56 protein-coding genes (2 of these 56 cut by a window edge) are annotated in these 56,711 nt (G+C 69.1%); 22 read left to right on the top strand and 34 right to left on the bottom strand.

All coding sequences use genetic code 11. The annotated features are described in order from the left end of the window. A protein-coding gene (locus EV644_RS24005; protein ID WP_241998688.1) for a DNA alkylation repair protein crosses the window boundary here: on the bottom strand, nt 1–224 show its 5' portion. Its footprint begins 880 nt before the window's first position; the window shows 224 of its 1,104 coding nt (coding positions 1–224); its start codon is at nt 222–224; the stop codon falls past the left edge of the window. Between the two features lie 1,231 nt (nt 225–1,455). Here EV644_RS24005 and cobF point away from each other — a divergent pair. Continuing rightward, nucleotides 1,456–2,250, top strand: coding sequence for a precorrin-6A synthase (deacetylating) (gene cobF, locus EV644_RS24000; protein WP_199239972.1), 795 nt, complete (start codon nt 1,456–1,458; stop codon nt 2,248–2,250). Between the two features lie 292 nt (nt 2,251–2,542). Here cobF and EV644_RS23995 read toward each other — a convergent pair whose 3' ends face one another. From EV644_RS23995 to EV644_RS23985, 3 genes are all read right to left on the bottom strand, one after another. Next, nucleotides 2,543–4,027: an MFS transporter gene (locus EV644_RS23995; RefSeq protein ID WP_241998689.1), complete on the bottom strand. Its 1,485-nt coding sequence runs from the start codon at nt 4,025–4,027 to the stop codon at nt 2,543–2,545. 77 nt (nt 4,028–4,104) lie between these two features. Continuing rightward, on the bottom strand, nt 4,105–4,584 hold the full coding sequence (locus EV644_RS23990; RefSeq protein WP_132191000.1) for a MarR family winged helix-turn-helix transcriptional regulator: 480 nt from the start codon (nt 4,582–4,584) through the stop codon (nt 4,105–4,107). A gap of 432 nt (nt 4,585–5,016) precedes the next feature. Further along, entirely contained in the window at nt 5,017–5,517 is a 501-nt protein-coding gene (locus tag EV644_RS23985) for a DinB family protein (RefSeq protein WP_132191001.1), read from the bottom strand. Between the two features lie 148 nt (nt 5,518–5,665). Here EV644_RS23985 and EV644_RS23980 point away from each other — a divergent pair, with 148 nt between their 5' ends. The 12 genes from EV644_RS23980 to EV644_RS23925 all read left to right on the top strand — a co-directional run bounded on the left by EV644_RS23980 (nt 5,666) and on the right by EV644_RS23925 (nt 17,432). After that, nucleotides 5,666–6,847 carry an MFS transporter gene (locus EV644_RS23980; RefSeq protein WP_132191002.1) on the top strand — a complete coding sequence of 394 codons (1,182 nt, stop codon included), beginning with the start codon at nt 5,666–5,668 and terminating at the stop codon, nt 6,845–6,847. Nucleotides 6,848–6,861: 14 nt separating this feature from the next. Continuing rightward, entirely contained in the window at nt 6,862–8,013 is a 1,152-nt protein-coding gene (locus EV644_RS23975; protein WP_132191003.1) for a N(5)-(carboxyethyl)ornithine synthase, read from the top strand. Between the two features lie 59 nt (nt 8,014–8,072). Continuing rightward, complete coding sequence (gene cobG / locus EV644_RS23970) at nt 8,073–9,290, top strand: precorrin-3B synthase (RefSeq protein ID WP_199239971.1); 1,218 nt, start codon at nt 8,073–8,075, stop codon at nt 9,288–9,290. Next, nucleotides 9,287–9,922: a precorrin-8X methylmutase gene (locus tag EV644_RS23965; protein ID WP_132191004.1), complete on the top strand. Its 636-nt coding sequence runs from the start codon at nt 9,287–9,289 to the stop codon at nt 9,920–9,922. Before cobG ends, EV644_RS23965 begins: the two co-directional genes overlap by 4 nt. Continuing rightward, nucleotides 9,919–11,424, top strand: a complete 1,506-nt coding sequence (locus tag EV644_RS23960; RefSeq protein WP_132191005.1) for a precorrin-2 C(20)-methyltransferase — start codon at nt 9,919–9,921, stop codon at nt 11,422–11,424. Before EV644_RS23965 ends, EV644_RS23960 begins: the two co-directional genes overlap by 4 nt. Nucleotides 11,425–11,518: 94 nt before the next feature. Beyond that, on the top strand, nt 11,519–12,208 hold the full coding sequence (locus EV644_RS23955) for a hypothetical protein (protein WP_241998690.1): 690 nt from the start codon (nt 11,519–11,521) through the stop codon (nt 12,206–12,208). Between the two features lie 82 nt (nt 12,209–12,290). Then, nucleotides 12,291–13,052: a hypothetical protein gene (locus EV644_RS23950; RefSeq protein ID WP_241998691.1), complete on the top strand. Its 762-nt coding sequence runs from the start codon at nt 12,291–12,293 to the stop codon at nt 13,050–13,052. Nucleotides 13,053–13,152: 100 nt separating this feature from the next. Next, on the top strand, nt 13,153–13,854 hold the full coding sequence (locus tag EV644_RS23945) for an SDR family NAD(P)-dependent oxidoreductase (protein WP_132191006.1): 702 nt from the start codon (nt 13,153–13,155) through the stop codon (nt 13,852–13,854). A gap of 12 nt (nt 13,855–13,866) precedes the next feature. Continuing rightward, nucleotides 13,867–14,358 carry a 2,4'-dihydroxyacetophenone dioxygenase family protein gene (locus EV644_RS23940; RefSeq protein ID WP_132191007.1) on the top strand — a complete coding sequence of 164 codons (492 nt, stop codon included), beginning with the start codon at nt 13,867–13,869 and terminating at the stop codon, nt 14,356–14,358. 82 nt (nt 14,359–14,440) lie between these two features. Then, nucleotides 14,441–14,959 (top strand): PadR family transcriptional regulator, encoded by a 519-nt coding sequence (locus EV644_RS23935; protein ID WP_132191008.1) that lies wholly within the window; start codon nt 14,441–14,443, stop codon nt 14,957–14,959. Beyond that, nucleotides 14,956–15,687 carry an ABC transporter ATP-binding protein gene (locus tag EV644_RS23930; protein WP_199239970.1) on the top strand — a complete coding sequence of 244 codons (732 nt, stop codon included), beginning with the start codon at nt 14,956–14,958 and terminating at the stop codon, nt 15,685–15,687. Before EV644_RS23935 ends, EV644_RS23930 begins: the two co-directional genes overlap by 4 nt. Continuing rightward, entirely contained in the window at nt 15,684–17,432 is a 1,749-nt protein-coding gene (locus EV644_RS23925) for an ABC transporter permease (RefSeq protein ID WP_132191010.1), read from the top strand. Before EV644_RS23930 ends, EV644_RS23925 begins: the two co-directional genes overlap by 4 nt. A 9-nt stretch (nt 17,433–17,441) precedes the next feature. On the opposite strand, the gene EV644_RS23920 is transcribed toward EV644_RS23925, so the two are convergent. Genes EV644_RS23920 through EV644_RS23900 form a run of 5 tightly spaced genes read right to left on the bottom strand, consistent with a single transcriptional unit; the run spans nt 17,442 to nt 23,149 of the window. Continuing rightward, nucleotides 17,442–18,512, bottom strand: coding sequence for a LacI family DNA-binding transcriptional regulator (locus EV644_RS23920; RefSeq protein ID WP_241998693.1), 1,071 nt, complete (start codon nt 18,510–18,512; stop codon nt 17,442–17,444). A gap of 13 nt (nt 18,513–18,525) precedes the next feature. Continuing rightward, nucleotides 18,526–19,863, bottom strand: a complete 1,338-nt coding sequence (locus EV644_RS23915; RefSeq protein WP_132191011.1) for a GH1 family beta-glucosidase — start codon at nt 19,861–19,863, stop codon at nt 18,526–18,528. Nucleotides 19,864–19,893: 30 nt separating this feature from the next. Then, nucleotides 19,894–20,787, bottom strand: a complete 894-nt coding sequence (locus tag EV644_RS23910; protein ID WP_132191012.1) for a carbohydrate ABC transporter permease — start codon at nt 20,785–20,787, stop codon at nt 19,894–19,896. Continuing rightward, nucleotides 20,784–21,731, bottom strand: a complete 948-nt coding sequence (locus EV644_RS23905; RefSeq protein ID WP_132191013.1) for a carbohydrate ABC transporter permease — start codon at nt 21,729–21,731, stop codon at nt 20,784–20,786. Before EV644_RS23905 ends, EV644_RS23910 begins: the two co-directional genes overlap by 4 nt. Before the next feature lie 2 nt (nt 21,732–21,733). After that, nucleotides 21,734–23,149 (bottom strand): ABC transporter substrate-binding protein, encoded by a 1,416-nt coding sequence (locus EV644_RS23900; protein ID WP_132191014.1) that lies wholly within the window; start codon nt 23,147–23,149, stop codon nt 21,734–21,736. A gap of 136 nt (nt 23,150–23,285) precedes the next feature. Here EV644_RS23900 and EV644_RS23895 point away from each other — a divergent pair, with 136 nt between their 5' ends. Together EV644_RS23895 and EV644_RS23890 are read left to right on the top strand one after the other, a co-directional pair. Next, on the top strand, nt 23,286–24,065 hold the full coding sequence (locus EV644_RS23895) for a VOC family protein (protein WP_132191015.1): 780 nt from the start codon (nt 23,286–23,288) through the stop codon (nt 24,063–24,065). Beyond that, nucleotides 24,062–24,826 (top strand): SDR family NAD(P)-dependent oxidoreductase, encoded by a 765-nt coding sequence (locus EV644_RS23890; RefSeq protein WP_132191016.1) that lies wholly within the window; start codon nt 24,062–24,064, stop codon nt 24,824–24,826. The genes EV644_RS23895 and EV644_RS23890 overlap by 4 nt, the downstream gene beginning before the upstream one ends. 4 nt (nt 24,827–24,830) lie before the next feature. Here the strand turns inward: EV644_RS23890 and EV644_RS23885 are convergent, their stop codons facing one another. Beyond that, on the bottom strand, nt 24,831–25,724 hold the full coding sequence (locus EV644_RS23885; protein WP_132191017.1) for a LysR family transcriptional regulator: 894 nt from the start codon (nt 25,722–25,724) through the stop codon (nt 24,831–24,833). 54 nt (nt 25,725–25,778) lie between these two features. Here EV644_RS23885 and EV644_RS23880 point away from each other — a divergent pair, with 54 nt between their 5' ends. Next, a complete protein-coding gene (locus EV644_RS23880) occupies nt 25,779–26,840 on the top strand; it encodes an FAD-dependent oxidoreductase (RefSeq protein ID WP_132191018.1) in 1,062 nt (353 codons plus the stop codon). 6 nt (nt 26,841–26,846) lie between these two features. Here the strand turns inward: EV644_RS23880 and EV644_RS23875 are convergent, their stop codons facing one another. Then, a complete protein-coding gene (locus tag EV644_RS23875; RefSeq protein ID WP_132191019.1) occupies nt 26,847–27,323 on the bottom strand; it encodes a GyrI-like domain-containing protein in 477 nt (158 codons plus the stop codon). A 157-nt stretch (nt 27,324–27,480) separates the two neighbouring features. On the opposite strand from EV644_RS23875, the gene EV644_RS23870 reads away from it, so the two are divergent. After that, nucleotides 27,481–28,785: a glycoside hydrolase domain-containing protein gene (locus tag EV644_RS23870; protein WP_199239969.1), complete on the top strand. Its 1,305-nt coding sequence runs from the start codon at nt 27,481–27,483 to the stop codon at nt 28,783–28,785. Nucleotides 28,786–28,798: 13 nt separating this feature from the next. Here EV644_RS23870 and EV644_RS23865 read toward each other — a convergent pair whose 3' ends face one another. After that, nucleotides 28,799–29,170 (bottom strand): cupin domain-containing protein, encoded by a 372-nt coding sequence (locus EV644_RS23865; RefSeq protein ID WP_158292912.1) that lies wholly within the window; start codon nt 29,168–29,170, stop codon nt 28,799–28,801. A 61-nt stretch (nt 29,171–29,231) separates the two neighbouring features. Between EV644_RS23865 and EV644_RS23860 the strand changes: the two genes are divergently transcribed. Beyond that, nucleotides 29,232–29,696, top strand: coding sequence for a MarR family winged helix-turn-helix transcriptional regulator (locus EV644_RS23860; RefSeq protein WP_132191021.1), 465 nt, complete (start codon nt 29,232–29,234; stop codon nt 29,694–29,696). 4 nt (nt 29,697–29,700) lie between these two features. Here the strand turns inward: EV644_RS23860 and EV644_RS23855 are convergent, their stop codons facing one another. The 8 genes from EV644_RS23855 to EV644_RS23815 all read right to left on the bottom strand — a co-directional run bounded on the left by EV644_RS23855 (nt 29,701) and on the right by EV644_RS23815 (nt 37,870). Next, nucleotides 29,701–30,969: a serine hydrolase domain-containing protein gene (locus EV644_RS23855; RefSeq protein ID WP_132191022.1), complete on the bottom strand. Its 1,269-nt coding sequence runs from the start codon at nt 30,967–30,969 to the stop codon at nt 29,701–29,703. 121 nt (nt 30,970–31,090) lie between these two features. Beyond that, a complete protein-coding gene (locus tag EV644_RS23850) occupies nt 31,091–33,925 on the bottom strand; it encodes a DEAD/DEAH box helicase (RefSeq protein WP_132191023.1) in 2,835 nt (944 codons plus the stop codon). A gap of 388 nt (nt 33,926–34,313) precedes the next feature. Further along, the gene (locus EV644_RS23840) at nt 34,314–34,733 is read right to left on the bottom strand and encodes an SgcJ/EcaC family oxidoreductase (protein ID WP_132191024.1); all 420 of its coding nucleotides are present in this window, start codon (nt 34,731–34,733) and stop codon (nt 34,314–34,316) included. Between the two features lie 345 nt (nt 34,734–35,078). Beyond that, complete coding sequence (locus EV644_RS23835; RefSeq protein WP_305000084.1) at nt 35,079–35,576, bottom strand: chitosanase; 498 nt, start codon at nt 35,574–35,576, stop codon at nt 35,079–35,081. A gap of 37 nt (nt 35,577–35,613) precedes the next feature. Beyond that, nucleotides 35,614–36,486, bottom strand: a complete 873-nt coding sequence (locus EV644_RS23830; RefSeq protein WP_132191025.1) for a diacylglycerol/lipid kinase family protein — start codon at nt 36,484–36,486, stop codon at nt 35,614–35,616. 1 nt (nt 36,487) lies between these two features. Continuing rightward, the gene (tatC, locus tag EV644_RS23825; protein WP_132191026.1) at nt 36,488–37,243 is read right to left on the bottom strand and encodes a twin-arginine translocase subunit TatC; all 756 of its coding nucleotides are present in this window, start codon (nt 37,241–37,243) and stop codon (nt 36,488–36,490) included. Between the two features lie 76 nt (nt 37,244–37,319). Further along, complete coding sequence (locus EV644_RS23820) at nt 37,320–37,625, bottom strand: twin-arginine translocase TatA/TatE family subunit (RefSeq protein WP_132191027.1); 306 nt, start codon at nt 37,623–37,625, stop codon at nt 37,320–37,322. Between the two features lie 53 nt (nt 37,626–37,678). After that, complete coding sequence (locus tag EV644_RS23815; RefSeq protein WP_132191028.1) at nt 37,679–37,870, bottom strand: hypothetical protein; 192 nt, start codon at nt 37,868–37,870, stop codon at nt 37,679–37,681. Between the two features lie 161 nt (nt 37,871–38,031). Between EV644_RS23815 and EV644_RS23810 the strand changes: the two genes are divergently transcribed. Beyond that, complete coding sequence (locus EV644_RS23810) at nt 38,032–39,222, top strand: winged helix DNA-binding domain-containing protein (RefSeq protein ID WP_132191029.1); 1,191 nt, start codon at nt 38,032–38,034, stop codon at nt 39,220–39,222. Between the two features lie 62 nt (nt 39,223–39,284). Here the strand turns inward: EV644_RS23810 and EV644_RS23805 are convergent, their stop codons facing one another. Both EV644_RS23805 and EV644_RS23800 read right to left on the bottom strand, forming a co-directional pair. Next, the gene (locus tag EV644_RS23805) at nt 39,285–40,262 is read right to left on the bottom strand and encodes a helix-turn-helix transcriptional regulator (protein WP_132191030.1); all 978 of its coding nucleotides are present in this window, start codon (nt 40,260–40,262) and stop codon (nt 39,285–39,287) included. After that, a complete protein-coding gene (locus EV644_RS23800) occupies nt 40,259–41,221 on the bottom strand; it encodes a helix-turn-helix transcriptional regulator (protein WP_132191031.1) in 963 nt (320 codons plus the stop codon). Before EV644_RS23800 ends, EV644_RS23805 begins: the two co-directional genes overlap by 4 nt. A 121-nt stretch (nt 41,222–41,342) precedes the next feature. Here EV644_RS23800 and EV644_RS23795 point away from each other — a divergent pair, with 121 nt between their 5' ends. Beyond that, nucleotides 41,343–42,419: a DUF3866 family protein gene (locus tag EV644_RS23795; protein WP_241998696.1), complete on the top strand. Its 1,077-nt coding sequence runs from the start codon at nt 41,343–41,345 to the stop codon at nt 42,417–42,419. Nucleotides 42,420–42,531: 112 nt separating this feature from the next. Here the strand turns inward: EV644_RS23795 and EV644_RS23790 are convergent, their stop codons facing one another. The 11 genes from EV644_RS23790 to ald form a co-directional block, all read right to left on the bottom strand. Next, entirely contained in the window at nt 42,532–43,509 is a 978-nt protein-coding gene (locus tag EV644_RS23790; protein ID WP_132191033.1) for an FKBP-type peptidyl-prolyl cis-trans isomerase, read from the bottom strand. Nucleotides 43,510–43,697: 188 nt separating this feature from the next. Beyond that, the gene (locus EV644_RS23785) at nt 43,698–44,996 is read right to left on the bottom strand and encodes a GNAT family N-acetyltransferase (RefSeq protein WP_132191034.1); all 1,299 of its coding nucleotides are present in this window, start codon (nt 44,994–44,996) and stop codon (nt 43,698–43,700) included. Nucleotides 44,997–45,069: 73 nt separating this feature from the next. Further along, nucleotides 45,070–46,431, bottom strand: a complete 1,362-nt coding sequence (gene pafA / locus EV644_RS23780) for a Pup--protein ligase (protein ID WP_132191035.1) — start codon at nt 46,429–46,431, stop codon at nt 45,070–45,072. Between the two features lie 241 nt (nt 46,432–46,672). Beyond that, nucleotides 46,673–47,410 carry a pseudouridine synthase gene (locus EV644_RS23775; RefSeq protein ID WP_132191036.1) on the bottom strand — a complete coding sequence of 246 codons (738 nt, stop codon included), beginning with the start codon at nt 47,408–47,410 and terminating at the stop codon, nt 46,673–46,675. Beyond that, nucleotides 47,403–48,905 carry an SMC-Scp complex subunit ScpB gene (scpB, locus tag EV644_RS47845; protein ID WP_369410515.1) on the bottom strand — a complete coding sequence of 501 codons (1,503 nt, stop codon included), beginning with the start codon at nt 48,903–48,905 and terminating at the stop codon, nt 47,403–47,405. Before scpB ends, EV644_RS23775 begins: the two co-directional genes overlap by 8 nt. After that, a complete protein-coding gene (locus EV644_RS23765; RefSeq protein WP_132191037.1) occupies nt 48,902–49,936 on the bottom strand; it encodes a segregation and condensation protein A in 1,035 nt (344 codons plus the stop codon). The genes scpB and EV644_RS23765 overlap by 4 nt, the downstream gene beginning before the upstream one ends. 7 nt (nt 49,937–49,943) lie before the next feature. After that, on the bottom strand, nt 49,944–50,342 hold the full coding sequence (locus EV644_RS23760; RefSeq protein WP_132191038.1) for a hypothetical protein: 399 nt from the start codon (nt 50,340–50,342) through the stop codon (nt 49,944–49,946). Beyond that, nucleotides 50,327–51,238, bottom strand: coding sequence for a ParA family protein (locus EV644_RS23755; RefSeq protein ID WP_132191111.1), 912 nt, complete (start codon nt 51,236–51,238; stop codon nt 50,327–50,329). The genes EV644_RS23760 and EV644_RS23755 overlap by 16 nt, the downstream gene beginning before the upstream one ends. Before the next feature lie 368 nt (nt 51,239–51,606). Then, a complete protein-coding gene (locus EV644_RS23750; RefSeq protein WP_132191039.1) occupies nt 51,607–52,353 on the bottom strand; it encodes an alpha/beta fold hydrolase in 747 nt (248 codons plus the stop codon). 83 nt (nt 52,354–52,436) lie between these two features. Further along, nucleotides 52,437–53,375 (bottom strand): site-specific tyrosine recombinase XerD, encoded by a 939-nt coding sequence (xerD, locus tag EV644_RS23745; RefSeq protein WP_132191040.1) that lies wholly within the window; start codon nt 53,373–53,375, stop codon nt 52,437–52,439. Next, on the bottom strand, nt 53,372–54,487 hold the full coding sequence (ald, locus tag EV644_RS23740) for an alanine dehydrogenase (RefSeq protein ID WP_132191041.1): 1,116 nt from the start codon (nt 54,485–54,487) through the stop codon (nt 53,372–53,374). Before ald ends, xerD begins: the two co-directional genes overlap by 4 nt. Before the next feature lie 412 nt (nt 54,488–54,899). Between ald and EV644_RS23735 the strand changes: the two genes are divergently transcribed. Together EV644_RS23735 and EV644_RS23730 are read left to right on the top strand one after the other, a co-directional pair. Beyond that, nucleotides 54,900–55,640, top strand: a complete 741-nt coding sequence (locus EV644_RS23735; protein ID WP_132191042.1) for a phosphotransferase — start codon at nt 54,900–54,902, stop codon at nt 55,638–55,640. 162 nt (nt 55,641–55,802) lie between these two features. Continuing rightward, a complete protein-coding gene (locus EV644_RS23730) occupies nt 55,803–56,633 on the top strand; it encodes an LLM class F420-dependent oxidoreductase (RefSeq protein ID WP_132191043.1) in 831 nt (276 codons plus the stop codon). Here EV644_RS23730 and EV644_RS23725 read toward each other — a convergent pair. Continuing rightward, nucleotides 56,630–56,711: the 3' portion of a cupin domain-containing protein gene (locus EV644_RS23725; RefSeq protein WP_132191044.1), read on the bottom strand. The gene runs 368 nt beyond the window's last position; 82 of the gene's 450 nt are visible here — the last part of the coding sequence; the start codon falls outside the window, past its right edge; its stop codon occupies nt 56,630–56,632. The two genes, EV644_RS23730 and EV644_RS23725, sit on opposite strands and share 4 nt — an antisense overlap.

Raw genomic sequence — 56,711 nt, 5'->3', positions numbered from 1 at the left:
TCCAGCGCAGCGCGGAAGATCTCCGCCAGCGGCTTGAATCCCGCGGGCAGATCCGCCAGCAGGGCGTCCCTGACCAACTGACCCCGCTCACTGAAGGAGGCGTCCGCCAGCTTGCCTGGAGCAGCCCGCAGCGCGGTGAACCGCAGGTCCGGCGCCACCTTCTGCAAGCAGCCGCCGAGGGCTACCACGGACGCAGTACTGAGCATCTCTTCCGCTGTGGGCAAAGAACACCTTCTCGCGTCGCAGCCTTCTAGGCAGGAGGTCGGAGCTACTGACTGCTAAATTAGCAGTAACAACCACGACGGCCAACCCGTCCCCTCCTCCACCGGCCCGGCGCCAACCCCCACAACCGCCGTCAACTTCGACCTCGGCCCACCCCCAGACCCAAACCGCGGCACGCGCGGCCCGGCGGATTCCCCGCGGCACGCGCGGCCCGGCGGATTCCCCGCGGCACGCGCGGCCCGGCGGATTCCCCGCGGCACGGCCCCGGCGGCACCCGCGGCACGGCGGATCGCCCGCTCCACGCCCGTACGCCGAGTCTCCCCCGCGCCCGACGACCGACGTACCGACGTTCGGGTCGTCAGCCTCGGGTCGGAGGTGCCTCTGGCGTCTTGTTCGCCGACTGGCGTCTTGCAAGGCGCCAGCGGCCGAACAGTCCGCTACCGAGAGCCCGCCGCCCGGCCCGGATCCTCCGGCGGCGTCGTGCCGTGCAGTTGTGGGGACGGCGGACACCATCTCGGGGGTGTGCCAGCCGGGGGTGCGGTTATGGGGACCTCGGACACCGTATGGGGACCTGGAACAGGTCATTTCCTGTCCGAGGCCCGGACTTGGTGTCCGAGGCCCCGACTCGGTGTCCGAGGCCCCGACTCGGTGTCCGAGGCCCCGACCTGGTGTCCGAGGGCCCGACTCGGCGTCCGAGGGCCCGACTCGGCGTCCGAGGTCCCGACTCGGTGTCCGAGGCCCCGACTCGGTGTCCGAGATCCCGACTCGGTGTCCGAGATCCAGACCTGGTGTCCGAGGTCCACCTTGTGCACCGGCTGAGCGTCCCGAGCGCGCGGGATCTGCTCAGGTGGTGCACAGAGTGCCGGTTTTGGGGCTCCTGCTCCCCTTCGGCCCACAGGGAGCTCCCCGACGGTCCAGGCAAGCCAACTCCCCGAACGTCTGGGCGGAGGAGCTTCCCGATCCTTGTCGCCACACCCCCAGCGGCTCCGGGATAGCTGCGTTCCTTCCCTGGTCGGGGTGGGGTGGGTCAAGAGTCGGAACTTGTTCCGATCCCGAAGGGACGCGAAGCGCTCTTGACGCACACCACCCCGACTAGCACCATCACGCAGCCCGGAGACGCAACCACCTCCAGACAGTCCTCGCGAAACCACCAGTGCAGCAAACACGGGACAGGCAAACGCCGGGGTGGGGGTGCGCGGACGGGGGTGAAGGATGGCGATTTAGAGTCGCGGGGTGAAGCAGATCTTGGTGGTGGGGGTCGGGGCCGGGAATCCGGAGCAACTGACCGTCCAGGCGGTCAATGCGCTGCGCCGCGTGGATGTGTTCTTCGTGCTCGACAAGGGTGACGTCAAGCAGGAACTGGTGGACCTGCGGGAGGAGATCCTGCGGCGGTATGCGCCCGACGGCGACTACCGGGTGGTCGTCGGCCGGGATCCGGAGCGGGACCGGAGGGCCGGCCTGGAAGGTGATCGGCCGATCGCCGGGAGTTCGGCGTACGTCGAGTCGGTGGACGACTGGCGGCGGCGCCGGGCCGATGTCTGCGCGGGGATGATCGCGGCCGAGCTCGGCGAGGACCAGGTCGGGGCGTTCCTGGTGTGGGGTGATCCGTCGCTGTACGACAGCACGCTGGCGATCCTCGACGACATCCTCGCTCGAGGTGAACTCGGCTTCGAGATCGAAGTGATCCCCGGCATCAGCAGCGTGTCGGCGCTCGCGGCGCGGCACCGGGTCGGGCTGAATCAGGTCGGCAAGCCGATCCAGATCACCACCGGCCGGCGACTGGCGAAGAAGTGGCCCGACGACGTCGACGACGTGGTGGTGATGCTCGACGCGCAGACCGCCTTCACCCAGCACACCGATCAGGATGCCGACATCTACTGGGGTGCTTACCTCGGCACGCCCGACGAACTGCTCATCGCCGGACCTTTGGCGGAAGTAGCGGAAGAGATCGTCGAGGTGCGCGCCGAGGCACGCCGGCGCAAAGGCTGGATCATGGATACCTATCTATTGCGCAGGAATCGCAAGTAAACAATGAGCTGACGCCGACCGACCAGGGCGGCATCAAGGTCATCGACCTGAGCACCGAGCACCACTGCGACTTCTGGGCCGGGCTCTGACTCAGACTGCGCGCTGCTCGCGCCGGTCCCACAACCGGCTGATCAGCATGAGGCCGAGCTGGCAGATGCCGAGTGCAACGATGTTCGCGATCTAGAGGCCGGCGGTGAACCGCACCAGCCGGTCTGGGTTCCTCGTCATACTCACGGCCGACAACGGTAGCGCCCGGTGCTGTAGGCAACCACAGCGCCGGGCACTGCCCGCGTCACTTCTTCGAGGGCCGCAGCAGAGTGGCAGTCAGAACCAACGCAGCAAGGACGAAGCCGGCCGCGGCCACGAAGGCCGCGCTGTAGCCGTCCCTCAGCGCAGCAGCCTCCGCCACACCTTCAGACACCCGTACTGCGCTCTGCGACGCGGCCAAGGTGGCTAGTACGGCTGTGCCGACGGCTGCTCCCGCTTGCTGCGCAGTGTTGTTCAGCCCGGAGGCAAGTCCGGCATCGCCTGGTTCGGCGCCGGACATCGCCAGCATGATCGCCGCAGGGATCCCTACGCCTATCCCGGCTCCCATCAGAGCGAGAACCGGCGCCACGTTGAGGAGGTAACTGCCGTCGGCCGGGGCCTGGCTCATCACCAGGAGTGCGACCAGGAAGGCGGCCAGGCCGGCGAGCAGCAGCGCCCGGCTGCCGAACCGCACGGTGAGCCGAGGTGCGACGAACAACGACATCACCGCACCGAGCAGTGGAGCCGGAAGGAACGCCAAGCCGGTCTGCAGCGAGTCGAAGCCCAGCACTCGCTGCAAGTAGAGCGCCGTCATGAACTGGAAGCCGAATCCGGCCGCGAACAGGAAGACCACCACTACGTTGGCCGCAGTCACCTGGCGCTTGCGGAAGATGTGCAGGGAGAGCAGTGGCTGCGCCGCGCGGGCCTGGCGCAGTACGAAGGCTGCTAGGAGGAGTACGGCGGCTGCGGCCAAGAGGAGCGTCCGTGGCAACTCGACGGTCGGCTCGGCTGTCTGCACGATTGTGTAGACGCCCAGCGAGAGGCCGGCGGTCACCAGGACGGCTCCGAGGACGTCCGCACCCTTGCCGAGGCCCAGACCGCGCTGCGGTGCGAGCAGCCGTACTGCGAGCGCCAGCGAGACGAGTCCGATCGGCACGTTGATCAGGAAGGACCAGTGCCAGCCCACGGTCTGGGTGATCACGCCGCCGAGGATCAGGCCGATCGACGCGCCACTGGCCGAGGTGAACCCGTAGACGCCCATCGCCCGCGCCTGCTCCCCCGGCGCCGGGAAGAGGCCGACGATCATGCCGAGGATCACCGCTGAGGCGAGCGCGCCGCCGACACCCTGCAGGAAGCGGCCGGCGATCAGTACCTCGGCGCCGGTGGCGACGCCGCAGAGCAGCGAGGCCGCGGTGAACAGCGCGAGCCCGGCGAGGAAGACCCGCTTGCTGCCGATCAGGTCACCGATCCGGCCGGCCAGCAGGAGCAGGCCGGCGAACGCGATCAGGTAGGAGTTCATCACCCAGGCGAGCCCCGCCTGCGAGAAGCCCAGGTCGCTCTGGATCGTCGGCAGCGCCACCGTCACGACGGTGCCGTCGAGGATGATCATCAGCTGCATCGCACACAGCACCGCCAGCGCCCTCAGCCGCGCCCGCTGCGCGCCGGAACTCTGTTGCGCGCCGGAGCCCTCTTGCGGCGGCTCCGACCTCTGCTCGGAGGGTGGGCTTGCTGGTTCTGTCGTTGAGGTCACCGGTCGTCTCCTTGTCAGCAGAGCAGGACAAGAACGACCTTAACAGATAGTTCCGTAGCAGACGATCTCTTATTGGATTAAGTCCGCTGCCGAGCCCGCCGGACCGGTTGCGCCTCGACCGGCGTCGCCAGTTGTCCGTTGACGAGTTCGATCAGCGAGTCGGCGAACGGCGCGCGCTGGGAAGCCGCCAGTGCCGCGAGAGCCTCGGCATGCACCTTGTCGACGATCCGCTGACCCTCCTCGGCCGCCTCGGCGCCGGCCTCGGTGACGGCGATGATCCGCGCCCGCCGATCGGTCGCCGACGGCTTACGTTCCGCGAAACCGGCCTCCTCCAAGGCATCCACGGTGGTGACCATGGTCGTCTTGTCCAGATACGCGATCTCGGCGAGCTGGATCTGGGTCCGCTCCTGCCCGAGCGCGTTGATCAGCACGCACTGCATCCGCGGCGTCAACCCGATCTCCGCGAGCGCCGCCGTCAACTGCGTCTCCAGCACATGTCCGGCATGCTTCAGCAGCCCGGTCAGGTCCGGCACGGTCCGCAACGGTGTCTCAGCCATGAACTGATCCTACTGCGGGATCATCTACTCACAGATGATCCAAGTGCAGAACCTTCTCGCGAGGCGCACCCCAGCCGTTCCGACGCTCAGCAGGCGCGGTGCGCACCGGCTTCCAGCCGGCGTTGCGGTGAAAGGCTGGCGTTCCAGTGGCGGCCGACATCCGGAGGGCTGGCCGACCGCCGGACAGTTGGTGTCTCGGGGCGTCGGGCGGATGTTTTCAGGGGTGGGATGTACCGAGCGACAGACAGTACGGCACCAATCGCCGGCGTTGCAGGCGCAAGCGGTACGCCGCGGTGGTCCGCGCGGCGACTACTTCCTGTCCTTCGGTACGCCGGGCGCCGCCCGGGGCTGCGGTTTGCCCAATACCCCGGTCGGTTCTCCCGGCGGGTAACCGACAACGCGAGGGGGTAACCCCTCGAAGTTGTCCGACTGCTACTCGCCCTTGGCGCCGTCGATCAGTTCGCGGACGATGTCCAGGTGGCCGAGATGGCGGGCTGATTCCTGCAGGACGTCGGTGAGGAGCCGTTCCACCCGGACCGGGCGGTAGCTCTGGACGACGGCGCTCCAATCGGCCTCGCGCAAGGTCCGCTGCGAACGCTCCCACTCCTCGTCGTACGCCGCGATGACCGAGGCGATCGTCTCGTCCGGCCCGATCCGGAACTCGTAGTCGTGGTCGTCCGAACGCCACAGCGACGGCAGGTCCTGGCCGCCGACGGTCCGTTGGAGGTGCTGTCGCTGCACCGCGGTCAGGTGCTTGATCAGCCCGAGCGGACTCATCAGCGGCGAGGATTCCAGTGGCGTCGCCCGGGCCTGCGCCTCATCCAACCCGTCCACCTTGTTCACGGCCGTCGTGTGCACGAACTGAAGGAATCCCACCACCGACTCCGCCAACGTCGACAGCGGATCCGGCCAGGGACGATCACGCAGCGCCATACCCGGATCCTGCACCACCCCACCGACATCCACGCCGCCAACCGCCTCGGCTCAAGCCGGGTGGCGGGAATGCGACGTTGTGCTCGAGGGAAGCCAGGTGGCGCATTTCCGCGAGTATGCGCCTGCTGCGGACGGTGGAGTGGTCGGCATGGTGCTCACGGAAACGGTGCGGCCGCTCGTTCGCTGGGGTGGGGTGGTGGCGGTGACGGCCGGGATCTTCCTGATCGTCACGGCCGAGATCCTGCCGGTCGGGTTGCTGACGCCGATGGGGAACAGTTTCGGGGTTTCGGCCGGGCGGGCCGGGTGGTTGATGACGGTGCCCGGGCTGGTGGCAGCGGTCGCCGCGCCACTGGTCACGGTGTGGACGGCGCGACTTGATCGCCGGCTGATGCTGGTGGCGCTGATGGTGGTGCTGGCAGCGGCCGACTTCCTCACGGCGGCCGCCTCGACGTACTGGCTCCAGCTTGCCGCGCGGGCGATGGTGGGGCTGACGATCGGCGGATTCTGGTCGATCGGCGCTGGGCTGGCCGCACGGCTGGTCCCGGACCGTTGGGTCGCCCGCGCGACCGCAGTCATCTTCTCGGCCGTCCCCCTCGGCTCCGTGCTCGGCGTTCCGGGCGGGACCTTCCTCGGAGACCACGCCGGCTGGCGAGTGCCGTTCGTAGTACTGGGGGTGCTGTCGCTCGCAGTACTGGTCGCACTGCTAGGCCAGGTGCCGCCTCTGCCGCCGTTGCAGGTGACGCGCTTGGCGGTACTGCGGGAACTGCTCGGGCGGCGGCAGACGCGGATCGCGTTGCTGGTGACCTGCCTGATCGTCACGGCCCACTTCGGCACCTACACGTATGTGACCCCCTTCCTCCGCGATGTCACCGGCGTCGGCGCGGCCCACATCAGCACGCTGCTGCTCGTGTACGGCGTGGCCGGGCTGGTGGGCAACCTCGTCGCCGGTACGACGGCTGCCCGGCAGCTGCGGCCGACCTTCGCCACCGGTGCGGGTCTGCTGGCGGCGGCCACCCTGCTACTGCCGGTACTCGGGCGAACGACGGCCGGCGCAGTCGTGCTGCTGATCGTCTGGGGCATCGCGTACGGCGCGGTGCCGGTGTGCTCGATGACCTGGTTCGCCCAGGCGGCGCCGGGGACGCGGGAAGCGGCGACGGTTCTCTTCACCTCGTCGTTCCAGGCGACTCTGTCCACCGGCGCGCTGCTCGGCGGGGTGCTCGTCGACGCTACTTCGGTGTCTACCGCGATGGTCTGCGGCGGATTACAAGCGGCAACGGTCGTGCTCGTCGTGGGAGCGGGTTCCAGCCGGGCTGTGCTAAACAGGCAGTAACCAAAGGGGCCCTCGTGGACCAGTTAACTCTCGGCGTCGTCGGCCGTTCCCGCAAAGAGAACGAACATCGGCTGCCGATCCATCCGCACCATTTCGACCGGATCGACGAGGATCTGCGGCAGCGCATCTTCCTCGAGGCCGGGTACGGCGACCGGTTCGGGATCTCCGACGAGCAGTTGGCCAAGTCCGTCGCCGGCGTCGTCGACAGGGGCGAGCTGATCGCCCGGGCCGATGTCGTGCTGCTGCCCAAGCCGCAGCCCGAGGATCTCGCCGAGCTCCGGGACGGGCAGGTGCTCTGGGGCTGGCCGCACTGCGTCCAGGACGAGAAGATCACCCAGCTCGCGATCGACCGCGGGCTCACGCTGATCGCGTTCGAGGCGATGAACCACTGGACCGCCGACGGCCGGTTCAGCCTGCACGTGTTCCACAAGAACAACGAGCTCGCCGGGTACTGCTCCGTCCTGCACGCGCTCGAGCTGATCGGCTCGACCGGTGACTACGGGCGCCGGCTGCGGGCGGTGGTGATCGGGTTCGGCGCGACCGCGCGAGGAGCCGTCACCGCCTTGAACGCGCACGGCGTGCACGACGTCGACGTACTGACCGGGCGGGGCGTGACCGCGGTCGGTTCGCCGATCCACTCGGCCCGGATCATCCAGTTCGACCACGACGACCCCGAGGACGACGATCCGCGCCGCAGTCACGCGCTGACCGACGACGGCAGGGTGCCGCTGGCCGGGTTCCTGGCCGAGCACGACGTGATCGTGAACTGCGTGCTGCAGGATCCGGACGCGCCGCTGACGTTCCTGATCGAGGAGGACCTCGCGCAGTTCGCGCCGGGCGGCCTGATCATCGACGTCTCCTGCGACCTGGGCATGGGGTTCAGCTGGGCCCGGCCGACCGGGTTCGCCGACCCGACCTTCGTCGTCGGCGACCACATCACGTACTACGGCGTCGACCACAGCCCGTCGTACCTGTGGAACTCGGCGAGCTGGGAGATCAGCGAGGCCGTGCTGCCCTTCCTCCGCCCGGTGCTCGAAGGCCCCGCCGCCTGGCACGCCGACGAGACCCTCAGCCGCGCGATCGAGATCGAGGCCGGCACCATCCGCAACCCCGGCATCCTCTCCTTCCAGCATCGCTCCCCCGACCACCCCCACCCGCATCTCTGATCCCACCGAGCTCACGTGAGCGAGAACACAGTCGGAGGCCGGCAAGTAGCATCACGGCCGTGCCACCTGTCGAAAGGGTCTCCACCGACCGCTGCCCCGGTGTTCTTGCGGTTCACCAGGCGGCTGACGGCGGGTTGGCACGCGTCCGGCTACCCGGCGGGCTCCTGACCGTCGAGCAGTTGGGGGTCCTCGCCGCGGCCTCCGCCGGACTGGGCGATGGCAACCTCGAGCTGACATCGCGGGCGAACCTCCAGATCCGTGCGCTCCGCCCCGGCGCTCCCCGGACCCTCTCGGACCGCCTGTACGCCGCAGGGCTGCTCCCCTCAATCACCCACGAACGCGTCCGCAACATCCTCGCGTCGCCACTGTCCGGCCTCGACCACAACAGCCTGTACGACGTACTGCCCGCCGCGGCTGAGCTGGATCGCCTGCTGTGCGACCGCCCGGGTCTCGCCGAGCTGCCCGGCCGGTTCCTCTTCGCGCTGGACGACGGCCGCGGCGACCTCTCCTCGGCCCGGGCCGACGTGGCCGTGCAGGTGGTATCCAGCGAACTGGCTCTGCTGGCACTGGGCGGAGTGGTCTGCGGGCAGACAACATTGGCAGAGATGCCCGCAGTGATGGTCACTGCTGCCGAGGCGTTCCTGGTGGAGCGTGCGGAGCAGCAGTCGGAGGCCTGGCGTCTGGCCGAGCTGCAAGACGGCCCGGCCCGGGTTCTGAAGCGCCTGGACGTGCACGAGTCAACCGGCCAACTGCAGCGTGCAGCTCCGTTAGTGGCGGGGCGCTACCAGCAGCCAGATGGACAGTGGGCCGTCGTGGCCACCGTGCCGCTCGGGAGTCTGCGGCCAGAGCAGGCGTCGGCGCTGGCGGTCGTCGCCGCACGTGGTGCCGGCCAGGTCCGGGTGACCCCGTGGCGGTCTGTGGTCGTCGCCAGCTTGGCTGACGCAGAGGATGCCGTCCGACGGCTGCAGGCAGTTGGGCTGGTAGTGGAGCCGGAGTCGCCCTGGAACGGGGTGACCGCCTGTGCCGGCCGGCCTGGTTGCGCGAAGGCGTTGGCGGACGTGCGAGCGGACGCGTGGCGGCTGACACCCACGATGGCGCCGGGCCATCGAGCGGTGCACTGGTCCGGGTGTGAACGGCGCTGCGGGCGCCCGAACAGTGATCACCTCGAGGTCCTCGCGGTGTCCGGCGGTGGCTATTCGGTCGACGGGGTCCCGGTGGACGACCTGGCAAGTTCTCTGTCTCCAGTACGAACCGCAGTACGAAAGGCGAGGTCGTGAGCAGCAAGTACGAGTACGTGACGGACGGGGCCGAGATCTACCGTCAGTCGTTCGCGACGATTCGTGCGGAGGCTGCGCTCGGCGAACTCCCCGCGGACGTGGCGCAGGTCGCGGTACGGATGATCCATGCGTGCGGGATGACCGATCTCGTCGCCGACCTGGCGTGGTCAGGCGAGGTGGTCGCCTCGGCGCGGGCCGCGCTGCGCTCGGGCGCGCCGATCCTCTGCGACGCCGCGATGGTCGCCGCGGGGGTCACCCGACGCCGCCTCCCCGCGGACAACGAGGTGATCTGCACCTTGAGCGATCCCTCCGTCCCAGGGCTGGCTGCCTCGCTCGGTACGACGCGGAGCGCCGCCGCGCTCGACCTCTGGCTGGATCGACTGGAGGGCTCGGTGGTGGCCATCGGCAACGCCCCGACCGCGCTCTTCCGGCTGCTCGAACTGATCGGCAACGGCGCGCCACGGCCTGCCGCCGTACTGGGGATCCCGGTCGGATTCATCGGCGCCGCGGAGTCCAAGGAAGCACTGGCCGCCAACGACCTGGGCCTCGAGTACCTCGTGGTCCGGGGCCGCCGCGGCGGGAGCGCGATCACCGCTGCCGCCGTCAACGCGATCGCGAGCGAGGAAGAATGACCGGACGGCTGTGGGGTGTCGGGCTCGGCCCGGGTGACCCGGAACTGGTGACGGTGAAGGCTGCCCGGCTGATCGGCGCCGCCGACGTGATCGCGTTCCACAGTGCGCGGCACGGACGCAGCATCGCCCGCTCGGTGGCCGCGCCGTACCTGCGGGACGGGCAGATCGAGGAACACCTGGTCTATCCGCTGACCGTCGAGACCACCGATCACCCCGGTGGATACCAGGGCGCGATGGACGACTTCTACGCCGAGTGCGCCGAGCGGCTGGCCGCACACCTGGACGCCGGGCGCGACGTCGTCGTACTGGCTGAGGGCGATCCGCTGTTCTACGGCTCCTACATGCACATGCACAAGCGGCTCGCCGATCGGTACGAGTGCGAGGTCGTGCCGGGAGTGACCTCGGTCAGCGCGGCCGCCGCAGTACTGGGTCGGCCGTTGTGTGAGCGCGACGAGATCCTTACCGTGCTGCCCGGCACACTGCCGCCCGAAGTACTGGCCGAGCGGCTCCGGAACACGGACGCCGCCGCGGTGATGAAGCTCGGCCGGACCTTCGGCAATGTCCGCGAGGCCTTCGAGCTCGCGGGCCGCCTGGACGAGGCCTGGTACGTCGAGCGCGCGACCACGGACGCCCAGCGGACCGCGCCGCTCGCCGACGTGGACCCCGACTCCGTCCCCTACTTCTCACTCGCCCTGCTCCCAAGCCCGCTGAACACCACTTCACCCACCACCGAACAGGTTGCGCTCAGCGACAAGGGATCGGTGACCGTGGTCGGGCTCGGGCCGGCCGGGCCGGAGTGGATGACGCCGGAGGTCCGGTCCGCGATCGCCACCGCCGACGACCTGATCGGCTACGGCCCGTACGTCGACCGGCTGCCCGACCGTGCTCGCCAGCGCAAGCACGGTTCGGACAACCGGGTCGAGTCCGAGCGGGCCGCCTTCGCCCTCGACCTCGCCCGCAAGGGGTCCCGGGTCGTCGTCGTGTCCTCCGGCGATCCGGGCGTCTTCGCGATGGCGAGCGCGGTCACCGAGGTCGCCTCGGAGCCGGAGTACGCCGACATCGCGGTGCACGTGCTGCCCGGGATGACCGCGGCCCAGGCCGTCGCCAGCCGGGTCGGAGCGCCGCTAGGGCACGACTACTGCGTGCTCTCCCTGTCCGATCGGCTGAAGCCGTGGGAGGTGATCGCCGCCCGGCTGAGCGCCGCGGCCGCCGCCGACCTGGCGATCGCGATCTACAACCCGGCGTCGAAGTCCCGCACCTGGCAGGTCGGCGCCACCCGCGACCTTCTGCTCGAGCACCGTTCGCCCGAGACCCCGGTGGTGATCGGCCGCGACGTCGGCGGCGGTTCGGAGTCGATCACCGTCACCACTCTCGCCGACCTGGACCCCGACCAGGTGGACATGCGGTGCCTGCTGCTGATCGGTTCGTCGCAGACGCGTACGGTCGACCGCGAGGCCGGCCGCCTGGTCTTCACCCCTCGCCGCTACCCGTCCGGGGCGTGAGCTCAGGGGACCGTTAATTCTGCCGAGACCTTGCATGAGGACGCGGGTCGAGGGGTAGGGACCCGCCGCAGGGCGGACGTGAGGAGAAACTGCAGTGGCTCAGAGCTATGGCAACACCGGTACCTTGACCGAGCCCGGGATGGACCCGGGGACCGATACGACGACTACCAAGCGCTACGAGGAAGCACGGGCGGCGGCCCGTCGGGCCATGACGACTGCGACCCAGGTCCCGGACCAACCCGCGGCCAAGATACCGGCGGAGGTCGAGCGGCCGGCGTACACAGGCTTCAAGTTCGGTGCGGCATTGTTCGGCTGGCTGATCACGGTGTCGATGGCCGTGCTGCTGACCGCTGTCGTCGCAGGCGCAAGCTACGGCGCCGGCTACGTGCTCGACTACACCCGTGCGGACGCGAAGCAACAGGCCGGTACGGTGGCTATCACCGCCGCTGCCGTGCTCGTGCTGACCTTGAGCCTGGCCTTCTACATCGGCGGGTACGTCGCCGGCCGGCTCGCGCGGTTCGACGGGGCCCGGCAGGGGTTCGGTGTCTGGATGATCACCTTGCTGCTGCTGGCCGTCGCGGCCGGCGTCGGTGCCTACTGGAACAGCCAGTACGACCTGGTCGGCCGGGTGGACCGCCCGGACATGCCGCTGTCCAACGACGTACTGCTGACCGGCGGCCTCTTCACCGCGGCCGCACTGGTGTTCCTCCCGCTCCTCGCCGCGCTGCTCGGCGGCAAGACGGGCCAGCGGTACCACGACAAGATCGACGACATGCTCGACTGAGGCGCGGGGACCGCCTGCTTAAGGGTTCGAGGGGTGGGTACGGGTATTGCAGACGGGGCTGTCGATATGAGGAGACGGCGACATGGTTCAGCAGTATCGGGACGACCCTGACACGCAGCATTTCAACCACCCCAGGCAGTTCAGCGAGGACCAGCCGGCCAAGCGGCCGACGGTGGATCCCAAGGCGACCAGCCTGACCAGGACCGGTGGATCAACAGCCACGCGGCCGACGGTGGATGCGACCACGGAGCAGCCGGTGGTCGTGGACAAGACCGCCACGCACCGGGCGAACGTCAAGACGTCCGCGACCGCCGAGGTCGACCCGGCCTACCGCGGCTTCAAGTCCGGCTCGGCGTTCTTCGGCTGGCTGATCGCGGTCGGCCTGACCGTGCTGCTGACCGGCATCGTCGGCGCCCTCGCGGCCGCGGTCGACTACGCGGTCACCCTCGACCGGTCGATGGCCGAGGAGAACGCGGGCACCATCGGCATCGTGTCCGGCACCGTGCTCGTGGTGATGCTGGCGATCGCCTACTACAGCGGCGGGTACGTCGCCGGCAGGCTCGCGCGGTTCGACGGCGCGCGGCAGGGCCTCGGCGTCTGGGCGATCGGCCTGATCGTGACGCTGGTGGTCGCCGGGATCGGCGCGCTCGCAGGTTCGCAGTACAACGTGCTCGACCGGGTCGACGTGCCGACGGTGCCGATCGCGGACGACACGCTCACCTCGGGCGGCCTGATCGCGGCGGCCGCGGTGCTGGTCGTCACGCTGCTCGCGGCGGTGATCGGCGGCAAGGCCGGTCAGCGGTACCACCGCCGCATCGACAACAGCTGGGACTCACCCGAGTAGGCAACGTCAGACAGCCTCAAACACCCGGAAGTCGGATCGCAACGATCCGGCTTCCGGGTGTTTCTTGTCGCCGCCACACGCAACCACCAGGCTGAGCGACATGGCCCGTACTGCGCTCGTCGTCGGAGGTACCAGTGGTATCGGCGCGGCCACCGCGCTACGGCTGGCCGCCGACGGCGCCACTGTCATCGCGGCCGGCCTCAACACGGCGGCGGCGTCACCCGAGCTCCGACAGGCGGTGGAACTCCACGAACTCGATCTCCGCACACCAGGCGCGCTGGAGGACCTGATCACCTCACACCCGCGGCTCGACGTACTGGTGAACGCGGCCGGCATCATCCGCCGGGGCGACGAGCACCGGCCGGAGGTGTTCGCCGAGGTGGTCGAGATCAACCTCACCGGCGCGATGCGAGCCGCGGCCGCCGCGCACGAGCTCCTTGCCGAGAGCAAGGGCTGCATCGTCAACGTGGCGTCGATGCTGAGCTACTTCGGCGGCCCGCTGGTGCCGGGATACAGCGCGAGCAAGGGCGGGATCGTGCAGCTCACCAAGTCGCTCGCCGTCGCGTGGGCCGCCGAGGGGATCCGGGTCAACGCGGTCGCACCCGGCTGGATCGCCACCGACCTGACCGCGGCCTTGCAAGCCGACCCGGTCGCCGCTGAGCGGATCCTCTCCCGTACTCCGATGGCGCGCTGGGGCCGCGCCGCGGAAGTCGCCGGCGCGATCGCCTTCCTGACCGGACCCGACGCCACCTTCATCACGGGCGCGGTGCTGCCCGTCGACGGCGGCTACCAGAGCAACTAGGAGGAGAACCGGATGAGTAGCCAGATCCCGATCGCGGCCGGCGTACCGGCGGAGATCGCCGTCCAGGCCGTGCCGGACGACGACCGGTTGTGGGTGCCGCAGGCGCCGGATGTGTGGTTCCGGCCGCTGATGCTGAACACGATCACCGGGCAGTGGTGCAACCTGCTGAAGGTGACCCGGGCCGGGATCGTGTCCCGGCACCGGCACCCGAGCGCGGTGTTCGGGTACGTGATCAAGGGCCGCTGGCAGTACGACGAGCACGACTGGGTCGCGGAGACCGGGTCGTTCGTCTACGAGCCGCCGGGTGAGATCCACACCCTGCGAGTGCCGGAGAACACCACCGAGATGGTGACCTTCTTCAACATCTCCGGCGCGATGATCTACGTCGACGACGACGGCAACCAGATCGGCTACGAGGACACCTTCACCAAGATCCAGCTCTGCCGCGACCACTACGCGGCGAACGGCCTCGGCGCCGACTACGTCGACCAGTTCATCCGCTGAGGCCCAGTCCGCTGAGCCCCCGACGTCCGCTCAGCGGCGTCGGCTTGACGCTATAGATAGCGGGTATATATTCTCGCTATCTATGCAGGCGTTGTTCCTCGCTCTGCTGGCCGATGAAGGCCGGCACGGCTACGAGATCAAGCAAGCGCTGGAGCAGGAGTTCGGGGAACTGCTGCCGGCACTGAACGCCGGGCAGATCTACTCGACGCTCTCGCGGCTCGAACGCGACGGCCTGGTGGTCGGGCAGAGCGTCGCGGGAGACGGCCGGCGCAAGCGCGTGTACGAGCTCACCGAGTCCGGCCGGGCGGCGCTGGCCGGCTGGATCGAGACGCCGATCCCGGGCACGCGACTCAAGGACGAGTTCTTCATGAAGCTCGTGATCCTCGCCTCGGCCGGGCTGGCCGAGCCGTCGACGCTGATCGCCGCGCAGCGACGCGAGTACCTGCAGTCGCTCCGGGATCTCGACGGGGTGCTGACGGCCAACGGCAACAGACCCGCCGCCGAGCTTCTCGTGGAGGGCGCGGTCCTGCACCTGAAGGCGGATCTGGAATGGCTCGACCTGATCGAGCAAAGACTGCCGACCCGGGAGGGGCCGAGATGACACCTGTACTCGAGGCGCGGGGCCTGGTGAAGACGTACGACACCGGCGGTGCCGAGGTCCTCGCCGTTCGCGGCATCGATCTGTCGATCCGGCGTGGCGAGTTCGTCGCGATCATGGGACCGAGCGGCTGCGGCAAGTCCACGCTGCTCAACCTTCTGGCGGGTCTCGATCGGCCGACCGCGGGCGAGGTCTGGCTCGACGGCGAGCGCATCGATCAGCTGAGCGAGGCCGGGCTCGCCCGGATGCGCCGCCGCAGGATCGGGGTCGTCTTCCAGTTCTTCAACCTGATGCCCACCTTGTCCGCCATCGAGAACGTCGAGCTACCGCTCCTCCTGATGGGCCGGCGTCGCAGGGATGCCCGGGACGCCGCGAGCCTGCTCATGAGTGACCTCCGCATCGGGGAGAAGCACGACGCCGCTCCCGCCCACTTGTCCGGCGGGGAGCAACAGCGAGTCGCCATCGCCCGTGCCCTCGCGAACACGCCGGACCTCCTGCTGGCCGACGAGCCGACCGGAAACCTCGACTCGGTGGCAGCCCGTGAGGTGCTGGCCCTGCTCCGCGCCGCCCGGGATCGCGGCCAGACCCTGCTGCTCGTGACCCATGACGCACGCGTCGCCTCCGCCGCGGACCGGGTGATCATGCTCCGCGATGGGCGGGTGTCCGATCAGTCCGAGTTGCAGGTCGCGCGACCGGTCGCCTTCCCGTTCGACGGTGGCGACCAGGGATGACCGCCACGCTGGTCAGGCTTGCCTTCGCGGGGATCCGCCGGAGGCTGCTCGCCAGCGCACTGACGATCCTGCTGGCCGGCGCCGCGGCCGCGACCATTGTTCTGAGCCTCGAGGTGGGCGCCACCGCACGCGACCCCTGGCAGCGAACGTTCACCGCGGCCAACGGTGCGCATGTGCTCGCGAATGTGTCCTCCGAGGCCGACGCGCGCGCGATCGCCTCTCTCCCCGGGGTCGCCGAACGCGACGACGCTGTCCCGGCGGCGCTCGCCGGCATCGTCGGCGCAACGGACCGGTTGCAGGTCGCCGGGATCGGTTCCCCTGCTCACATCAACAAGCCGGTGCCGATCGAGGGTTCGACGCTGCCCGGGGATGGGATCGTGCTCGAGCGGAGCTTTGCCGACGCGCTCGGCCTCCGAGTCGGAACGACGCTACGGATCACCACCACGGGCGATCCGATCGAGCTGCCCATCGTCGGCACGGCGATCTCGCCCAGCCAACCGCGCTACCCCCGGCAGAATCCCGGGCTGGCCTGGGTCAGCCGGGCCACGCTGGAGCAGGTCCAGCCCGACAGCAACCGCTGGCGCTGGACGGAGTCCATCCGGCTGACCGACCCGGCGGCTGCACCGGCCTTCGCCGAACGCGCCGTGGCATCGTCGCCTCCCGGCACCACCTCCGTCCAAACCTGGAAGGAGCAGCGCGCCGAGGCGCTACGAGATGCAGAACCCGCGCGGCTCATCCTGACCACGTACACGATCGTGTTGCTGGTGGTGGTTTTCGCCGTGGTGGCGATCCTGGTCAGTGCCCGTGCCGGCGCGCAGTACCGCGAGATCGGATTGCTGAAGGCCGTCGGTTTCACCCCACGCCAGGTCACCGCCGTGTTCGCGATCGAGTCCGCCGTGCTCGGGCTGGTCGCGGTGCTCATAGGCTTCGCGGTCGGAGTCGTGCTCGCGCCGCGGCTGGCCGCAACCAGCCTCGAGACGATGCTGGGCTCGCCGACCACGGCAGCCAGCCCATGGCACCTCCTTGTCGCCAGTTGCCCCGTGCTGTTGGTCCTGGTTGGCAGTGCGAGCTCCGCGACCCGGCGCAGCACACGCTTCACCGCCCTGCAGGCGATCCGAGCTGGTGCCCCCACACCGGCCGGGCGGTCTCGCCTCGCCCGCTTGATCGGTCGCGCGAGTCTGCCGGTTCCGCTCTCACTCGGCCTCAAGGACCTCCTCGCCAGGCGCCATCGAGCCTTCCGCCTGGCCGGCGCGATAGCGGTCACCGGCGCCGCCGTCGTCTTCGCGTTGTCGATGCAAGCCAGCCTTGACGCCCGGCCGCCAGGCGAAGCGAGCGACGTCCCGAAAGAACTACCGGCACTCGTCTACTCCCTCGACGCCGTGCTCCTGCTGATCACCGCGACAACGCTCGTCGCCGTCGCCCTCGTCTCGGTCCGCGAGCGCATCCGTGACTACGGAGTGCTGAAGGCAGTCGGCCTCACCCCCGGTCAGATCACCTCGAGCCTGGTCAGCGCCCACGCCGTCCTTGCGGCAGTCGCGGGGATCCTGTCGATTCCGGTGGGCATCGCGCTCTATGTCATCGTCTACGGAATCGCCGGTGGAAGCAGCGAAGACCGGGTGATCGCACCTTGGTGGTGGCTCGTTCTGGTCCCGGCCGGAGGCGTACTCATGGTCATCCTCGCGACCATCCTGCCCGCCCGATCGGCTACCCGGATCTCGACCGCCGACGCCCTTCGCTACGAGTAGCGGAGGGCGTCAAGCGGAGGCACGGACGACGAGTTCCGTCGGGAGGATGCGAGGGCCTTCGTCCTCGCCTTCGATCCGGCGTAGCAGGACCTCCACCATCTCGCGGGCGACCAGCTCGAGTGGCTGGCGGATCGTGGTCAGGGGTGGGTCCGACTCCCGGGCGATCCGGGAGTCGTCGAAGCCGCCGACGGCTACTTCCTCCGGGACCCGGCGACCGGCCCGGCGAAGCTCCACCAAGGCTCCGGAGGCCAAGAGGTCCGAGGCCGCGAACACCGCGTCCACGTCCGGACTGGCCTTGAGCAACGTCTCCATCGCCTGCCGGCCGGCCTCCTGGCTGTAGTCGGTCGCGGAGACCACGAGCCGCTTGAGCGCCTTCCGCCCGAGCACGTCCTGGTATCCCTGCAGCCGCTCCTGTCCCCCGGCGATCTGCGGCGCGCTGATCATCCCGATCCGCTTGTGCCCCCGCTCGACCAGGTACCGCGTCATCTGCCGAGCACCTTCGCGGTCGTCGGCAGCGACGTACGGAAGGATGTCGCCGGGTGCGAGCGGCTTGCCACAGGCAACAGCCGGTACGCCGCCCTGGGCCAGCTCGGCGATCAGCGGGTCGCCGGAGTGGGAGGAGATCAGCAGTACTCCGTCGACGTGCTCGCCGCGGACGTACCGCAGGATCCGGTCCCGCTCGGCGTCGCTGGACTCCAGCATCAGTACCAGGCTGATGTCCTGCTCGGCCAGCGCCTGCGTGCACGACCGCAGCAGCACGCTGAAGTTCGGGTCCTCGAACAACCGCTCCTGCGGCTCCGACAGCACGAACCCGATCGCGTTGGACCGCTTCGTGACCAGGCTGCGGGCGCTCTGGTTGACCGTGTACCCGGTCTTCGCCATCGCCTGCTGCACCGCCTCCAGCGAGGCGGCGCTGACGTAGTGCGCGCCGTTGAGGACGCGCGACACCGTGCCGCGGGACACCCCGGCCAGTTCGGCGACGTCGTCGATGGTCGGCCCACGCCGCATCGCCCGGCGCGCCGCTCCCCGGGACTTCGGGTGAGCGGCGGGCTCGGTGCTCGAGGTCCCCCTGCCTGCCACGGGCCCAATCATGTCAGGCCGTACTGTCACCCGACGGTAAGGCGTTGGCTCGCGCCACCCGGCCGAGCCAGCCCGCACTGGTCTTGGGCGTCCGGGCCTGGCTCGCGAACTCGACATGGACGATGCCGAACCGCTTGGCGTAGCCCTCGGCCCATTCGAAATTGTCCAGCAGCGTCCAGACGAAGTACCCACGGACGTCAACGCCTGCGGCGATCGCGGTCCGCAGTGCGGCCAGGTGCCCGTGCAGGTAGTCCACCCGCAGCGGGTCGTCGACCCTCCCGTCCTCAGCCTGTACGTCGTCGTACGCGGCGCCGTTTTCCGTGATGTAGATCGGCGGGAGGTCGTACGCGGTCTTCAGCTCGACCAGTACTTCGCGCAGTCCGTCCGGCTGGACCGGCCAGTTGACGGACGTCACCGGCACTCCTTCGGGCAGCACAGTCTCTGCCTGCTGGTCTCCGGTAGGAGCCGCCTGCACAAGGATCCGCCGGTAGTAGTTGATCCCCAGGAAGTCGATCGGCGCACTGATCAGCGCGAGGTCGCCGCTTTCCACCGCATCGAGGAGGACCGGGTAGACGCCCCGCAGTACGGGATCAAGGAACAACCGGTGGCTGTCGACGTCGACCCGCAGGGCCGCGTCGACATCGGCCTGCGAGTCGCTCGCGGGCGCGACCGGGCTGACATCCAGCGTGAGGCCGATCTGCTGCCCTGCAGCGTGCCGCCCACCCCGCAGTACCTCCAGACCCAGCCCATGCGCCAGCAGGAGATGGTGGACGGCGCGGTCCCGCAGTACCTGGTCCTTGATCCCCGGCGCATGGATGCCGCTGCCGTAGCCGGCATGACTCGACACCTTGGGTTCGTTCAAGGTGATCCACTGCTTCACGACATCCCCGAGGGCGTCGTGCACGACCGCGGCGTAGTCCGCGAACCTGTACGCCGTATCGCGCGCAGGCCAACCGCCCTTGTCCTGCAGGGCTTGCGGGAGATCCCAGTGGTAGAGCGTCACGTACGGAACGACGTTGCGCGCCAGACACTCGTCCACCACCCGGCGGTAATGGTCCAGGCCCTTCTGGTTGATCGCGCCCGAGCCGTCCGGCTGCACCCGCGGCCAGGCGATGGAGAACCGGTAGGCGCCGAGCCCGAGGTCCGCCAGCAACCCGAGGTCCTCGGCGTACCGGTGGTAGTGGTCGCAGGCGACGTCACCCGTGTCGCCACCGGCGATGGCTCCCGGGACGCGGCAGAACGTGTCCCAGATCGACTGGCCACGACCGTCCGCGTCCACCGCGCCCTCGACCTGGTAGGCAGCGGTCGCCGCACCCCAGACGAAACCGTCGGGAAAGCGTGCGTCACTCATAGAGGTCCTCCATTGATCGGTAAGAGAAAGTCAGCCCTTGACCGCGCCGCTGACCAGGTCGATGCGCCAGTAGCGCTGCAGGAACAGGAAGAGCGCGATCAGGGGCAGCACCGACAGGAAGGCGCCCATGATCACCAGCGAGTACAGGGCCGGCTGGCTGGCGCCCTGGTTGAGCATCGAGAACAGGCCGACCGTCATCGGGAAGTGCCGGTCGTCGGAGATCATGATGTAGGGCAGCAGGAAGTTGTTCCAGATCGCGACGAACTGCAGCAGGAAGATCGTCACCATGCCGGGGATCATCGGCGGCATCCCGATCGACCAGGCCAGCCGGTACTCCCCCGCGCCGTCGATCCGCCCGGCCTCCAGCATGTCGTCGGAGACCACCGCCGAGGCATAGATCCGGGACAGGTAGATGCAGTACGGGCTGATGATGCTCGGCAGCAGCACCGACCAGTACGAGTTCACCAGGCCGAGCTTCGACATCAGCAGGTACTGTGGCACGGCCAGCGTGATCTGCGGGACCAGTACTCCGGCCAGGATGCACCGGAAGATCGTCTCCCGGCCGCGGAACCTGTACTTCGCCAGCGCGTACCCGGCCGTCACCGAGATTCCGACCGACAGCAGCGACCCGGCCCCGGCGTACAGGAGGCTGTTGAGCGCCCACTTCCAGAAGATGCCGTCGCGGAACTCCAGCAGGTGCGACAGGTTGTAGCCGAAGCCGCCGTTGAAGCTGGGCCAGAACGAGAACGTCGTGAAGAGGTCCTCGGGTCCCTTGGTGGCGGCGATGACCACCCACGCCACCGGCAGCAGGCAGTAGAGGGCCCCGAGCAACAAGATCGCCGTCGACACATACCGGGTACGCCGGGGTGGGCGCGCCGCGGACCGCACCGTCGGGCTGGTCCGCTCCAGGACGGCGGTGCTCATCGGTCCTCCCCGAACGCGCGCTTCTGCAGGAAGCTCAGCACCGTGAGCGAGACCACCAAGGTGCCGACGGCAAGCATCACCGAAGCCGCGGCGGCGGTGTAGATGTCGTTGTTGACGAAGGCGTCGCGGTAGATCGTCATCAGCGGCACCCAGGTGAACGAGATCGAGTCGGTCAGCGGCTGCAGCGTCGAGGGTTCGCTGAACACTTGCAGGGACGCGATCAGCGAGAAGATTCCCGTCATCACCAGTGCCGGGGCGATCAACGGAACCTTGATCCGCAAGGCGATCTGCAGCTCACTGGCGCCATCCACCCGAGCCGCGTCGTCCAGCTCGGCCGGCAATCCGCGCAGGGCGGTGTAGAGCACGATCATGTTGAACCCGACGCCACCCCAGATGCCGATGTTGGCGACCGAGAAGAGCACGGTGCCCGAGCCGAGGAAGTCCGGCGCCGGCAACCCGACCGCCTCGAAGGTGGCCAGGATCGGGCTCACCCCCGGCAGGTACAGGAACCCCCACAGCAGCGAGGCGATCACCCCGGGGACGGCGTACGGGAGAAAGATGCCGAGCCGGGTGAACGACTTCAGCCGGGCTCCCCGCGAGTCGAGCAGCAGGGCGAAGAGCAGGGCCAGGCCGAGCATGGTGGGGACCACGATCACGCCGTACCCGAGCATCCGCAGTACGGAGTGGGCGTAGGCCGAGTCGGTGATGGCGCCGACGTAGTTCGCCAGGCCGACGAACGACTCCTTGCGCAGCCCGAGCCCGCCGCCGGTGACCCGGGACGCGCGGACGCTGAGGTAGACGGTGTAGCCGATCGGGATGATCAGGAACAGCACCAGCAGCACCAACGCCGGCAGCAGCAGCACGTACGGCGCGGCGCCGCCTTGCCGCCGCGACCGGCTGGCCGGAGCCCGGAGGAGCGGACTCCGGAGGGACTGGGCAGCCACCGTCAGGACTCCTTGATCTGGAAGCCCTGCTTCTTCAGGTCCGCGACCGAGGCCGACTGCAGCTGGTCGACGGCCGCGGCGAAGTCGCCCTTGGTCTGGATCGCCTTGGCGAACAGGTCGCTGTACTGGCTGTAGGTGACGTTCACGTTCGGCGCCCAGGTGAAGCCGCGCGCCGTCTTCGCGATCGCGGCGGCGTCGGTGAAGAAGCCGGGCTGGTTCGGCATCATCGCCGGGGCCTTGGACAGCGCGGGCGTCGACTGACCGGCGGTCGCCGCCGGGTAGATGCCGCCGAACGAGACGAACGCCTCCAGCGCCTCCGGGTCGGTGTTCAGCCACTTGACGAACTTCTGTGCCTGCGCCGACTGCTTGGACTTCGCCGCGATCGCGGTCGCGGAGCCGCCCCAGAAACCGGTCGTCGGGGTGGCGGAGTCCCACTGCGGCATCGGGACCATCGTCCACTTGCCCTTCGTGCTCGGCGCGACGCCCTGCAGCACGCCAGCTCCCCAGACGGCGCTGGGCCAGGCCAGCAGGGTGCCGTCGCTCATCGCCTTGTTCCACTCCGGCGTGTACATCGGCTTGCCCTGCAACGTTCCGGCGTTCACCAGGTCACCCCAGAACGACGCGAGCTTCTTCGTCGGCTCGTCGTTGATCGACACCGTCCAGGTGCCGTTGTCGTTGGTCCACCAGTTCGCACCGGCCTGTTCCGACAGTCCCGCGAACCAGCCCGGGTCGCCGGAGGAGAACGTGGCCAGGTAGCGCTTGGAGTCCTTCGACCGGACCTGCTCGGCCAGCGCGCCGAACTCGTCCCAGGTCTTCGGCACGGTGAGGCCGAACTGCTCGAACAGGTCGGACCGGTAGTACAGCATCATCGGGCCGACGTCCTGCGGGATCGCGTAGGTCCTGCCGCCGAACGAGGTGAGTCCCCAGGTCCCGTCGGTGAAGGCGCCCTTCACCTCCGCCGCGAGCCCGCTGAGGTCGGCGGTGACGCCGTTGGTGATCAGCACCGGCAGCGCCTGGTACTCGGCGTGGATCAGGTCCGGCGGGTTGCCGGCCCGGTGCGCGGTGACGATCTTGGTGAGCAGTTCCTCGCCCTGGGCCTGGGCGCTGACCGTCACCTGCTGGGTCGGGTTCTTCTTGTTCCAGATCGCGACGACCTTGTCGATCCCGGTCGTCCAGGTCCAGAACGTGAGCTTGGCAGGCGCGTCCGGGTCGCCCGCGGGTTGCGGCGCCGCGGTCGGCTCGTCGTCGCTGGAACAGGCGGCCAGACCGGCCGGCAGCGTCGCGGCGAGGCCGACGCCGGCAACTCCGCGGAGGAAGCTGCGGCGATCGACGGCTCGCCTGAACGGCGAGCCGCTGAGAGGCGAACCGCCGAACGGCGAGCCAGGGAACCGAACGGGTCCGGTGGTCGAACGAACCATGGTGAACCTCTCAGGATCAGTCGTTTCTGTGATCGCTCACGGATTTCTGTGAGCGATCACAGATTCGGCCCCGGAACCGCCACTGTCAAGACTTGGGGGCTGCCATTCTGTGAGCGGTCACGGTACTGTCCCTGCCATGCCCGCATCGCTGTCACCCGGATTGCACCGGGTCGAGATCGGCTGCCGCGATCTCGACCGTTCCCTCGACTTCTACCAAGGCCTGTTGGGTTTCCAGCCACTCCCCGACGCGCCGCGACCGGCCGACCGCAGCCGGTTGCTCAGCCGTGGCACCGTCGTCCTCGAGCTCGTCGAGGTCGGTGCAGCTGGTAATCAGGGTGGCTGGGTTAACGACGATCTGCAGGGTGGGATCCGGCACCTCGGGATGAAGGTGGCCGGGGTCGACCGGCAGCTCAGGCGGCTGGAGGACGCCGGCGTGACCGTGCTGTCGCAGCCCCTCGACGTGCTCGGGGACGTGCGGATCGCGTTCTTCCTCGATCCCGACGGAGCGCGGCTGGAGTTCATCCAGGGCAACCTCGCCTACCAGCGGATCTCGTCGCCTGAACTCGCGGCGGCCGAGGCTGCGCAGGTCGCGGATGAGGAGCCGCGGTTCGACCACGTCGCGGTGACCGTGTCGGATCTGCCGGCCGCGCTGACGTTCTGGCGCGACCGGTTCGGGTTCGAGGTGATCGGGGACATCAGGCATCACGGGGACCCACGGGGGTTCCTGATGACGTATCTGCAGGCCGGCCAGGCGGTGCTCGAGGTGTTCAGCTTCGACCAGCCGATCGTGCCGAACAACCTGGCGGCCGCAGGGTCCGCAGTACTGGGTCCGCGTCGGTTGTTCGTCGATGCGCCTGGTGAGCAGCAACTGGTCGCGCCCGACGGGGTGCCTGTCACGCTGGGAGGCTCGCGATGAGCCGGATTCTGGTCACCGGGTCGAACGACGGGATCGGTGCGGAGATCGCCCGCGTCCTGGAAGCGCAGGGCCACGAGGTCATCCGGCACGCCCGCAGCGCGGAGCGCGCCGCCGCTGCCGGGGCTGCCGACGGATCGCGCTTCGTGGTCGGGGATCTGGGGTCGTTGCGGTCGACGCGCGAGCTGGCGGCTCAGGCGCTGCGGATCGGGGCGCCGGAGGTCGTCGTCCACAACGCCGGCTGGGGCAGCAAGGGCGAGAGTCGTCCGGTGTCCGAGGACGGCCTCGAGCAGACCTTCCAGATCAACGCGCTGGCACCGCTGCTGCTCACCTCGCTGTTGCCGAAGCCGCGGCGGATCGTGTTCGTGAGCTCGGACTCGATCTCCCGCGGCAAGATCCGGCTCGACGACCTGCAGCACGAGCAGGAGTGGACGGAGGACGCGGCGTACGCGGACTCCAAACTGGCGATGACCGCCCTCGCCTTCGCCCTGGCCCGCCGCTGGCCGGAGGTGCTGTCGAACGCGGTCCATCCCGGCTGGGTGAGCACGAAGATGAGCGGCTACGCGGCACCGCTGACCGTTGCCCAGGGCGCCGACACCCCCGCCTGGCTGGCAGTGTCGGACGACCCGGCCGCGCTCGTCACCGGCACGTTCTTCCAGGACCGCAAGGCGATCGAGGTCAACCCGCAGGCCTACGACCCCGACCTCCAGGCCAAACTTCTCACCCACTGCCTCGCCCTCGCCGGGACCACGCTCCCCGACTAACCCGTCAGGGCCAGGTCGGCGGGGGTACGGCTCTGACCGACGCGACGACCTGGTCCAGCGCCGGGGTGCGCGGCCGGTCGCGGTGGACGAAGAGGGCGACCTGCCGCTCCACTCCTGAGTCGCTGATCGGGACCAGCCGTACTCCGGTGAGGTTGGCGGTGGTCACGGCGAGCGCGTTGGTGACGCCAGTGCCCAAGCCGTGGCGGACCAACGAGAGCAGGGTTTGGGGTTGATTGGTACGGAAGACACTCTCCGGGCTCAGCCCTGCGGACGCGAAGGCCAGGTGTGACTCGAACTGGCGTGCACCCGAGGTCTCACCGATCGAGATCAACGGCAGCTCGGCCAACTCCCCCAGCCTGACCGACGACGCCGAAGCCAGTGAATGGCCGTCCTGGAAGACCGCGACCAGCGGCTCGGTCCAGAGGATCTCGTGCTCCAGGGACTCGGACGCCACCAAGGGATGCACCGGCCGGATGGCCAGGTCGACCTCACCTCGCCCGAGCGCACCTTCGAGGTCGATGCTCGGCCCCTCGACCAGATGCAGCCGTACTTCGGCCGGAAGGCGCTGCGCGACCTGCGGGAACAGCCACGCCGCCGCACTCGGGTAGGCGCCGAACCGGACGTGCCCCCGAGCCGCTGAGAGGTCCCCGAGCCGGTTCAGGATCTCCTCGGCGTGCGGCAGCAACGCCCGCCCTTCCGGGGTCAGGGCGGCCGGGTGCGCAGTACGGTCGAAGAGTTGGACGCCGAGGGCCTTCTCGAGCTCGGCGACGTGCTCGCTGATCCGCGACTGGGAGCGGAAGGTCGCCTTGGCCGCGGCCGAGAAACCGCCGTGCCGCGCGACCGCCACGAAGCTGACGATCCATTCCAGGCGGTAGCCGTACGCCGCGGTCAGGTCCATAGCCGATCAGGCTAGCCGGGAAGAGAGACACCCGCTCCGGCTGTTGTCACCAGTGTGAAGACGACCCAGGTGGTGGTGATCGGAGCCGGCCAGGCCGGACTGTCCGCGGCGTATCACCTGGTCAGGATGGGATTCAGCCGGTACGACGGGGTCGTGGTGCTGGATCGCAACCCGGCGCCGGGTGGAGCGTGGCAGCACCGCTGGGACTCCCTCACCATGCACGACGTGCACGGGATCGCGAACCTGCCCGGCGTCGCCGTACCGGAAAGTGCGGGTGACGAGCGGGCGAACGTGTTCGTCCCGCAGTACTTCGCCGACTACGAGGCTCGGCTCGACCTGCCCGTGGTCCGGCCGGCGATCGTGCAGAGCGTGCGGGAGACCCCGGACGGGTTGTTCGAGGTGACGACGGATCACGACAGCTACCGTGCCGAGGCGATCGTCAATGCCACCGGCACCTGGAACCGGCCCTTCATCCCCTGGTATCCGGGCATCGAGACCTTCCAGGGTCGGCAACTGCACACCTCTGACTACAACGGCGCCGAAGAGTTCGCCGGACAGCACGTGCTCGTCGTCGGTGGCGGCGCGTCGGCGGTCCAACTGCTGGCCGAGATCTCCGAAGTCGCCAGTACTACGTGGGTCACCCGCCGGCCGCCCGAATGGCGCACGGGCGAGGAGTTCGGTCCGGAGATCGGGCGCAAGATCATCGCCAAGGTCGAGGAACGGGTCCGCGCGGGGTTGCCACCGAAGAGCGTCGTCGCCGTGACCGGGCTGCAGTTGCGCAAGCAGGAGCAGGCGGCGCTGGGTCGCGGCATCTACACCAGGCACCCGATGTTCGAGCGGATCACGCCGACCGGCGTCGAGTGGGCCGATGGGCGCAAGGAGCGCGTCGACACGATCCTGTGGGCGACGGGGTTCCGCGCCGACCTCGGGCATCTCGCTCCGCTGCATCTGCGCGAGCCCTCGGGTGGCATCCGGATGGACGGCACGCACACGGTGCTGGAGCCGCGCGTCCACCTGATCGGGTACGGCCCGTCGGCCAGCACCATCGGCGGCAACCGCGCCGGCTTCACCGCCGCCCGCGAACTGCGGGACCTGCTGCAACCCGTCGCCGCGTAGCCCGGCTCAGCCGCGGAGGCGGAAGAGGAGTTCTGTCTCCCAGGTGTCCATGTCGGGCTGCTCGACCGGGTCGGACTTGTAGACCTCCAGCCGGCTGCCCCACTTGTCGCCGTCGACGTCCCACTCCAGGCCCTGCTCGTCCCCCCAGGCGAGCAGGTCGCCGGTCGCGTCGTACAGCTTGTCGGGGTGACCGAAGTGCGTGACGCTGGCGTAGCGGCCGCCGGGCAGGACACCGGCGACGATCTCTCCCTCGCCGTGGTGCCGCTCCTCGACCGGGACGCCGATCTCGATCACGAGCCCGTTCTCCATGTCGACGACGTCGTACTTGAAGAACACGTCGCCGATCGGGTCGATCGTGCGCGCGGCGAGCCAGCTGAACAGCTCGGGCGTGCGGCTCGCGAACTGGCCGATCTCGTTCATCGCGACCTTGCCGCGCAGCGCGACGTACGGCTGGTCCTCGCGCTCGACGATGGTGGGCTCCATGCGATCTCTCCTGATCTGTGGGGATGCCAAAGCCATCCTGCCCGAAGGTGGACTCACCACGCGAGAGCCGGGCCTTCGCCCGGCCCGGAACGCTGCCCATTGCCGTCCGGTGATTTGAGCGGTGTACTGCAAGTGGGGTTGCAGGGGGGTGGTCGCCATGAGGCGGATCAGAGTTGCTCTCGTATTACTGACGGCCGGGCTGTTGCTGGGTCCGGCCCTACCTGCCGCGGCCGAGCCCGCGACCTCGATCTCCTATCCCGTGAGCGCCACGGCGACGCGGTACATCGGCTTGGCGTTCGACACCTGTACTGCGCCGACCGTCGCGCAGCTGACGGCGTGGAAGGCCTCGCCGTACCGGGCGGTCGGGATCTACATCGGCGGGGTCAACCGCGGCTGCGCGCAACCGCAACTGACGGCCGGCTGGGTCAGCAGCGTGACCAAGCTGGGCTGGCGGTTGATCCCGATCTACGTGGGCTACCAGGCACCGTGCACATTCCATCCGAACGCGGTGAGGATGACGGCGCCGTCCGCCGCCACCCAGGGGACGAGCCAGGCCGCCGACGCGATCGCCAAGGCCAGGGCACTCGGCATCCTGCCCGGCAGCGCGATCTACGGCGACATGGAGCACTACAACGCGACCGACACGACCTGCCGGGCGACAGTACTGCGGTACTTGTCCTCCTGGACGAAGGAGATGCACCGGCAGGGGTATGTGTCGGGCGTGTACGCGCACCAGAATTCGGGCGCACGGCATCTCGCCGAGGTGTACAACTCGACCTCCTATGCCCGGCCCGACGCGCTGTGGATCGCCCGCTGGGACCTGAACTCCGCAGTGAGCACGCTGACCAACTGGCCGCTGATCTCCAACCGCTACTGGTTGATCGGCCAGCGGGCCAAGCAGTATCGGGGCGACCACCTGGAGACGTACGGCGGTGTCACCCTGAACATCGACAACGACCGGTTCGACGCGCCGGTCGCCTCGGTCGCGTACGCCTACACGGTCCGGGTGGCCGTGTTCTCGCGGACCGGCCCTGGGACCAATTACCCGGCGACGGCAACCCTGGCGGCGAACTCCGGCGTACGGGTCGTGTGCCAGACCTATGGGACGAAGATCGGCACCACCATCGTCTGGGACAAGCTGACCAACGGCACCTACGTCTCGGACTACTACGTCAGGACCCCGTCCTACACCGGCTACAGCCCGCCGATCCCCGGCTGCAGCTACCCGTACCAGACGACCATCGACAACCTGGCTCGCCGGAAGGGGCCGAGTACGACGTACGAGAGATACCCGGGGCTGCTGCCGATCGGCTCGCTGGCATGGGTCACTTGCCAGCGAGCCGGGGGCAAGGTCGGCACTACGGTGGTGTGGGACCGGCTGACGGACGGTAGCTGGGTCACCGACTACTACGTCGCCAACCGGAGCAACACGACCTACAGCGCTCCGATCCGCCGCTGCTGATTGCTAGCGGCTACTACTGGGCCCAGGGCGGTTGGATCTGGGTGCCGTTTGCCATCGTGCCGGTGAAGCCGGCGGTGATGGCGATGTACAGCTCCGCCGTGGTCTCACCGAGGTTGGAGAGCTGGATCGGCTCGCCCGCCTGCACGACCAGGGCGTCTCCCGGCCCGAGCTTCTCGCCGTCCGGCGTGATCTGCACCGAGCCCGCCAGCACCATGAACACCTCGTCCCGATCGATCGTGTGCGGTTCGTCGTTCCGGACTCCTGGATCGACGGCCAGCCGCCAGGTGCACAACTGCCGGGAACCGCGGCTCGGCGCGGCCAGTCCGGTGAACTCGACGCCGGGCAACTGGAACCGCGGCGCGTCCACGGCATGGATGACCTGCATGAGCGATCTCCTCATTTAGACAAGCTGACTTGTTCAACCCGACTTGTCTATCATGGGAGACATGGCGACGAATGGCAAGCCCGATTTCGGCATCCTGCTGCTGCTCGCGGACCAGGAGTTCGTCCGCGAGCTCCGGGCCGCGACAGCCGAGCAGGGCTTCGACGACCAGGGCCGCTCCGACGGCTTCGTTCTCCGCACGCTGGGCGCGGCGCCCACCACGATCAGCGGTCTCGCCGAGCGGCTGGAGATCAGCAAGCAGGGCGCGGGCCAGATCATCGAGGACATGGAACGCCGCGGCTACGTCGAACGCCGCCCCGACCCGACCGACGGCCGGGCCCGCCTCCTCAGCCTGTCTGCCAGGGGCGAGGCAGCCCTCGCCGCGGCAAGGAAGTTCCACCAGTCCTACGAACGCCGCCTTCGCCGGGAACACGGCGACGAGGCGATCGACGCAGTACGGGCCGTCCTCACCGCGATGGCCGGTGAGTCACAGACCACCGATCCGCACTTCCGCGCCCTGATGTTCTGAGCGCTCAGGCGAAGTAGGTCGGGAAGAAGTCGTTGGTCGGCCAGGTCTTCACGCTGTTGGCCGCAGTCCACAGCGCTTGGTCGATGTCGCCGTAGGACTTGCCGCTGGCGTCGTCGCGGCGGTTGAACACGGCGGCCCAGCTCATCCCGTTGTAGGTCCGGACCACGATGCTGAAGGTCCCCGGCAGGCTGCCCGTGTGCCAGGTGTTGCGGCCGGTGCCGCCCGTGACGGGACGCACCTGCCAGCCGAGGCCGTAGTACCAGCCGTCGGGGTTCACGCCGGTCGAGGGCTTCGACCAGAACCGGCTCAGCGAGGTGCTGTTCAGCACGCTCGACGGCGCGTCGAACATCTTCGCCCAGCGGACCAGGTCCGGAGCGCTGGCGATCCAGCCGCCGTTCGCGTCGTGGAGCCGCATGCTGAATGAGCCGTACGGCGCGGCGACGATCTTGCCCGAGTTGTCCAGCACGGTCGATGCGGTGTACTGCGACTCGTACGACGTCTCGCCGGCGTGCTTCGCGATGGTGTAGCCCTGCGCCATCCGCTTGATCTTCAAGGGAGTGAGCAGCTTCTGCTGCACGTAGGTGGCGTAGCTCAGGCCGCTGACCTTCTCGATCACCCGGCCGGCCAGCAGGTAGCCGAAGTTCGAGTACGCGACCTTGGTACCCGGGTCGAAGTCCAGCTTCCGTCCGGCCATGTACTTGATCACGTCGGCGTGCTGCAGTTCCATCGGTACGCCGAGAGTCCGGGAGATCACGGCGTCCTTGGCGAGCGGGTCACCGGAGACATCGCGATCCCAGCCGCCGAGGTGCTGCAGCAGTTTCCACAGCGTGATCGTCGACCAGCGCGAGTCCCGGGTCAGACCGGTCGCCGGCGTGATGTCGATGATGTTGCCGACCGGCGTCGACAGGCTCAGCTTGCCGTCCTGCACGAGCTTCACGATCGCGGCCGCGGTGAAGGACTTCGTCAGGCTCGCGACGCGGAACAGCGACGTCGGCTGGACCGTCAGCGCGGTCGACGTACTGTAGCCGCGGGCAAGCACCAGGCGGCCCTTGTAGGTGACCGCGACCTGCCCGGCCGAGATGCCCCGGGCCTGCATGAACGCCTTCATCTGGTTGTCGAAACCACTCAACGCCGGTACTGCGGTCCCGGTCGCGCGCCAGGTCGCCTCAGCACTGGCCGACCGACCCATCACGGTGTCGACTCCGGTCCCGACGGCAGCGGTCGCTCCGGTCGCCACGGCAAGCTTGCCGAAATTACGGCGCGTCAGTTCCACGGACGTGAACTCCTTCGATCTGCAGGGGCAGGTGGTCGTCGCGAAGGGGAACGTTACTGCTAGACCGGTTCAGCTCAGGGCTCGTCGCGGATCCAACTGGCGGCTGGTCGACGGGTTCGGCTCAGGGCTCGTCGACGACCGAGGCGTAGGCGATGACGCCGCGGCGGATCTGGTCGGTGACGGCCCGGGCGGTGGAGCGCAGCGGCGTCGGACCGGCGGCGTCGGCGACCTGTTCGGTGAGGTCGATCAGCTGCTTGACCCAGCGGACGAAGTCACCGGCGGCCAGATCCGACTCGTACAGCACCTCGGTCAGCGAGGCCCCGGACGCCCAGCGGTACGCGGCCCAGCTGAAGCCGAGATCCATCGGGCGGAGGAAGTCGACACGCATGTCACGTTCCAGTGCCGACAGGTCTCGCCAGATCGAGCCCATCTTCTCGATCGCGTGCCGCACCTCGCCCCGTGGCAGTCGCGGCGAGGTCGGCTCGTCCTTGGCGCGCGACTCGTAGACCAGTGCCGCCAGGCAGGCGGCCAGGTCCGGCACCTCCAGGTCGTCGAACACGCCCTGCCGCAGGCACTCGGCCGCGACCAGGTCGAGCTCGGTGTAGATCCGCGACAGCCGGTCGCCGGCCTCGGTGGTCTTGTCACCGTCCAGGTAGTGCAGCGCGTCCAGCACCTGGCAGACCCGGTCGAACTGCCGGGCAATGGTGTTGGTCCGCTGCTCGATCTTGCGCTGCACCTCGCGGTTCTCCCGGTCCAGCCGGAAGTACCGCTCGGCCCAGCGGGCGTGGTCCTCGCGATCCGCGCAGCCGTGGCAGGGGTGCGCGCGCAGTTCCGCCCGCAGCTGCTGCAGCTCGGGGTCGTCCGCGTGCGTGACCACGTCGCCGTTGCGGCTGCGCGACGACGGCGGGCCTTCCTCGCCGAGCATGTCGGTGCGGCCCCGCAGTACATGGGCCAGCTCGCGGCGCTGCTGCGGGTTGCGCGGGTTGAACTTCTTCGGCACCCGGAGCGAGCCGATCGCCTCGACCGGCGTCGGGAAGTCGATCATCGACAGCTTGCGCACCTGCCGGTCCAGCGTCAGCACCGTCGGCCGCGGTCCCTCGCGCTCCGACCGCACCCCCGGGTCGAGCACCAGCGCCCAGCCGGCACTACGGCCCGCCGGGATCCGGATGATGTCGCCGATCCGCAGCTTCTCCAGGGACTCCTGGGCCTCGACCCGGCGATCCAGCTTGCGCCGCTTCGACCCGGACGACTCGCGCTCACTGATCCGGCGGCGCAGGGCGGCGTACTCGAGGAAGTCGCCGAGGTGGCAGTCGATGGACTCCTTGTACCCCTCGAGCGCCTCGTTGTTGCGCTGCACCTGCCGCGCCAGCCCGACGACGGCCTGGTCGGACTGGAACTGCGCGAACGACAGTTCCAGCATGTCGCGCGCCCGGCTCCGCCCGACCTGGCGGACCAGGTTCACGGCCATGTTGTACGAGGGGGAGAACGACGAGCGGAGCGGATACGTACGGGTCGAGGCCAGACCGGCTACCGCGCGCGGGTCGAACCCGGGCTGCCAGAGCACCACGGCGTGGCCCTCGACGTCGATGCCGCGGCGGCCCGCCCGGCCGGTCAGCTGGGTGTACTCCCCCGGCGTGATGTCGACGTGCGCCTCGCCGTTCCACTTGCTCAGCTTCTCCAGCACCACCGTGCGGGCCGGCATGTTGATGCCGAGGGCAAGGGTCTCGGTGGCGAAGACGACCTTGATCAGGCCGCGCGCGAACAGCTCCTCGACGACCTCCTTGAACGCGGCCAGCATGCCCGCGTGGTGCGCCGCGATGCCACGGCTGAGCGCCTCGGCGAAGTCGTGGTACCCCAGTACTCCGAGGTCCTCGTCCGGCAGGTCCGAGGTGCGCTCCGCGAGCACCCGCTTGATCTCGTCCCGCTCGCTCGGCTTGGTCAGCCGCAGGCCCGAGCGCAGGCACTGCAGCATCGCGTCCTCGCAGCCCTTGCGGGAGAAGATGAAGTAGATCGCCGGCAGCAGCGCGCCGGCGTCCAGCTCCTCCACCACGTCCGACCGGTACGGCGTGAAGTGCGACCTGGCCGGCCTTTGTTTGGGCAGGTCCCGGCGGCGACGTGGTTTGCGCGAGTCGTCCCGGAAGATCCGGCTGTCGTCGCGGGCGATCCGGACCAGCTGCGGGTTGACCAGATCCTTGATGTCGGAGCTGCCGCCTCCGGCTCCAGCTCCGGCCTTGGCCGGGTTGCCGGAGCGGCTGGGCGCGCCGGTCCGGGCGGTCGGGGCCTCGCCGGCGAACAGATCGTGCAGTCGCTTGCCGACCATGACGTGCTGGAAGAGCGGCACCGGCCGCTTCTCCTCCAGCACGACCACGGTGTTCCCGCGGACCGTCTCCAGCCAGTCGCCGAACTCCTCGGCGTTGCTCACCGTGGCCGACAGCGACACCACCGCCACCGAGTCCGGCAGGTGGATGATCACCTCTTCCCAGACCGCGCCACGGGCCCGATCGGCCAGGTAGTGCACCTCGTCCATCACCACGTACGACAGCCCGAGCAGGGTGTTCGACGCGGCGTACAGCATGTTCCGCAGTACCTCGGTCGTCATCACGACGATGGGCGCCTCGGAGTTGATCGAGTTGTCCCCGGTCAGCAGCCCCACGTTGTCGCTGCCGTAGCGGCGGACCAGATCGGAGTACTTCTGGTTGCTCAGCGCCTTGATCGGGGTGGTGTAGAAACACTTCTGCCCCCGCTGCAGCGCAAGGTGCACCGCGAACTCCCCGACCAGCGTCTTCCCGGACCCCGTCGGAGCCGCCACCAGCACCTGGTGACCGTCCTCCAGGGCCGCACAAGCCCGCAACTGGAACTCGTCCAGCTCGAAGTCGTACAGCCCCCGGAACTCCTTCACCGCAGGATGCTCCTGGTCCGAGCGGAAAACGGCATACTTCTCGGACGGGGTGCTCATACGCCCCAGGCTATGCGAAGCCACCCCCAGACCCACGCCCACCCGCCCGTACCCCGCCCCACGCACCCCCTCCGTCGCACGACTCCCACCCACCCCCAGTGTCGCCGCTCCTCCGTCGCCGCCCAGCGAACACCAGGTGACCGCAGTGGAGTGACGTGGGTCACCCCCGGGGTGATTACCAGGCCGCCTGCGAGGTGGTCAGGCAGCCTTACAAGAAGTCCACCCCGAGGCACTGCACCGGCCCGGCCGTACCGACCGACAGGAAGAGGTCGCTCGCGACGTCCACCTCCACGCCTACCGAGGTGATCGCGGCGCAGACAGAACGCAGTACCCCCTGTCGTTCCGTACGCCGCTCGCCTCGTCGAGGTACTGCGTGAGCTAAGGGCTGCTACTGGATCGGCGTGGTCTGGGCCAACCCGATCCGCCAGCCGTCAGCGGTCCTGACCACGACGTAGGTCAACGCTCCCGCCAAGGGCAAGGCACCCTCCGAGTCCTGCCTGTTGTCGTGGACAGTCTTGATGCAACTGACCAACGCGACATCAGTTGCCACGACCCGGATATCCACGATCTCGACGCTCGTCTGCACATCCTTGAGCGACGAGGCAAGCGCAGCACTCATCGCCTCCGCGAACGCCTCCCGCCCCAGCAGCCGCCGCCCTGCGATGTTCACGATCGCCATCTGTTCCAGATGAAGCCCAGGCAACACCGCCGCATCGCTCTGGGCCCGATCAGCCTGCGCGACCAGTTCCCGGATCGCCGCTTCATCCTCAACCGCGAGAGCCACAGTCGAAGTACCTGTTGAAGTCATGTCCCCACCTTCCGATCTCAAGCAGACTTGAAGTCAAGCGGCCCCAGCAGCCGAAACGACAGCGGCATGGTGGCGTACGCAACGACAGGAGGTACTGCGTTCTCCGCGCTCCTCATCTGCCTGGGTACGCGTGGAGGTTGACGGTGCGAGCGACCTCTTCCTGTCGTTCGGTACAGCCGGACCCGAGCAGCAACTCCGGGGGACTTCTTGGGCAGCGAGCCGGCCGCCTGACCACCTCGCGGCCGCCTGGTAACACCCCACGCCCGTCCGCTGAGCATTCGCTCCCCCGCGATCGCGGCTGGCATTCGCTGACCGGGCGACGTAGGAGCCGCGGGGGGCGGAGTACTAGCTGATGTGGAAGGGGTCGCCGTAGACCTTCCAGTCGAGGGGGTGTTGAGGTCGAGGGTTGCCGTTGCGGAGGAAGACTCGTTGGGCGGTGTCGACGCGGCTGGTGTCGCTGTGGGCCTCCTCCTGCTTCATCGCCCAGACTCGGGCGTCGAGGAAGGCGTTCAGGTAGGTGGTTTCGTTGCCGCCCTGCGACGGCGGCTTGGCCTTCTGGAGGGCGCGTTTGCGGATGCCGCCGAAGCTGACGGAGTCGGTGCCGGGGCCGTGCATGACGATCGCGTCGTAGTACATGAACTGGCCGAGGGTGTCGATGCCGTCGGCCTTGCCCTGGGCAACGGCCGGGTCGAAGTAGACCCGGTCGCGCTCGTCGTTCTGCGCGGTCTTGAAGGCGGTGTCGTTGGCCGCGGTCTTCCAGTCCCTGGTGCAGTTCGGGTCGAGGCCGGCGTGCGAGTCGCTACCGTCCACGTCGCGCAGCGCGGGCAGGTACTTCGCGAGCACGTTGCGGACCCCAGCTCGGCGAGGGCGGTTCGCCCGCTCAGGCGAAGACGGTGAGGGCGCCCGGTGCGATGCCGATGTCGACCGGCAGGGGGCCGAGGATCTCGCCGTCCGCGTAGGCGGTGACGCCGGCGGACTCCAGCCGGACCGTGCTGCCGCGGAGCGCGTGCACTGCCGGGTGCCCGACGTGCGTGCCCTTCGAGAGCTTCGGGAACAACTGCAGCAGGGTGAGCCGCGAGACCGGCTTGATGATGGTGATGTCGAGCAGCCCGTCGTCGATCTCGGCGCCCGCGCAGATCTGCAGGCCACCCCCGTATGTCGGGCCGGTGCCGACCGCCACGAGCATCGCATCGGTCTCGATCGCCTCGCCGTCGACGGTCACGACGTACGACAGGGGGTTGAAGGTGCGCAGTTCCGCCAGCGTCGCGACGGTGTAGCGCGAGTTGCCCTTCGGCCAGCTCATCTCGTTGGCCCGCTTGTTCACCAGCGAGTCGAAGCCACCCGCCACGACGGTGGTGATGTACCGGTCGTTCGCCATCGCGAGGTCGACGGCGCGGGTGTCGCCCTTCACGATCAGGTCGGCCGCTCCCAGCGGATCCTTCAGCGGTACGCCGATACCGCGGGCGAAGTCGTTCCCCGTACCGGCCGGGATCACCCCGAACGGCATCCCGGACATCGCCAGCACCTGCGCGCCGAGGTGAATCGTGCCGTCACCACCGACCAGGGCGACCGCGTCCGCGCCGGAGGCGATCACCGCCGCCGCGATCCGGCCGACGTCCTCGGCGCAGGTGGTCGCGTACTCGTCGACAGTCAGCCCGGCGGACTCCAGCCGGGCGCGGACCTGCGGGGCGACGCGGGCACCGAGGCCCCGGCCGGAAGTGGGGTTCACCACCAGCGCGATCCGGCGGCTCATCTCAGCCGGCCAGGAGTTCGTCGGCCTTGCGGGCCTTGCGCTTGTCGTTGATCTTGGCGATCACCTCGGCGGCGAAGAACAACAGACACATCGGGATCGCCAACAGGCACATCGTGAACGGGTCACCCGACGGCGTCGCGACCGCGGCGAACACGAAGATCACCAACACGATGTACGGCCGGAACTTACCCAACGCCGAAGCCGGCACCACACCCACCATGTTCAGCAACACCACCACCAGCGGGATCAGGAACGCGATCCCGAACACCAACATCGTCCGGATCACGAAATCCAGGTACTGCGGCAGCGTGATCAGGTTCTGGATGTCCAACGGGGTGAACCCGATCAGGATCTCCAGGCCCTTCGGCAGCGTCCAGTACGCCACCGCCATACCGCCCACGAACAGCGGCGTCGCGATCGCCGAGAACAGCATCGCCCACTTGCGCTCGTTGCGGTGCAGACCGGGCGCGATGAACGCCCACAACTGATACAGCCACACCGGACTGGCCAGGATCAGACCGAACAACGCCGAGATCTTGATCTTGAACGTCAGCGCGTCACCGACACCGGTGAAGGTCAAGATCGGCTTCAGGTTCTGCTCGGCGGCCAACTCCTTGACGCTGGTGTCGAACGGCTGCTGCAGCAGGTCCAGCGCCCAGTTGTAGAAGATCCAGCCGACGACCGCACCCAGCACGATCGCGAGCACACACTTGAGCAACCGGTTGCGGAGTTCGGTGATGTGCTCGCGCAGGGTCATCCGACCCTCTTCGTCCTTCGGCCGGCGCTCTTTCCGCCGTCCGAGCCTCACCATCGTCACAGCTGGCGCGGGTGTCTCAGTTGGCCGTGTGGGTCGGCGGCAAGCCGTCGCCCGGGGCCTGGCCGTTCACCTGGTTGGGCTGCTGGGCCGGCTGCTGGACGGGCGCCTGGGCCGGCGGCGGGGTCTGTGCCTGCGCCTGCTCGCCCTCGGTGAGCTCGTCGCCCTTCTTGCGCCCGGGGCCGACCTCTTCCTCCCAGATCTTCTTCGACTTGCCGAGCTGCCTCACCAGTGCCGGCAGCTTGGCCGACCCGAAGAGCAGCACGACGATCGCGAGGATGACGAGCCACTCCGCGCCCTGGGGCATACCGAGGAGCGTGACCATGACGAACTCCCTTTCACAAACTTCTACTCGTGGCTCAACCGTGAGCGCCGATACTACGCCCGGACCCGCTCGTCCCCGCGGGTCTGTCCGGACCCGGCCTGGGATTGCGCTTGTTCGAGCTTGGACTGGGCGGCGACCAACTCACGCGTCAGTGCCTTGGTCTGGCCCCACAGCTTCAGCGCGAGCAGGGCGAGGACCAGGAGCCACACCGCCACCACACCGAGGAAGAGCAGGAACCAATACATACGACCGAGCCTATCCGGTTCCCGGTCGCGACCCCTCCTCCGCGGGTCGCCGTGCGGACAACGGTGTCGGAACGTGATGGTAAGAACTGGTGTCCGCCGCGCGATCCGCGGCCGGGAGACTGCAGGGACACTGGGCTGACGAAACGAAGGGGCGCCGGGGGATGGAACAGATCTCACTCGACGAACGCAGGGCCAGGATCGGCCGACGGCACCGGCTGGCGCCGTCCTGCCAGGCACCGGACCCGGTCCAGGCGGCCGCCTCGATGGTCGCGCTGCACGCGACGGATCCGGCCACCGTGCACCTGTCCGTCGCCGCGCGGGTGCCGGGGAGCGAGGTCGCGCTCACGGAGCGTGCCCTGTACGACGACCGGACGCTGATCCGGATGCTCGGTATGCGGCGGACGGTGTTCGTCGTACCGACTCCGTTCGCGCCGGTGGTCCAGGCGGCCTGTGCCGACGACATCGCCGTCAAGCAGCGCAAACTGCTGGTCAAGCACCTCACCGAGGCGGGCATCGGGGCCGACCCGGACGCCTCGGGCAAGTGGTTGCGAGCTGTCGAGGAATCGACCGCGACCGCCCTCACCCTGCGCGGCTCGGCCACCGCCCAGGAGCTTTCCGCGGACGAACCCAGGTTGCGGAGCCGGCTGGCGATGGCGCCCGGCAAGACGTACGCCGCACAGCCGTACGTCACCAGTCGGGTGCTCTTCCAGTTGTCGGCCGAGGGGCGGATCGTCCGCGGGCGCCCGCTCGGCACCTGGTTGAGCGGACAGCATCAGTGGTCCCCGGTGGAGAACTGGCTGCCGGAGGGTCCGGGTGACAAGCCTCCGGTCGAAGAGGCACGGATCTCGCTGGCGCGGGCCTGGCTGGGCGCGTTCGGGCCGGGGACCCTGGCGGATCTGCAGTGGTGGAGCGGGTGGACCCTCGGCCAGACGAGGAAGGCCCTGGCCGCGCTCTCCGCAGTCGAGGTGGACCTCGACGGCGTGGTCGGCTACGTGCTCCCTGGCGACGAGGCCCCGGAGGTCGAGGTGGAGCCGTGGGTCTCGTTCCTGCCTGCGCTCGACCCGACGCCGATGGGGTGGAAGGACCGCGACTGGTACCTCGGCGAGCACAAGTCCCAGCTCTTCGACAACACCGGCAATGTGGGTCCGACGGTCTGGTGCGACGGCCGGATCGTCGGCGGCTGGGGGCAGCCCGAGACCGGCGAGGTCCGCTACAAGCTGCTGGAGGACGTCGGCTCCGAGACAGTCGCCGCGATCGAGGCCGAAGCCGCTCGCTGGACCTCCTGGCTGGCCGGCGTCCGAGTCACCCCACGCTTCCGCGCACCGCTCGAGAAGTCCCTCTCAAAGCCGTGAATGCCCCGCTCAAGCCGTCGACGCGCTGGCGAAGGCGTGACGGCCCCGGTCGTGAGCCGAGGTCAGAGCTGGTCGTCGTAGGCGGCCAGGGCCTCGCGGGCGGTGCCTGCGATCTGCCGGCCCAGGTCTGGCGGATCCAGGACCTCGGCGGAGCCGCCGAGGCGCAGTACCAGGCGCTGGAGCCAACCGGTGTCGGCGACCCGAAGCTTCACGATGAGCGAGTTGTCGGGACCCTCTTCGACGGACTCCGTGGGGTAGTACTCGGCCACCCAGCGGGCCGGCGGCGCCAGCCGGACCGTGGCCAGGAGATCGCACTCGGACGGCTGGAACATGCCGTTCGAGAGGTCGCGCGGGGTCGCCTGGGGCGGTGGTTCGCTCGGGAGCTCCAGGAGCTTGGCGGCGGCGATCCGGTCCAGGCGGAACAACCGGACATCCTCGGCGAGGCGGCACCACGCCTCGAGGTAGGTGCGGCCCTCCGACACCACCAGCCGCATCGGGTCCACATCCCGCTCGGTGGTCTCGTCCCGCGACGGTACGTCGTACGTGAGGTGCAGGCGGAGCTTCCCGGCCAGGGCGCGGTTGACCGTGTCCGCGATCTCCGGCGCAGCAGGCTCGACGTGGACGTGCGCCGCAGTGCCCTCGCTGGCCGCGGCCCCCTCCCCCGCTGCCGCTTCGAGCTTGGCGATCGCGCGGTCGACGGCGTCCCGGTCCTGGCCGGCGGTGACCTCGCGCAGGGTTCGCAGCGCGGTGAGCAGGGCGAGCGCCTCGTCGGCCGCGAGCCGCAGCGGCCGGGCCAGGTAGTCGGCGTTGTTCAGGTGGATGACGCCTTCGCCCTCGGCGGCGTCGATGTCGATCTCGATCAGGTCGCCCATCTGCGCACCGGGCAGGCCGCAGAACCAGAGCACCTTCAGGTCCGCGATGATCTGCTTCGGCCGCACCCCGAACTCCGCGGCGACGTCGTCCACCCGGGCACCGTCGTTCTCCCGCAGGTACGGCACCAACGCAAGCAGCCGCTGAACCTGGTCCCGCGCATTACTCATCCGGGCACCCCCGCGACTGTCCGCAGCCGCCGCAGTACGCCGTCCAGCACGTCGCCCGGGCCTTCCACCACCGCGTCCGGCCCGTACGACGCGATCTCCTCCGCGAGCACGCCGGAGTCGGCATACGGGACGTGCAGGAGATCCCAGCCGTCCTCGTACGGCTCGATCGCGTTGGCTCGGCGGCGCAGGCTGACACACGAACCGGTCCGGGCCCGGACCTTCGCCTCGGAGGTCGGCCGCGGCGGTGCGAGTTCGGACACCAGCGAGCGGATGTCGGTCCCCTCGGGCACGGTGAACGCGCCCGCGTTGCCGATGCTCTTCACGTTGCCGCCGATCCGGGACAGCCGGAACATCCGGGTCGCCTCGCGGTCGCGATCGCGGCCCACGACGTACCAGCGGCCGTGCCAGGAGACGATGCCCCAGGGCTCGAGCGTGCGGGTGGTCGACTCGGAGTAGCCGCTGCGGGTGTGCTCGAAGCGGACGACGGTCCGGCTCACCACGGCCGACCAGAGCGGGTCGAAGGCCGGCTCGGAGGCGCCGACGTGCGGCTCGATCGCGCTCAGCGCGGACTGGTCGGTCTGGATCCCGGCGGCCTTCAGCTTCAGCACGGCCGACGTGGTCGCCTCGGCCAGGCTGGCGTGCTGCCAGACCCGCGCGGCGACACCGAGCACCGCCGCCTCGTCCGGCTCCAGGTGCACCTCGGGCAGCTCGAACACGTCCCGGCGGATCCGGTAGCCGACGTCGTCGGAGAAGAACTTGTCGATGGTGCCCATCTCGATCGGGATGCCGAGGTCGCGCAACTCGTCCTTGTCGCGCTCGAACATCTTCTCGAAGGCGTCGTCGGTCTGCCCGGCGTAACCCTCGACCACCTCGCGGATCCGCTCCTTGGTCACGTACGTGCGCGCGACCAGCAGGCAGATCACCAAATTGAGCAGCCGCTCACTCTTCCGCGCCGACACCCGACCACCTTACGGGGTCCACGGTCCTACGTCGTACCCCCGCGCCGAACAGGTGTTCTAACGGCGGAACAACCGGCCGAACCACTAGGGTCGCGGTGTGATGCGGTGGCGTGAAGGGGTCGTGAGCGAGCTCGGGCGGGGTTGGGCCGGGGCTCAGGAGTTGACGGTGGACGTCGGGGGCCGGGCTGTCCGGTCGCTGGCCTATCCGGACCTGGTGGGGTCCCCGGTGGTGGGTGATCGGGTCCTGCTCAACGTGGGAGCACTCGATCGTGGTCTCGGGACCGGCGGTTATGCCCTGGTCGTGGCGATCCCCGACCGGCTCCCGGAGGACCCGCCTGAGACCGGGCACCTGGTGAAGGCCCGCTACACGCCGTTGCAGTCGATGGTGCTCGGTGCGGACGAGCAGGACTCGCCGGACCACGCAGTACTGCGAGACGCCGACGACCTGTTCGGTACTCCGGTAGTGGTGGCTGACCTGCACTCGGCGCTGCCCGCAGTACTGGCTGGGGTGTACGAGGCCAGGCCCGGCACGCGGGTCGTCTACGTGATGACGGACGGCGGGGCGTTGCCGCTGGCGTTCTCCCGCACTGTGCCGGCACTGCGTGACGCCGGCTGGCTTGGCGGCACAGTGACAGTCGGACAGGCGTATGGCGGCGACCGGGAGGCCGTGACGGTCCACACCGGCCTCCTCACGGCCGTCCATGTACTAGCCGCCGAACTCGTCGTACTGACGCAGGGGCCGGGCAACCTCGGCACTGGCACCCGCTGGGGCTTCTCCGGCGTCCAGTCGGGTGAAGCCGTCAACGCCGTCGGCACCCTCGGCGGACGAGCGGTGGCGTCCCTGCGGATCTCCGAGGCGGACCCGCGCCCACGACACCGCGGCATCTCGCACCACAGCCTCACGGCGTACGGGCGGGTCGCCCTGCAGCCGGCGGACGTCGTCGTTCCGGATCTGGACGGTGACTTCGGCGACGCGGTCCGCGACGCGGCCGAACCGCTCAAGGCCCGGCATCGGGTCGTCCGGATCGGCATCGACGGCCTGTACGACGCCCTCCGGGACGCCCCGGTCAAGCTGTCGACGATGGGCCGCGACCTCGACGGCGACCGCGCGTACTTCGAGGCAGCCGCCGCGGCTGGACGCCACGCGGCGGGGCTGGTGGACGTACCGCCACCCGGATCGGGGTCCCAGTACTCCTGATCTGCAGGCGTTTCCGGCCGAGAGTTGGAGCATGGCAACCAACCTCGGCATCCACGACGCGACCCGGTTCCCCAACTGGGGAGACCGGGCCGCGGTGATGACTACTACTCGATTACTGGCCCTGCTGCTTCGGCGCCGGGAAGGCGTTCAGGACGTCGATGACGGCGAAGGCCGTGGTCACCTTGCCCTTGTCGTCCTTGGCGGCGGGCAGTTCGACCAGGACGCGGCTGCCGATCGGCATACCGGCCAGGCCGTCCAGGGCACCTGCCTGGCCGTTCGGGCCCGGGCCGACCTGGAGCTGGTCGGTCGGCGCGCCCGGCTGAGCCGGAGCGGACGCCGACGCCGGCTGGCCGTCCCAGGTGCTGGCCTGCTTCTTGCCGGCGTAGTCGTAGACCACGTAGCGGCCGATGAGCTGGCTGCCCTTCTCGATCGGCTTGCCCTTGCCCAGCGCGATGATGACCGGCTTGCCCGGCTTCGCGGGGGCCTTGGTGCCGGCCGGAACCGTCACCTTCGGCTCCGCGTTCAGCTCACCGGTGACCTTGAACTTGGTCGGCGCGGAGGCGACCGGCTCGGCGTCCAGCTTGGTGTCGTTGGCGGCGGCGCCGACCAGGTCGACGACGAAGATCAGCGTGTCGTCACCCTTGATGCCGGCCTGCTCGTTGCCCTGCTCCTTGTAGCCCTTGTCGGACGGGATCGACATCACCACGCGGCTGCCGATCTTCTTGCCGACCAGAGCCTCGTCCCAGCCGGCGATGACGCCGCCGACACCGATCGGGAACGACGACGGCGCGCCCCGGTCGTAGGAGTTGTCGAACACCTTGCCGTCACGCCAGATCTGGCCGAGGTAGTTCGCGGTGAGCAGCTCGCCCTTCTTCACCTCGGGACCGTCGCCCTCCTTGAGCACCTCGGTCACCAGGGCCTTGTCGGGCTCCCCGTCGCGGTGGGTGACGGTCGGCTTCTTGCCGAAGTCCTCGGTCACCTTGATCCCGGCCTTGCCGAAGTCGCCTCCGGAGTTGGAATCCTCGGAGCCGCAGGCGGCCAGGGTTGCCCCCAGCGCCACCACCGCGACCAGACTCAACAGCTTGCGCACGAAAAGAGCACCTCAAAATCTCACGGCGCGACCTAAGCCTCAGCGGCCCGCCTGGATATACGGCCAGATGAACGCGCCCACCCTAGCCTGCACGGACAAGCACGACGCCAGCCACGTCAGTCACCGTTCGGTCACGTCACGCAGCGTCGTTGGGGCTCCCTACCGTGGACTCCGAGGTCCGTGCAAGCTCAGAAACCGACGGCGTTGTGTGGAGCGGTGTCCTGTCGCAGCATGCCACCTAAAACCGAGATAGCGCCAGGCCGGTGCTCACTGATCCGCCCCGCCGCGAGCAGGTCTCCCGGCGAAACGCCTCCCAGATAAAGCGATCCGAGCTCAGTCGTCGACAGGCTGATGTCCACCAGCGCGGCCGGCGCCGCAGTACAGGTGGCTCCGTCCGGTCCGGCGTCAAGTCGCCAGCGGCCCGCGTTCCACTCGCACAGGTCGTCGGACACCTCCAGCACAAGAGACCCCGGTACGGCGTACGCGCGTGCCTCGAGCGCGGCGGTCACGTCGAGGATGCGGAGCCAGAGGTTGTCCCTGGTGCGGGTGACGCGCATCGCGCGCTGACTGGCGAGCATCCAGCGCAGTGGCTCGACGACCGGGCGCTTCGCTGCCACGACCCGGTTGGTGAGGTCGAAGTCAGTCAGCAGACCCCACAGGGCCCGGTAGGCGTCCAGGTTGAGAGCCTCGAACGCCTCAACCTCCAGTGCTCCCGCGAGTGCCGGGTCCGGGGACCACGGCAAGCGGAAGATCGCGGCGCCGTCGACGACGCCGTCGTCATCTCGGTGCACCAGGTGTCTGGCTGGACCGGAACCGTCGGGTGGAAGGGCGTTCGCCGCGAGGCCGTCCCACTTGCCCGGCAGCGGGCTGATCTCTCCGACCCGCCGGGCGCGGAGCTGCTCGTGCAGTACCGGCCACACCTCGGCTGCTGTCGAGCTGTCGACCAGGTCGAGCTCGCCGGAGTCCTGGACGGGCTCGCGGAACTTGGCCTCGGTGCGCTGAAGTTCCCAGCGCTCCTGGAAGGTGGCGGGCGAGAAACCGTACCGGCCGTAGATACTTCCTTCACTCGCGCTGAGCCCGACCAGGAACTCGCCGTGCTCCCGGCAGTCGGTCAGCATCGCGGTCATGATGCCGCGGAGCAGACCCTTGCGGCGGTGGGTGGCCATCACGGCGGTCGAGGTCACGCCGCCCATCGGGATCTGGCGGAGGCCGGGGATGGTGACTTCCACGGAGACGATGGCCGACGCGCCCACGAGCCTGCCGTCGACGAAGGCGGCCTGAGGGCGGAACCAGTCGCTGCGGACCTCCTCGGCGTACCGGTCGAGGTCTTCGTCGGACGCGGGAGCGGGCTGCGGCGGCCAGGCCGCGTGACCGGCGTACCAGGCGGAGGGTCGGGGTTCCTCCTGCGGCAGGCCGTTCACGTACGGCAGGACGCGCAGGTAGTCGCGGATCTCGCTCTCGGTCACCGGTCTGAACTCGATCGCCATGGGCGCAGTTCTACCGGTCGCGCGCGATCCCCGCACCAGGTTTCCGACTGGACCGACCTGGGGCGGGGAAGCCTCACATGCTGGCGATGAGCTTCTCGACGCGCTCGTCGTGGGACTTGAACGGGTCCTTGCACAGCACGGTGCGCTGGGCCTGGTCGTTCAGCTTCAGGTGCACCCAGTCGACGGTGAAGTCGCGGCGACGCTCCTGCGCGCGCTTGATGAACTCGCCGCGCAGCCGGGCGCGGGTCGTCTGCGGCGGCACCGACTTCGCCTCGAACACCCGCAGGTCGTCGACCACCCGGGTGACGGCTCCCTTACGCTCGAGCAGGTAGTACAGCCCGCGCGGGCGGTGGATGTCGTGGTACGCCAGGTCGAGCTGGGCCACCCGGGGGCTGGCCAGGCCGAGGTTGTTCTGCTGGCGGTAGCGCTCGATCAGCCGGTACTTGATCACCCAGTCGATCTCCCGCTCGATCCCGGACAGGTCGCCGGACTCGATCGCCTTCAGGGTCCGCTCCCACAGCGACAACGCGCGCTCGACGGCCGGCGTCCCGAGCTCGCGGCGGTCGACGAAGTCGCGGGCCTTGTTCAGGTACTCCCCCTGGATGTCCAGGGCGCTGGCCTCGCGGCCGTTCGCCAGCCGGACCTCGCGGCGCCCGGTCATGTCGTGGCTGATCTCGCGGATCGCCCGGATCGGGTTGTCCAGGGTCAGGTCGCGCATCACGATGCCGGCCTCGATCATCCGCAGCACCAGGTCGGTGCTGGCCACCTTCAGCAGCATCGTGGTCTCGGACATGTTCGAGTCACCGACGATCACGTGCAGCCGGCGGAACCGCTCGGCGTCCGCGTGCGGCTCGTCGCGGGTGTTGATGATCGGCCGGGACCGCGTCGTCGCGCTGGAGACGCCTTCCCAGATGTGCTCGGCGCGCTGGCTCACGGAGTACACCGCGCCGCGCGGCGTCTGCAGCACCTTGCCGGCGCCGCAGATCAGCTGCCGGGTGACCAGGAACGGGATCAGCACGTCGGCGAGCTTGGCGAAGTCGCCGTGCCGGCTGACCAGGTAGTTCTCGTGGCAGCCGTAGGAGTTGCCGGCCGAGTCGGTGTTGTTCTTGAACAGGTAGACGTCGCCGAAGATGCCCTCGTCGTGCAGCCGCTTCTGCGCGTCGACGAGCAGCCCTTCGAGGATCCGCTCGCCCGCCTTGTCATGTGCGATCAGGTCGGTGACCGAGTCGCACTCGCCGGTCGCGTACTCCGGATGGGAGCCCACGTCGAGGTAGAGCCGGGCCCCGTTGCGGAGGAAGACGTTGCTGCTCCGCCCCCAGGACACGACGCGCCGAAACAGGTACCGCGCCACCTCATCGGGGGTCAGTCGGCGCTGACCGCGAAAAGTGCAGGTGACGCCGTACTCGTTCTCCAGACCGAAGATTCGCCGGTTCACATCACCCACCCTACGGCGCGCTTCCGACATCCGGGCCAGATAGCAGGCGCGCCGTCACCGCTTCGTTGTCCGGATCCGGCGCCGCAACATTTCTTCAACCCGTTGCATCGAGGTCGGAGGAGGTGGGGAACCCGGCCTCCTCAGCCAACGAAGGGGAACAGCATCACGAGGAGTCGAAGGACTGCCTGAGGCACGTCGAGCTAGCTCGGCGCGGCACTGCTCGCCGGTGCAGGTCCGGCCGTCAGAGGTCGACGAGGTCGAGGAGCTGACCCAGTTCCTTGCCCTCGAGCTCGCGGACCTCGCCGGTGTGCAGGTTGCCGCGGCGGACCGGGCCGATCGCAGTACGGGTGAGCCGCTTGACCGGGTGGCCGATCGCGTCGAACATCCGGCGGACGATCCGGTTGCGGCCCTCGTGCAGGGTGATCTGGACCAGCGTGCGGCCCTTGATGCTGGAGATCTCCCGGACGGTGTCGGCCTGCGCCGGTCCGTCCTCGAGGTCCACCCCGTCGAGCAGCTTCCGGAGGACGAACGGCTTCACGTTGCCGTCGACCTCGGCGACGTACGTTTTGGAGACCTCGTACGACGGGTGGGCCAGGCGGTGCGCGAACTCGCCGTGGTTCGTGAGCAGGAGCAGGCCCTCGGTATCGGTGTCGAGGCGTCCGATGTGGAAGAGCCGCTCGGGGCGGTCCTGGACGTAGTCGGCGACACACGGCCTGCCCTGCGGATCGGACATCGTCGTCACGACGCCGCGCGGCTTGTTCAGGACGAGGTAGACGTGCGCGGTGATCGGCGGGATCCGCTCGCCGTCGACCCGGATCACCGAGACCGCCGGGTCGACCCGGGTACCGAACTCGGTGACGACCTGGCCGTCGACCTCGACCCGGCGCTGCTCGATCAGGAGCTCGGCCGACCGCCTGCTGGCGATCCCCGCCTGCGCCAGCGCCTTCTGCAGCCGGATCCCGCCCTCACCGTCAGCCATCGCTTCTCTCAACCCGCTCGCTCGCCGTACCCGTACCGCCATCATCCGCCGCCACCCCAAAGGCACCGTCCTCGCCCACCTCGGGGATCTCCGCGAGATCAACGTCCTCGTCGACCTCCCCAACAGCCTCGAGCTCCTCCGCCGGCGCCAACTCCTCCTCCGCGGACTCGGCCTCCTCTTCGGGCTCCAGCTCCTCCTCCACGGGCTCAGATTCCTCCGCGGACTCGGAGTCGCCGCCGGACTCGACCTCGTCGGCCGGGTCGAGGTGCTCGGGGGTGTGTTCGAGGTCCAGGTCGGAGGGCTCGTCGGTGCTCAGATCGCCGTCGATGCCGGGATCGCTCTCCTCGTCCGCCTGGTCGCTCTCGTCACCCGCCATGTCCTCTGTGGTCAGCAGGACCTCGGGGTCGGCTGCCACCGCGCCGATGTCAGACGTCACCGCCTCGCCGTCATCCGGCGTCGCATCCGCCTCGGCCCCCGGTACGTCGACCACCGGCCCCGCGTCCGCAGCAGCAGCATCGTCCGCCGTATCGGCATCGTCCGCAGGACGAGCGTCAGCCGCGGTGGCGGCGTCGGAGGCGGGCTCGGGCACCAGCGGCTGCTGGGCGGGCGGCTCATCGGCCCCGTCGGAGGAAGCCGGCGGGGCTGCATCGGCGGCTGCTTGGGCGGCTAGTTCCTCTTCCATGTCGTCCATCTCCGGCAGGTACGGGGCGAGCTCCGGCAGGTCGTCCAGGCTCTGCATTCCCATGCGCTCCAGGAAGTACGAGGTCGTGCGGTACAGGATCGCCTGCGACTCGGTGTCCGCGCCAGCTTCCTCGACCAGACCGCGGCTGATCAGCGTCCGCATCACGCCGTCGACGTTCACACCCCGGATCGCGGAGACGCGCGCCCGGCTGACCGGCTGCTTGTACGCGACCACCGCGAGTGTCTCCAGCGCAGCCTGCGTGAGCCGCGCCTGCTGTCCGTCCAGCACAAACCGCTCCACGTACTGCGCGGCGTCCTCGCGCGTGTAGTACCGCCAGCCGCCGCCCACCTCGCGCAGGTCGAACCCACGCCCCTGCTCGGTGTACTCCTCCGACAGTCCGGTCAACGCCGCCGACACATCCGGCGTAGGCCGCCCGACGCTCCGAGCCAGCGTCAACACCGGCAACGGCTCATCCGTCACCATCAGAATCGCCTCGAGCGCCCGCCGCATGGTGTCGTCATCAATAACAACCTCATCCCCCACCGGCAACTCCGCCTGCCCAGGCGCGCCCTCGTCGCCGGCCACCTCGTCGCCGGAAGGTGCGTCGCCGGCGGCCTCCGAGGCAGGCTGCTCGGCGTCAGCGGAACCCTCGCTCGCCGGTTGGTCGTCGGCGGACGGTTCGGCGTCGCCTGCCGGGCTCTGGTCGACGGGGTGTTCGGTGGTGGTGACGGAGTCCAGGGCGTCGGCTGTGGTGGGGTCCGCCGGGGACTGCTGGTTGTCCTGGAGATCGGTCGGGGTCTGGTTCTTGGTCACTGCTCCACCGTCTCGTTGTCCGCCAGCTCGGGCCGGCCTGTTTCTTCCTGCGCCGCATCGGCGGGCTCCGGAGCTGGTTCCGGAGTTGGCTCGGTGAGTTCTTCGCCCGGCTCGAGGAAGTCGGTTTCGTCGGAGACGACCGGGGCCTCGCCTTCCTCGCCGTCGGGTTTGGGGACCTCGTCGAACTCGTCGCCGACCTCGATCTCGCCCTCGTCGGAACCGGTCCAGCGGATCGTCAGCTCAGCCAGCGGCGTCACCTGGTCGAACGCCACCGCCGCCTCGCGGAACAACTCCAGCAACGCGAGGAACCGGCAGACCGTCGTCGCCGTGTCCGGTGAGTCCGCGATCAGCGCGCGGAACGTCGTACTGCGTTGTCTGCGCAGACGGTCAACCATGACCAGCGCCTGCTCGCGAACGGTGACCGTCGGAGCGTGCAGGTGAGCGAGCGAAACCCCTTCCGGCACATTCGTCTTCGGCGCCAGAGCGCGAGCAGCCAGCGCGGCGAGCCCGGCCGGATCCACCCCGAGCAGCACCTCCGGCAGCAGATCCGCGAACCGCGGCTCCATCCCGACTGCGCGCGGGAACCGCTTGGCCTCCTCCGCCATCCGCCGCTGCATCAACGCGGCGATCTGCTTGAACGCGCGGTACTGCAGCAGCCGCGCGAACAGCAGGTCCCGAGCCTCGAGCAGCGCCAGATCCTCGGAGTCCTCGACGTCGCCCTGCGGCAGCAGCCGGGCCGCCTTCAGATCGAGCAGCGTCGCCGCGATCAGCAGGAACTCCGAGGTCTGGTCCAGGTCCCACTCCGACCCCAGCGCCTTGATGTGCGCGATGAAGTCGTCGGTCACCTGGGACAGCGCGATCTCGGTGATGTCCAGCTTGTGCTTGCTGATCAGTTGCAGCAGCAGGTCGAACGGGCCCTCGAAGTTGACCAGGTGAACGCTGAAGCCCTTGCTCTCGGTCGCCACCGGCGACTGCGGGTCAGCGGCGCCCGGCAGGTCGATCGGCAGATCCGAGGTGGGGGCATCGCTCATGGCGAGCTCACTCCGCGGCCCGGAGCCGCTGCACCAGGACGGAGTCCGGCCCGTGGTCGACGAAGTCGGCCAGCAGCACGTCGATCGCCTCGCGGACGATCCGGCCGCGGTCCGCGGTCAGGCCGTGCTCGGCCCGCAACGCGAGTCTCGTCTGTTCCAGTCCGAGCAGCTCTTCCTCCGTCACGTACACGGTGATCTTCGTGTCGTGGCGGATCCGTCCACTGGACTTGCGGTCCTCGACGACGGCCGTGCGCGACCGCCCGTTGGTACCGGGCCGGTCGGCGCTCAGAGCAGGTTTGCTCCGGGCCGATCCGTCAGTGGCTGTGCTTGTCTCGGGTCTGGTCTGCTTCGGTGCCGCACCCCCGAACAGCTCGCTGGCACCTGGCAGGCTCACCCGGCGGGACAACGCGCCAGCACCTCCTTGGCAAGGTCGCGGTACTGGGTAGCCGCTTGGGACGATGGCGCGTACGTCGTGATCGGCTCGCCGACGACCGTGGTCTCGGGGAACTTGACGGTACGCCGGATGACGGTGTGGAAGACGCGCTCGTCGAAGGCCTGGACGACCCGGTCGAGCACCTCCCGGGCGTGCGTGGTGCGCCCGTCGAACATGGTGCCGAGGATGCCGACGATCTCCAGCTTCGGGTTCAGCCGGTCCTGCACCTTGCCGATCGTGTCGGTCAGCATCGCCAGCCCGCGCAGCGCGAAGAACTCGCACTCCAGCGGTACGACGATGCCGTTCGACGCGGTCAGGGCGTTCACGGTCAGCAGGCCGAGCGACGGCGCGCAGTCGATCAGGATCACGTCGTACAGCGGGATGATCGGCTCCAGCACCCGCTGCAGCGTGTACTCGCGGGCGACCTCCTGGACCAGCTGGACCTCGGCCGCGGACAGGTCGATGTTGGCCGGCAGCAGGTCGAGGTTCTCGACCCGGGTCGCCTGGATCACCTCGGCGGGCGTGATGTCGCGCTGCATCAGCAGGTTGTAGACCGACAGCTCGAGGTCGTGCGGCTGCACCCCCAGGCCGATCGAGGCCGAACCCTGGGGGTCGAAGTCGATCAGCAGCACCTTGCGCCCGGTCTCGGCGATCGCGGCGCCCAGGTTGATGGTCGTCGTGGTCTTGCCGACGCCACCCTTCTGGTTGCACATGGCGATCACCTGCGCCGGCCCACGACGGGTGGGCGGCTTCACCTCCGGCAGATCGGGAAGCGGCCGTCCGGTCGGCCCGATCTTGTTCCTCGGGCCGTGCGGGTCATTCACAGGCGAAAGGTCCTCCGCGGTCAGCTTGGCCGTCGGCCTCGGCATCTCCGCATAGTTGCTGGGTGGGGTGACGGCCCGTGCTGGTGCGGGGGCAGTCGGGGGCGTGGCGGGCGCCGTTTCAGGTGTCGACGACATCGGTTCCGTCGACGACGACAGGTGCTGGGTGCCCGGGAATGTCGACTCGTTCATGACTCGTCAAACCTTTCAACCGATACGGGCGATCCCAGCGACTGTAAGCGTGCATTCAAGCACTCTCAACCAGCCACTCCGCAGCGGGGTCGGGTGGTTTGTGGTCGGCGTTCCGGACGGGGCCGATCACCCCGCCGGAGTGACCGACCGTGACGGAATGATCGCACACAGCACCCATACCGCGCTCCGCGGGGTCCGGCGTGCCGGCCAAGGAGAACCAGGCCTCAGTGATCCTCCAGCCAGTCGAGCACCAGCGGAAGGAACACCCCGGGAGCTTGGTGGTGCACGTCATGGCCGACGGCCGGCATCTCGACGAACCGGCCCCGCGGGATCGCCTCAGCAAGCTCCCGGACCACCTGCGCGGGGCAGTACGGGTCGTCGGCGCCTGCCACCAGCAGCGCGGGACAGCTGATCCCGGCTGCCTGTGAGCGGCTGATGTCGCCGCCGGACTCGACGATCGTCCGCAAGGCTCCAGCCCAGCTCTTCGCCATCGCCCGGGCGTTCTCGGGGCCGTACGCCTCCGCAAGGTATGCAGCCAACGGCAGCAGCAGCGGAGTCGGCTCGTCCAGCAGGCGCTCCAGCGGACCGAAGCCGCCGGCCGGCGCGACCACCTGGCCGGCGACTCCCCAGGTGACCACGGACAGAGCGCGGCCGGGCGCAAGGGCAGCCATCAGCAAAGCCGTCTCACCCCCGTCACTGAAGCCGACCAGGTGGGCCGACCCGATGCCTAGGTGGTCGAGCAAGGCCAGGAACGTGCGAGCGTCGTCGACGTAGAAGTCGGCCGTGTAAGAACGGGGCTGAGGCTGCGAACGACCGCAGCCCGGCAGGTCCACGGCGATCACCCGGAAGCCGGCCGCGAGCTCGCCGCGCAGACGATCCAGGTCGGTAATGCTCCCCGCCCACCCGGGCAGCAGCAGGACGGCGTCGCCTTGGCCGTGGTCCTCGTAATAGAGGCCCTGGAGAAAGGGCATACCTCAGACCATCGCAGGCTCGGTACGCCGGGCGCGTTCGACGAGCCGGTCGTAGCTGGAGAACCACCCCAGGAGCACAGTAGCTAGCCGGACAGCGCCCGCGGGTGAGAAGTCGCGTAGACCTCGCGGAGTTTGTCGACCGTCACCAAGGTGTAGACCTGGGTCGTCGTGACGGAGGCGTGGCCGAGGAGTTCCTGGACCACGCGGACGTCGGCGCCGCCGTCCAGCAGGTGAGTGGCGAACGAGTGGCGCAACGTGTGCGGCGAGATCTCCTTGGCGACTCCCGCACGCTCGGCGGCGCGTCGCAGTATGGTCCAGGCGCTCTGGCGCGACAGGCGTCCGCCGCGAGCATTGAGGAAGAGGGCCGGAGTACCGCGTCCCCGGCCGACGAGGTCGGGACGGCCCCGCACCTGGTACGCCGAGAGCGCGTCGCGTGCGTAGGAACCGACGGGCACGACTCGTTCCTTGCTGCCCTTACCGCGGAGCAGGACCGTCCCCGTCTCGAGGTCGACCTCGTCCACGTCCAGCCCGACTGCCTCGGAGATCCGCGCGCCCGTGCCGTAGAGGAACTCCAGCAGCGCGGCATCCCGGGTCGCCAGGACTGCGGGCTCCGCCTCGGCGCCGGCGGCCGCCGACAGAATCCGGGTCACCTCGTCCACGGAAAGGGCCTTCGGCAAGCGTTGCGGCGGCGCGGGTGGTTTCACCGCGGCCGCGGGATCGACCGCCGTCAGGCCTTCGCGGAGCAGGAACTTGTGGAACCCGCGGACCGCGACCACCGTGCGTCCCGCGCTCGACGCGGTCAGTGGCGGGTGGTCCGGATCCCCTTCGCGCAGGCGCATCAGGAAGTCGCTGACGACGGCCTCGGAGATCCGGCCGAGGCTGTGGATGTCCGCCTCGGCCAGGAAGGCGTCGTACCGGCGCAGGTCGCGGCGGTACGACGCCAGGGTGTTGGCGGCCAGCCCTCGCTCGACCGTGAGGTGGTCGAGGTACGAGCTGACCGCCCGGGTGATCTCGGCGCTCAGACCAGTACCTCGTCGAGCTTCAACTGCTGCAGGTCGTGCGCGTCCGCGACCGGGCCGTAGGTGATGTGGCCGTCGTGCGTGTTCAGGCCGAGCGCAAGACTGTGGTCCTGCTTCATCGCCTCACGCCAGCCCAGGTTCGCCAGCTCCACGGCGTACGGCAGGGTCACGTTGGTGAGCGCGTACGTCGAGGTGTTCGGCACCGCGCCCGGCATGTTCGCGACGCAGTAGAACAGCGAGTTGTGCACCCGGTACACCGGGTCGGCGTGGGTGGTCGGACGCGAGTCCTCGAAGCAGCCGCCCTGGTCGATCGCGATGTCGACGAGCACGCTGCCCGGCCTCATCCGCGAGACCAGCTCGTTGCTGACCAGCTTCGGGGCCTTCGCCCCGGTGACCAGGACCGCACCGATCACCAGATCGGCCTCGAGCACCGCGCGCTCGATCTCGAAGGCGTTCGACGCGACCGTGCGCAGGTGTCCCTGGTAGGTCCGGTCGGCGTCGCGGAGGCGGGCGATGTTGCGGTCGAACAGCTGCACCTCGGCCTGCATGCCGAGCGCGATCGCCGCGGCGTTCATGCCCGCCACGCCGGCGCCGAGCACGACCACCCGGGCCGCGTGCACGCCGGAGACGCCGCCCATCAGAACGCCGCGGCCGCCGCCGTTGGCCATCAGGTGGTAGGAGCCGGCCTGCGGAGCCAGCCGGCCCGCGACCTCGCTCATCGGGGCGAGCAACGGCAGCGAACCGTCCGGCAGCTGCACCGTCTCGTAGGCGATTGCGGTGATGCCGGACTTGAGCAGCGCGGCCGTGCAGTCCCGACTGGCGGCCAGGTGCAGGTAGGTGAACAGCACTTGCTCCTTGCGCATCCGGTGGTACTCCTCCTCCACCGGCTCCTTGACCTTCAGCACCAGCTCGGCGTCGGCCCAGACTTCGTCGGCCGTGGGGAGAATGCGGGCGCCCGCGGCGACGAACTCGTCATCAGGGAGCAGCGAGCCCGCGCCGGCCCCTTGCTCGATCAGAACCTCGTGCCCGTTGCGCACGAACTCGTGCACCCCGGCCGGGGTGATGGCCACCCGGTACTCGTGGTTCTTGACTTCCTTCGGAACTCCGACCTTCACAACTTGCCCTTCTTCCGTTTCCAGGTGACGACCCGGACCGGTTGCGTCCGAGTCGCCGGCGGCTCACGTCGTTGTGGTCCGCGGCCCGGGCGTTTCGAGGGGTTGGGAACGCCTGGTCGCTGCTGAGTGTAAGCCCGCCAGGTTCATACCACCCGAGTGGATGGTCTTGTCCGGTCCCGACACTCGGAACCGTCCCCTGCGGTACGGTTACACTGTTCGTACGACGCCGTGGCGCCCCGTGAGGTTGGCTCCGCGAAGGCTTGCCCGGCTCGTTCTCCGCATTCTTAGCGCAATCTTTTCCTCCGCCTTCACGCAATCTTTTCGTTCGCGCGATCGGGCACACTTCTGCGCAGCTCGCGCCCTACTCCCAGCTTGCCTGCAGCCCTCAAAAACCGTCGTGAAAGGTTGAGCAATGAACGAGATCGCCCTCCCCGGAGGCAACGTCGGCGGCGCTGTTCGCGTGGGCGACACGGTGCGCCGCGCGACCGGACCGTGGACCCCGGCCGTGCACGGGCTGCTGAACCACCTGGCCGCCGAGGGCCTGCCCGGCGTACCGCGGGTGCTCGGGTTCGACGACCGGGGCCGGGAGATCCTCGACTACCTGCCGGGCGAGGTGTACGGGCCGGAAGTGCCGGACGACGTGCTCGTCGACGCGATGCGCTGGCTGCGCCGGTACCACCAGGTCGTCGCGGCGTACCGGCCGACGGGTCACCTGGTCTGGCGGACCAGCCAGGGTGAGCTCGGACCGGACGAGATCATCTGCATGCACGACTTCGGCTACTACAACTGGATCGGCACCGACGCCGGGTTCAGCGGGGTGATCGACTGGGACATGGCCGGGCCGGGAGCCCCGCTCGACGACATCGCCTTCACCGCATGGAACACAGCCCCGCTCGCGATGCCCGGCGACCCGGCGTACCAGGCGCGGCGGGTGACGCTGATGGCCGAGGCGTACGACGGCGGCATCACGCCGCTGCAGATCCTCGAAGGCGCGCCGCTGCGGGCACTGCGGTCGGCCCGGGTGATCCGCGCCGGCCAGGAGGCGGGCGATCCCGGCATGCTCAACCTCGCCACGGTCGGCGAACCACAGAACAGCATCACCCGCTCAGCCGACCTCCAACACCGCATCCCGGAGATCGCCGCCCAGCTCTGACCGTCCAGCCCTCACTAGTTGTCTCCGCAACGATCGTTGACGGCACGGCATGGACGTCAGCGATGCTTGCTCCTGTCGCCCGTCCCGGCCGCCCCGGCAGGAATGGGAGGCACTCCGCCCGCAGTTGCCGTTGGTGAGTGGAATCGAGGAGAGGAGTACGACGTGGTGGTCGATCTGGGACGGTTCGGTGTCTGGCACCAGGCGCACAAATGGGGTCCCGAGCTCGCCGCGGGGGTCGAGCAGGCCGGGTACGGCGCGATCTGGCTGGGCGCCTCCCCGACGGCTGACCTGCGCGATGCCGAGGTGCTGCTCGCGTCGACGAACTCGGCCGTGGTCGGCACGAGCATCGTGAACATGTGGAAGGACGACGCGACCGCCGTGGCCGAGTCGTACCACCGGCTGGAGTCGGAGCACCCCGGGCGGTTCGTGCTCGGCGTCGGCATCGGGCACCCCGAACGCGACCGCGAGTACAAGTCGCCGTACGAGACGATCGTCGACTACCTGGACGTGCTCGACGAGGCGAAGGTCCCGGCCGGCCGGCGGATGCTGGCGGCGCTCGGCCCGCGGGTGCTGAAGTTGTCGGCCGCCCGGACGGCCGGCGCGTTGCCTTACCTGACCACTCCGGAGCACACGCGACAGGCGCGGGAGACGCTGGGTTCAGGTGTGCTGCTCGCGCCGGAGCAGAAGGTGGTACTCGAGACCGACGACGAGATGGCCCGGTCGGTGGCGCGCGACTACCTCGCGTCGTACCTGCAGCTGAGCAACTACACGAGCAACCTGAAGCGCCTCGGGTACAGCGACCATGACATCGCGGACGGCGGTAGCGACGACCTGGTCGACGCGCTCGTGCTGCACGGCACCGCCGTCGAGATCGCCGAGGGCCTGAACGCGCACCTCGAGGCCGGCGCCGACCAGGTCGTCATCCAGCAACTCGGCAAGGAAGGGCCGGATCTCCTGCCCGGCTACGAAGCTCTCGCCACGGTGCTCCTCTAGCGCAGGGTGAAGTCTGCGAAGTCGAAGCCGGGCGAGACGATGCAGGAGACCAGCACCGGCTGATCACCGGCTGGTCGC

Origin of the sequence: Kribbella orskensis, from assembly GCF_004342085.1 — a bacterium.
GTDB classification, from domain to species: Bacteria; Actinomycetota; Actinomycetes; order Propionibacteriales; family Kribbellaceae; genus Kribbella; species Kribbella orskensis.
This window is presented reverse-complemented; position numbering and strand designations above follow the sequence as displayed.

Bases quoted from the DNA above. Each gene is read 5' to 3' on its own strand.
- EV644_RS23990 (WP_132191000.1), bottom strand. From the start codon at position 4,584: ATGGCTGAGACACCGTTGCGGACCGTGCCGGACCTGACCGGGCTGCTG.
- EV644_RS23985 (WP_132191001.1), bottom strand. From the start codon at position 5,517: ATGGCGCTGCGTGATCGTCCCTGGCCGGATCCGCTGTCGACGTTGGCG.
- EV644_RS23980 (WP_132191002.1), top strand. From the start codon at position 5,666: ATGGTGCTCACGGAAACGGTGCGGCCGCTCGTTCGCTGGGGTGGGGTG.
- EV644_RS23960 (WP_132191005.1), top strand. From the start codon at position 9,919: ATGACCGGACGGCTGTGGGGTGTCGGGCTCGGCCCGGGTGACCCGGAA.
- EV644_RS23950 (WP_241998691.1), top strand. From the start codon at position 12,291: ATGGTTCAGCAGTATCGGGACGACCCTGACACGCAGCATTTCAACCAC.
- EV644_RS23945 (WP_132191006.1), top strand. From the start codon at position 13,153: ATGGCCCGTACTGCGCTCGTCGTCGGAGGTACCAGTGGTATCGGCGCG.
- EV644_RS23940 (WP_132191007.1), top strand. From the start codon at position 13,867: ATGAGTAGCCAGATCCCGATCGCGGCCGGCGTACCGGCGGAGATCGCC.
- EV644_RS23935 (WP_132191008.1), top strand. From the start codon at position 14,441: ATGCAGGCGTTGTTCCTCGCTCTGCTGGCCGATGAAGGCCGGCACGGC.
- EV644_RS23930 (WP_199239970.1), top strand. From the start codon at position 14,956: ATGACACCTGTACTCGAGGCGCGGGGCCTGGTGAAGACGTACGACACC.
- EV644_RS23925 (WP_132191010.1), top strand. From the start codon at position 15,684: ATGACCGCCACGCTGGTCAGGCTTGCCTTCGCGGGGATCCGCCGGAGG.
- EV644_RS23915 (WP_132191011.1), bottom strand. From the start codon at position 19,863: ATGAGTGACGCACGCTTTCCCGACGGTTTCGTCTGGGGTGCGGCGACC.
- EV644_RS23910 (WP_132191012.1), bottom strand. From the start codon at position 20,787: ATGAGCACCGCCGTCCTGGAGCGGACCAGCCCGACGGTGCGGTCCGCG.
- EV644_RS23900 (WP_132191014.1), bottom strand. From the start codon at position 23,149: ATGGTTCGTTCGACCACCGGACCCGTTCGGTTCCCTGGCTCGCCGTTC.
- EV644_RS23895 (WP_132191015.1), top strand. From the start codon at position 23,286: ATGCCCGCATCGCTGTCACCCGGATTGCACCGGGTCGAGATCGGCTGC.
- EV644_RS23890 (WP_132191016.1), top strand. From the start codon at position 24,062: ATGAGCCGGATTCTGGTCACCGGGTCGAACGACGGGATCGGTGCGGAG.
- EV644_RS23885 (WP_132191017.1), bottom strand. From the start codon at position 25,724: ATGGACCTGACCGCGGCGTACGGCTACCGCCTGGAATGGATCGTCAGC.
- EV644_RS23875 (WP_132191019.1), bottom strand. From the start codon at position 27,323: ATGGAGCCCACCATCGTCGAGCGCGAGGACCAGCCGTACGTCGCGCTG.
- EV644_RS23870 (WP_199239969.1), top strand. From the start codon at position 27,481: ATGAGGCGGATCAGAGTTGCTCTCGTATTACTGACGGCCGGGCTGTTG.
- EV644_RS23865 (WP_158292912.1), bottom strand. From the start codon at position 29,170: ATGCAGGTCATCCATGCCGTGGACGCGCCGCGGTTCCAGTTGCCCGGC.
- EV644_RS23860 (WP_132191021.1), top strand. From the start codon at position 29,232: ATGGCGACGAATGGCAAGCCCGATTTCGGCATCCTGCTGCTGCTCGCG.
- EV644_RS23850 (WP_132191023.1), bottom strand. From the start codon at position 33,925: ATGAGCACCCCGTCCGAGAAGTATGCCGTTTTCCGCTCGGACCAGGAG.
- EV644_RS23840 (WP_132191024.1), bottom strand. From the start codon at position 34,733: ATGACTTCAACAGGTACTTCGACTGTGGCTCTCGCGGTTGAGGATGAA.
- EV644_RS23830 (WP_132191025.1), bottom strand. From the start codon at position 36,486: ATGAGCCGCCGGATCGCGCTGGTGGTGAACCCCACTTCCGGCCGGGGC.
- tatC (WP_132191026.1), bottom strand. From the start codon at position 37,243: ATGACCCTGCGCGAGCACATCACCGAACTCCGCAACCGGTTGCTCAAG.
- EV644_RS23820 (WP_132191027.1), bottom strand. From the start codon at position 37,625: ATGGTCACGCTCCTCGGTATGCCCCAGGGCGCGGAGTGGCTCGTCATC.
- EV644_RS23815 (WP_132191028.1), bottom strand. From the start codon at position 37,870: ATGTATTGGTTCCTGCTCTTCCTCGGTGTGGTGGCGGTGTGGCTCCTG.
- EV644_RS23810 (WP_132191029.1), top strand. From the start codon at position 38,032: ATGGAACAGATCTCACTCGACGAACGCAGGGCCAGGATCGGCCGACGG.
- EV644_RS23805 (WP_132191030.1), bottom strand. From the start codon at position 40,262: ATGAGTAATGCGCGGGACCAGGTTCAGCGGCTGCTTGCGTTGGTGCCG.
- EV644_RS23785 (WP_132191034.1), bottom strand. From the start codon at position 44,996: ATGGCGATCGAGTTCAGACCGGTGACCGAGAGCGAGATCCGCGACTAC.
- EV644_RS23775 (WP_132191036.1), bottom strand. From the start codon at position 47,410: ATGGCTGACGGTGAGGGCGGGATCCGGCTGCAGAAGGCGCTGGCGCAG.
- EV644_RS23765 (WP_132191037.1), bottom strand. From the start codon at position 49,936: ATGAGCGATGCCCCCACCTCGGATCTGCCGATCGACCTGCCGGGCGCC.
- EV644_RS23755 (WP_132191111.1), bottom strand. From the start codon at position 51,238: ATGCCGAGGCCGACGGCCAAGCTGACCGCGGAGGACCTTTCGCCTGTG.
- EV644_RS23750 (WP_132191039.1), bottom strand. From the start codon at position 52,353: ATGCCCTTTCTCCAGGGCCTCTATTACGAGGACCACGGCCAAGGCGAC.
- EV644_RS23735 (WP_132191042.1), top strand. From the start codon at position 54,900: ATGAACGAGATCGCCCTCCCCGGAGGCAACGTCGGCGGCGCTGTTCGC.